Here is a 57,671-nt window from a genome sequence, read left to right on the forward strand (position 1 = left end):
CGGCCATCAGGTCCGGAACGGACACCATGGTGACCTCCTCGACCTCCTCGAGGCCGCTGAACCCGGTGCGGTCGGCGGCGTCGCCGACGTAGTTGGCCGCCGAGATCTGGTCGAGCGCGAGCGGTTCGGGGGCGGGCTCGGGCACCGCGAGGTCGAACGTGCCGATCGCGGGCTTCGCGGGCGTCGACGACGGCGGCGACGCGACCTCCTCGAGGGTCACCGTCTTGGACTCCGCCGAGACCTTCGTCACGACGTAGTTGTCGCGGTCGGACTTCGTCGAGACGTTGCCGTAGGCCTCCGGCTGGCGCCCCTCGACCAGGATGACGAGCTTGAACTCGTCCTCCGGCGGGTTCTCGCCGTCGGCGGGGCCGACCTCGACCTTGACCGGCTTGTTGTTCGCGGCGCCCTTGGCGATCACGCGATAGCCCCCGAGCGTCACCTCCTGCGGCTCCTTCGGCGCCTCCTTCGCATCGCGCCCCCGGCCCTTGCCGCTCGAGGCGGACGACGTGCCGATGCGGACGATGAAGCAGTTGCCGCCACCGTTCAGGAAGTAGCCGTACACGGCGTACGCGAGGTACGAACCCGGGTACAGCCCGCCGAACTCGTCGACGAACTGGGTCCAGTTCGACACGAGCGTGGGTTGATTCTCCGGGCCCTTCGGCGCGAGCCCGATGAATGCGGCGACGGCGGTGCCGACGCCCTCGATCGGACGCGTCGCGGCGTCGATCTCCTGGACGTAGACGCCGGGTGAGAGGTAGGTGGGCATCGGAGTCTCCTTCGCGATCTGCCAATGCAGGCAGCATCGAACGGATGCCCCGTCGGCGGCGAGTCTGCGCGTGCGGTCACGCGGGAAGCGCAAGGTGCGCGAAGGGGCAGGCGGATGCCGGCGGCCACCGGTTGCGCACGAGCATCTCCCAACGCCCTCGAGTTACTTGCGCCACCATTCTGCGGAATCCATGAAAGAAGCGTCATGGCCGTGTTTGGCGAAGATCTGCTCCGCGACGGCGAGCTGCGCTGCCGCCGCCTGCCGGATCGTGTTCGCGTCCGGCTTCATCTGATCGATGACGCCCCTGGCCTTACGTGACGCGCCGTTCGTCGCGTGGTCGCGCTCGACCGCAGCAATCGTGCGCTTGATCGCCCCTGTGGCGAGAAGTGAATACGCGCGAGCCATGCTCGCACCGGACGCTCCGGCTCCACGGCCGGACTTGGCTCGCCCCTTCACCGACTTGGACAGCGTCAGATCGCCTGAGATCTCGCCCGGCTGAAGGCGCTTGAAGTCCTTCTGCTGCCGCGCACCGAGCCAGAGGAGCACGGTCGGCATGCGGTTGTACTCATTTTCCGAAGTCTCCGAACCCCCATGAGCGAGCAGCACGGCGCTGATGTACCCGTCCGGTACGACGTGCTCCGACCAGAGGTGCGGACGCGGCGCGGGTTGACTGGAGTGCGGCGCGATGTTCCCAACGATCTTCGCGGACTGCAGCTCCGTCGATGCGTCCTTCCCCACTGGCCCGACCTCCTTCGAATCCGCGATCAATCCGGCGATCGTCGGCACGAGCTCCGCGACCAGCGCGGCGGCCTTCGCCTTGTCGGGTTCGGACCTCGCGACGATGCCCGCGACACGGGTCGCCGCAGCGATGATCTCCGCGACCCTCGCTCGAAGAGCGGCGGTGTCGCGCCCGCCGATCATCCGCTTCAGCGCGACCTCGAGCGGTGTCGGAGTCGACGCCAAGATGAACTTCCCGTTGCGGGCATCGAAGCTCAGGGTGTGCTGCTCCCCCGCGGCCGCGAACGGCTTCCGGATGATGCCGAGCGCCTCGCCGATCTGGCGAGCCTTCCCCTTCACCCAGGCCTTGCCGGCCTCGACCTTGCCCTTCGCCCATCCGGCGCCCCGCTTGAAGGCCCGGATGAGCGGCCCAGCAGCCTTGATCACGCCGCCGATGATCGAGTCGACGACCTTGTTGATGGGCTTCTGGATGCTCTCGATGATGCCCTTCACCTTCTCGCCGATGCCCCCGAGCCCGAGGAGCGACGCGAGTCCGCTGATGATCATCGGGACCGTGCGCGCCATGGTCGACTCGATCAGCCCGGCGACGCGACCGACCCCGCCCGATGCGATCGACTCGACCGATTCGAGCACGGAGTCGACGAAGTCCTTCATGCGCTCGGCGTTGTCCACGAACCACATGACGGCGTCGTAGATCATCTTGCAGGCCTTCACGAACGCGGCGGCCGGGTTGAGCAGCGAGATCAGCCAGGTGATGCCGGCGGTGATGATCTTCGACTGCACGAACTCGCGCACCTTGCCCATGACCGTCTCCTTGAGATCGGCGAGCTTGGCGGCGATGAACTTCCAGAGGCCTCCGACGCCCTCGCTCAGGAGGATCTGAAGGACCTCGGCGGTCTTCTCGAGCTTCTCCATCACCGGCTCGGGCACCTGGCGCACGATCCGCGCACGGAGATTCGCCCAGGTGAGCCCCAGCAGGGAGAGCACGAGCTTGATGATCCCCTTGAGGTCGAACTTCTCGGGCAGCTCGATGCCCGCCTCGCCGAGCGCCCCGAACAGCCAGCCCTGCAGGCCCTTCTTGAGGTGCTCGCCGATGTTCGAGAGGAAGCCCTGCACACCGGCCTTGACGGCGCCGACGAAGTTCGAGAGGAACTGCATCGGGTCCTTGATGATCTTCTCCACGGCGCCCGCCGCACGCGCGAGCACGCCGAGCAGCATGTCCTTGAGCTTGAGGATCGTCTGCACGGCCCCGCCGACGGCATCCTTGGCCTTGTCGACGAGCCCCTTGTGCTCCTCCTGCATCTTCGTGATCTCGTCGTCGACGGCGGTGCGCGCCTCGACGTACTTCGCGGCGAGGTCCTCGGCGAGCGCGGTGCCCTTCTCGTCGACCGACTGCTCGAGTTCGTCGAACCGGCCGCCGACCTCCTTCGCAGCATCCGAACCGACCTTGCGCAGTGCCGGCGAGAGCCCGCGGACGTACGTGTCGATCTTCGTCCGACCCTCGGCGACGCGCTCCTTGGCGCGGGTGAGCTCGCGGCCGACGACGTCGGCGACCGCGTTGATCGTGGTGGTCATCTCGCGCTCGTAGGTCGCGCGGGCGCGCCGGAAGATCGCGTCGACCTCGGGCTCCGGCCCGAGGAGCAGGTCCGCGGTCCAGCGCAGCCCGCCGCCGACGCCCGAGTAGCGCCGGTCCTTGAACTCGCGCATCTCGCGCGTGTGCTGGTCGGTGAACGCCTGCTTGGCGTTGCCCTCACCGGCCTTGAATGCAGCGTCGACGAGCGGGTCGATGCCGGTGAGGATGGCGTCGACGGCCGTCTTCGTCTCGTCGAACATGCGGGTGACGTTCGCCGTGACGGCCGCGCGCTCCTGCTCGTCCTTGGAGCGCTGCTGCTGCTGCTTCGCGGCGACGCCCGCCTGGCCCCCGGTGCGGGCGCCGAGCATGCCGATCGACGCCTGCGCCCCTTGGGCACCGGCGTCCTGTCGTGCCCCCGCGAGCACCTGCGTCTCCTGGGCGCGCACGGCGGCCGGCGCCGTGGCGGCGTGATGCTCGGCGTCCTGCTTCGCGGCGAGCGCGCCTGCGAACTCCGGTTCGTTCGAGTTCCGGAGCTGCTCGTCGGTGACGCCGGCATCCGCCATCTGCTGCTGCGTCTGCGCGGGGCCGTGTGCGAGGTCGAGCTGCTCAGGTGGCGCACGTGCGGGTGCGGCCTGCCCTGCATCGATGCGGGGCGACGCGGTCGCGGCTTCCGGGGGAATCGGCTCGACCGGCTTCTCGACGGCCTTCGACTGATCGGGCGCCTTCGCGGATGCCTCGGCCATCGGCTTGGACGCACCGTCCTTGCCGTGGGCGACCTGGCCGCGCACGTCGGCGGCGATCGCGTCGGACCGTCCGGAACGGCCGAACTCGTCGGCATCCTCGAGGGTCTTCGGCGACTGCTTGTCGATCGCCGCCTTCACCGAGGCGATGAACGCGGCCTTGTCGAAGCCGCCCGCCGGTGCGGCGACCATCTCGCCGGCCTTCACGGCCTTCGCCTGCGCGTCCTTGTCGCCGGCCGGTGGCTCGGCCGCCTTCGCGGCGGCGGCGACCTTCGCCGCGACGGACGGATGCCGGGTCATCTTCACCGACGCCGCCTTCGCGGACCGCTTCGCGTGGACGAAACCGGGATGCCGCGACGGGTCGGGCGGAGATGGCGGCACCGGCGGCCCGGCGATGACCCCGCGTACGAGGCGCTGCACCGGATGCCGCGTCGGTTCACCGCCGAGCATCGCGGCGACGGCGGCGTTTCCCGCGGCGGCCTGCAGCTGCAGCACCTGCCCGCGCGCACTCCGGTCGGCCGCGCCCGCGCCCGCGACGCGATTCGCCGTCGCCGCCGAGGCGGGACCGCGGACTCGCTCGGCCTGCTGCAGCGGCACCGTCAGGCCTCCTCGGCCTCCTCCTCGGGCGCTTCCTCGCGCTGGACGAACGAACCCTGCACGGGTTCCTCCTCCTCCTCGCCTTCACGCTGGACCGTCGCGGGCTGGCCCGCGACCGCGGCATCCGCCTGACGCTGCACCGGAGCGGGTTCGCTCATCACGCGCGACGCGTTCTCGGCCGCAGCGGTCTCGAATCGGTCGCCGGGGTCGCTGACGCTGACGCCGCCCCCTGCGGGCGTGCCGTCGACCGGTCCGGAACGCTGCTGCACGACATGCGTGAGCTCGTGCGCGAGCGTCGTGCGGCCCGCCTGCGACGACGTGTCGAAGGCGTCGCGTTGGAAGACGACGTTGTTGCCGACCGTGTACGCATGCGCCCCGACCGACTGCGCCGACGCGTGCGCATCGGCACCGGTGTGCACCCGCACGTCGGAGAAGTCGGAGCCGAGGCGGGCCTCCATGTCGCCGCGCACCTCGCCGTCCAGCGGGGACCCACCGCCGGACTGCACGACGTCGAGCACCGGCGATCGGTCATGGCCGTCGTGCTGGTCCTCCTGCTCGACGAATCCGGTCACGGCGCCGTTGCCGGCCTCACGCTGCAGCCGCAGCAGCGAATCGCGGCCCATCACGTCCGGCCGCCTGCCGGCGAGTCCCGCGAGCGACGGCTCCTGCTGCCGCTCGGTCCGTTCGTGAACCCCGACGTCGATGCCGTGTTCCTCGTCATGGATGCGCATCGCGTACCTCCCTCGCCACCTTCCATTGCACGCCGCCGAGCGGTGTCATGGCGGGCTTTCGTCCCCGACGGCCCCGAATGCTGCCCGATCGGGCAACGCCGCGGCGTCGCTACGGCCGGACGCGAACGAACCGTGCCATGACGTACCGCATCGACCCCGCGTGGAGCACGGCGAACCAGCGCCCGCTCCGGCCGATGACGTCGACTCGTGCACCACGGCGCAGCACGTCGATGCGCGCCGCCGACAGGTCGGGCCCCTCGCGGACGTTGAGCCAGTCGACCGTGGTGCCGACGAGCGACACGGATTCGACCGCGGGCCCGGTCGCGCCGCCGCCGCTGCTCGGCACGGGCGCGGCACGCACGATCCCGAGGCCGGCGAGGACGGTGTTCTCCGACGGGTCGGCGTCGGTGAGGACGTCGATCGTGGTGCCGGCGGGCGGCACGAGGCGGGTCCCGGCGCCGGCATTGGCCCGCAGGAAGGCCTCGGTGTGCGCGTGAGGCCAGGTCGCCCCCGCGAGCATGACCTGTGCGCGGGTGGGTGCGGTCGCGCTCGCGAGCGGCAGCAGGTCGGTGATGCGCACGGCCAGCCACGGCGTCGAGAGGTGCTTGCGCAGCACGTCGAGCGACGCGGTCGCCTCGACGCCGGCGGCGATCGCGGCGACCCGCGTGGGATCCGCCGGGAGCCGCACCTGATCGAGCGCGACCCGTCCGCCCGCGCCGATCGACGCGATGCCCCTGACTCGCGCGGTGAGGTCCGTCTCGAACGGGGCGCGGTTCTGCAGTCCGGCCACCTCCCCGGGGGTCTGGTGATCGGGGTCGTGGAACTCGCTGAGGCCGCGCGCCGACTGCTCGGCAACCCGGGACAGGCCCGAGATGTCGCCCGCGGCCTCGAACACGTCGAACATCGCGGTGATGACGAGATCGCCCCACGAGGTGAACCCATGCCCCCTGCGGGCGGCGATCGCGGCCGTCGCGGCCGTGGCATCCCTCGCCCACAGCACGACGAGGCTGCGCGCGGCGCCCTCGGGTTCGTGGCCGCGTTCGACGTAGTCGGCGGGGTTCGTCGACGTCGCGGCCTCGTCGCCGGTGATCGTCTGGTGCAGCTCCCCGCTCGGCGTGATGTACGAACCGGCGCCGACCGAGGCGACGTTGCCCTCGACGGTTCGCCCGCCGGCCATGTTGTGGAGCAGGGTCGCGATGCTGGGATCGGTGGTGAGCCGGTGGAGGATCGCGGCCCTGGCGAGCGCGGGATCGGCCGGGAGGCTGTCGGAGACGGGTTCGGCGGCGGTGAGGCAGGCGTTCAGCACGATGCGGGCGTTCGGGCCGGGAGCCATGACGGCGACGAGGTTGCGGATGAACCGCTCGGTCCGTCGTCGGCCGGCGCCCTCCGACGTGGCCGCGTCCGACGCGCCGGGCCGTCCGGCGAGATCGATGCCGGTGGGGCCGCCATGCCCCGCGAGCATGACCTGCTGGATGCGCCCGCCTCGCCCGTAGGTCCGGGCGAGCGCGGTGATCCGGCCACCGCCCGCCTCCAGGCTCGTCGTGCCCTCGACCATGAGCGTGAGGTTCGAGGCGTGCTTGACGACCGCCGTCATGCCGGCGTCGTCGTGGAAGGCCCCGTTGTGGTCGGTCCCCGAGTGCAGGATCACGACCAGGGGCTTCGACCGGCTCCGGTCCGCGCGGTTCGCGATGAGCCCGTCGAGCAGGTCCTTCTGGAACCGGTGCAGGTTGCGCACGTCGGGAACTCGGCCGATGTACGACGCCGGGTCGGCGCCCCAGAGCCGCCACGACTCGGAGTCGCGACCCGTGTCGGCCTCGAGGAACGCGTGCGCGCGACGGAAGTACGTCCCGAGGTCGGCGGCCTTGCCACTGTCGGCCAGGACCTTCAGCTCGGCCTTGGCGGCGTCCGTCTGCCCGAGCCCGCGATGCAGGTCCGCCTTCGGCAGCCGGTCCTCGAGTTCGCGCACCGCCTTGCCGAGGGAGAGCGCCTCGGGGAGCGCCGTGATCCCGTCCGGCGGCACGGCCGAGTCCTCGCGTTGCTTCGCCCGTGCGAACACCTCCACATCGTGGCGGTCCGAGGCCGACAGCGCGACGAGGTCGGAGCAGGTGAACGGACGGCACGGGTCGAGTGGAGCGGGCGCGCCACGTCGCGCCCAACGGAGCAGGTCCATGAGCTGGGTGCGGGTCGCGGCGGGAATCCGCGTATCGGTCATCCAGTCGGGCCGGTCGCGCGCGTAGTCGTCGAGGGCGCCGAGGGTGAGGGAGGTCAGCGTGGCGGGGTCGCGGAACGTCGCCCCCGCGACCGGTGCGGCCACAGGCGGTGCGACGGGCGGTGCGACGACCTGCCGTTGGAGCAGCGCGACGACGGCCGCGTTGCCCGCCGAGCCCTGCAGCGCGATCAGGCCGTCGGATGCGGCAGCGGCACGCCGTCCCGAGATCGTCGAGGCGGCGGCGAACGACGTCGGCGCCCGTGCGGTCGCGCGCGGTGGCGAGCGATGCGCCGTCGCGGTCGCCGCCCCGGATGACCTCGGCGCTCGCGTCGCCTGCGCGACCACGCCGCTCATGCCCCCGCCACCTCCTGCCAGAAGCGACCGAACTCCCGCTCGACCACGAGCCGGCCGAGCTTCCGGTACTCGCGTTCGACGGCGAGCACGAGGTGGCGCATGTTCACCGAGCCGCCGTCCGCCGCGGCGAGGTATGCGGAGGTCACCGCCGCCGAGCGGATCGCCCCGCCCGCCAGCTCGAACGATTCGCCGAGGAACGGGAAGTCGATGTCGTCGGATCGCACCACCAGGTCGCCCAGGCAGCGGTCCCAGAGCGCGGCGCGCTGCGCGGCATCCGGCATCGGGAAGTCGACGATCACGTCGAGGCGGCGGGTGAACGCCTCGTCGATGTTCGCGCGCAGGTTGGTGGCGAGCACCGCGAGCCCGTCGAACGTCTCCATGCGCTGCAGCAGGTACGCGCTCTCGACGTTCGCGTACCGGTCATGCGCGTCCTTCACCTCGCTGCGCTTGCCGAACACGGCATCGGCCTCGTCGAAGAGGAGCACCGCGTTCGTGCCGGCCGCGGCCGTGAAGATGCGGTCGAGGTTCTTCTCCGTCTCGCCGATGTACTTGTCGACCACGGTCGAGAGGTCGACGACGTAGAGGTCGAGGCCGAGTTCGCGCGCGACGACCTCGGCCGACATGGTCTTGCCGGTGCCGGAGTCGCCGGCGAACAGCGCCACCACGCCGTGTCCGCGGCCGCCGCCGGGCCGCATGCCCCAGTCACCCAGCACCTGCTCGCGATACCTGGCCCGCAACTCGATCTCGTGCAGCGCCGCGAGGGTGGCGCGCGGGAGGACGAGGTCGGTCCATCCGACCTCGGGCTCGACCCGACGTGCGAGGCGGTCCAACGCCGACCCGTTCTCCGCGCGCGCGCCGGCGGTCAGGTCGGCGGTCGTGACGACGCCGTCGTGCGAGAGCGCTGCCTGCGTGCGCGCGGTGCGGGCGGCCCGGCGCACCTGTTCGGGCCGCAGCCGGAACTGCCCCGTCGCCTCGGCCACGTCGAGCCGGGTCCCGACGCGGCCGAGCTCGCTGCGCCAGAGGGCGACCCGTTCGGCGGTGGTGCTCGCCCGCGCCTCCACCACGGCGGGTTGCGTGGATGCCCTGGCCGGATCCCAGACGCCGTCACCGACGAGCACGGTGGGCTGCGGCGATGCGTCGAGCGCGTCGAGGACGGCGGCGGGCAGGTCCAGTGCCACCGGGGCCGCGATCAGGCCCGCGCGCCGCAGCCGGGCCTCGCGCACCGCGAGCCGCGCGAGCCGGACACCAGCCTCGTCCGAGCCGAGCCGGGCGAGGTCGAGCTCGACGGGTTCGAGCCCCGCCGCGCGCAACCCGTCGGACGCGATCGCCCGCCCCGAACTCGTCGTGTGCTCGCGCACGTACACCGAGCGGATGCCGGCGCCGAGCGCCCGTGCCACCTCGGCGCCGTCGCCCCAGTCGATCGGCTCCGCGTCGTTCAGCACGCCGTCGAGGGCCCGGTCGCCGACGTCGTCGCCGAGCAGGTGCCCGACGACACGGTCGGGCACCCGCAGCGCCCGGGTCGGCAGCGGCCGATCGGCGTCGTCGAGGGTCAGCAGCGAGCCGGTGATGAGCGGTCCGCTCACGAGCCGGGCCCGGTCGCGGGCGGAGATGAGCGCGACCCCGCACAGCTCCATCGCGAGCGCCGCCGAGGGACGGCGCCGGCTGACGTCGTCGTTGAGATAGCCGAAGAACCGCTCGAACCTCGGGTCGAGATCCGCGGCGAGGCCCACGACGAGCAGGTCGACGTCGAGATCGCTGAGGCCGAACGTCTCGGCGACCTCTCGGAGCCGCAGCCGGTGCCCGGCCGCCTCGGCGAGGTCCGCATCCTGTTCGCAGCCCGCCAGTCGGGCCGAGGCATCCGACCAGTCCGGGACCCCGCGCGCCTCGCCGAGGAGTCGGTCGATGAGTTCGTCGCTCAGGTACAGGCCGCGGAACGGGTCGTCGGGCTGCGGGTCGGACGTGTGCCGGGCGGCGACGAGCCGCCGGATGCGGTCCTCGATGACCCCGAGCCGGCCGAGGACGTGCGTCAGGTTCGGATCCTCGATCATCACGATTCCGATGCCGGTTCGGGGACGGAGCGCGTTCGGTCCTCGGCTGCGCCGACGCCGATCCAGCTGAAGTCGCCGCGGATTCCCGCGGTCACGGGCGGACCGATCCGGTATTCGACGCCGGTCGTGATCGGGGCGGAGACCACGACGTCCAGCGATGGCTTCAGCTCGCCGCCGAGGGAGGACCAGACGTCCGCGAACGCGCGGTCCTCGGGAGGGGGCAGCGAGACCGACAACCATGCGGGCAGCCCCGTCTCGGCGAGGGTGTCGACGATGAACGCCTCCGGGATCGCGTCGAACCTGAGGAAGCAGCGCATGAGGGCGTCGAGCAGGCGATGCTCGTCGTCGGGTCGCTGCGTCCAGGCCGTGACGAGGTACGAGAGCTTGAAGTAGCGCGGTGCGGGCGAACGGGAGATCACGATGCCGCTCTCGTCGCGCTTCTCGATGAATCCGGTCTCGCGGCGCTTGAGGTCCTCGCGGATGTCGTAGAGGAACAGGTCGACCGTGGGCGCGTTCCGCCTCGCCGCCCAATCCTTCGTGGGGGCGTCCAGCACGACCTCGATGTCCTTGCCGATCCCGGGCGCCTCGCGCACGAGCGACTTCATCGCGTCGTCGATCTCGCCGATCATCCGCCCCTCCCCACCAGACCCGGTGCGACGCCCGATCGCGGGGCGATGAGCACCCGGCTCGACTCGATCGTGCCGAACGTGCCCGACGGGCTCGAGATCTCCGCCCATCGCAGACCCTGCAGCGCGCGCCGGAACACCACGACATCGCGGCGCACGTCGGTTCCGAGCGTGCCGCCGACGATCGACGCTGGGAAGGCCACGAGGGCCGCCTGCCCGTGCTGCAGCTTCCATTTCACGTCCGTGGTCTCGCCGGGCGGGAAGTACCGCCCGAAGACGGTCACCACCTCGCCGGGATTCGCGACCGCCGGCGAGAACCACGCCACGGGCTGCAGCAGGCTGTACGGCTCGTCGTCCTCGCCGAGCCAGGCCTCGGGAACGTCGACGCGCTCGGTGCTCGCGATGGGTTCGGAGAGCGGGTCGACCGGGCAATCGGAGGTGCCGAGCTCGCAGCAGTCCTCCTCCGAGGGCTCGCAGTCCGGCTCGTCCGGCGGCTCGGGCAGCGGCGGCAGCTCGTACCGCGTCACGTCGAACGAGGCGCGTTCGACGGTCACCGACACCTGGCCGGGCAGCGGGTCGTGCGCCGTGCCGGGCGGCGGCGGCGCGAACACGAGCGTTGTGTCCGCCGTCGAGTCGACCGGGTCGAGCCCCGTCTTCACGCAGGTGTCGACGGCGAACCCCGCGCAGTTCTCCGTCGTGGCGAGGGTGAGGTGGGTCGGTGCGGCGGGCGGTGCGCTGCCGGGCCACTCGAACACGAGTTCCGCGTCGACGTTCGGCAGCGTCGGGTCGTATCCGGGCCCGCCGGCGGTCGCGGGCGACCGCGTGAGCGTCGCGTTCGCCCGCATCGGCAGGCCGCCGTGATAGATCGGGTTGCGGTCCAGCACCAGGTCGACGTCGAAGCGCGCATCGAGCACGGTGGCGGATGCCTCGTCGCCGGTCAGCCAGTCGAGCGGGAGTTCGCTCGTGTCCGTCGGCACGCCGACGCCGACGAACGCGGGCGTCGCGGTGACGTCGAGCGGGCCGACCGTGCGTGGTTCGAGCCGGAAGGTCACCTCCTTGACGTCGCCCGGTCCCGTCCAGTCCTGCAGCGTGCAGGTCCCGTCGTCGAGTGGGTCGCAGCCCGCGATGCCCGGCGGGTCGACGAGGTCGGCGATGTCCTCGTCCCAGCCCAGATCGAGGCTCACGAAGACCCGACTCGACCGGATGCCGGGCAGCGCCTTGGCCCACTGCACGCGCACCGTGACGCGGACCTCGTCACCGCCCGGCCACGTACGGTCCCGGTCGAGCGTGACCTGCGTCACGAAGGCATCGGCGAGCACCGTGATGCGGGCGTTGGAGTACTCGACCCACGACGCCGGATATCCGTGCTCGATGTCGCCGTCGGGGTTCGCCTCCCGCAGGACGACCTGTTCACCCGAGACCTCGAACCATCCGGCCCCCTGGGCGTCCTCCGGGACGGGGAAGGTCATCGTGATGTCGACAGTGGCGCCGGGTTCGTCCAGCCCCTCGATCATGCAGACATGGTCCTCGTAGTCGGCGCATTCCTCGGGTGCCACGGTGGGCTCGAGGAACGCCGGCCAGTCGAGGCGGACCGACACCTCCGCGCCGGGCAGCACGGTCGCGACCTCGGGCGAGTGGGTCACCCGGAACACGACGACGATGTCGTCACCGCCCGGCACGGCGTTCGTCACCGACGACGTCGTCTCCGTCGGGAAGACGCGGTCGAGGATCGCGAAGGGCGTGCTGTCGGAGTCGGTGTAGCTCGCATCCATCGTCACCCCGCCGGGTGGCGTCGGGGAGGCGAGCGGCACCACCGCGGGAGCGCGCGGGCCGACCCCGCGTCCGAACCCGCCGATCGGTCGCACCTGCCCGGGATCGGCGGCGATCTCGATGATCGGCGCGCTGTACGTCCATCCGCTGACGAAGTCGATCGTGAACGCGCCGAGCGCCTCGCGTTCGACCTGGAAGGTCGGGAGCACGAAGAAGAGGTCCCATTCGGCGAGGTACTGCTGCGACTCGTCGTCGGCGTCCGACTCGGAATCCGCACCCGGCAGGACGTGGGCGTCCTCGATCGTGCAGTCCAGGCTCTGCGGCCCCGACGAGACGCATCCGGTCGGCGGCGGATCCCGCAGGGTGAGCCCCTCGGGCCAGCCGAGCCGCACGACGAGCTCGGCGTCATCCCATCCGTCGAGTTGCGCCTCGCTGCTGTACACGCTGTATCGGCTGTGCGCGGGCTCGGTGCTGCCGACGCCGCCGAGCCCGAGGTAGTCGAAGTTCTCGACCTCCAGGTCGTAGATCGGCGCGATCGGCGCGTCGTGCGTCGCGGTCGCGGGGTTGATGGGCGCGTAGTCGTACCCGTCGCCCCAGTACCAGGCCCATTCATCGACGGTCGCGGTGAACTCGAGTTCGCTCGTCGCCGGCCGCGGACCCGCGACCCGGAACGGCACCGTGAACGTGACCGACGACCCGGGCTCGGTGAGTCCCGCCAGATAGCACCGGTCGAAGTCCATTCCGGCCACGGGCTCGTCGCCGAGGTCCCAGTCATTCCAGAACTCGCAGCCGTCGGTGCCGGGATCCGCCTCCAGACGAGCAGCGTCGAGATCCCAGTCCAGCCGCACCGCGACCATCATCGGTTCGTCCTCGAACGGGTCCTCGTCGGGTGGCTGGACGCCGTGGTTCGTCACGGTGACCTGCAGTTCGAACTCATGCCCCCACCGCAGGTCGTCGGGCACGTGCCCGATCACGACGTCGAACCCGGCGCCGTCGTCCGGCGGATCGACGGGGCCGGGAACGACCACGGCGGTCGCACTCACCCGCACGTCGGCGCCGATCCCGATGTACTCGAGGAAGGGCTCCTCGCCGTACTCGCCGATCTGGGCCCAGGCGTCGATACTCGCGGTGAGCACCGCCGATCCGGGCGGGGCGAGCAACTGCCGGAATCTCACCGTGCACGTGCCGACGGCATCCGGCCCCGGCACGGTGACGCCTTCGACGAGGCACTGGTCGCCGGATGCCTCGGGCCAGCGTTCATCGAAGCTGCCGTCGGAGAGGTGGCGCCACGCGTTCGAGCCGTCGGGGTCGCTGATGGGCGCGAGAGCCCCATCGGGCCAGTCCAACGACACCAGGAGCACATCGGCGTCCCCGCTCGGCTCGACGTCGAAGTTCTCGACCGTGATGGTCACCTCGAACTCGCCGCCCCGCGGCACTCCGACCGGTTCGGCCTCGATCGCGAGGTCGAACCCCTCGCCGTTGTCGGGCGTGTCCGGTGGCTCGGTCGGGATGTCGACGGCGGTGGACACGAGCGCTGCGGGGTCGGTCGTGAGGGGGAAGAGCGCGTCGGGCCCTTCACGCACCACGCCGTCCGCCCACGTGACGACGGCAACATCGAACCTGCCGGCCGTCGCGGCGTCGCCGATGCGTCTGAACTGCGCCGAGCACGCTCCGGCATCCGCTCCGGGCGCCACGAGTCCGAGCAGGCAGATCGCGCCCGGGGCAGGGGTCCGGCTCGAGTCGTAGACGTAGTAGCCCACATCTCCGGCTGCGGGAACCGCCCATCGACCACCACTTGCCGGATCGCCGACCGACTCGAATTCCTCCGGGTCCCAGTCGAGCGATACGAGGAGCTCGTCCGCCCCTTCCGGCAGGAAGACGCCGTGATTCACGACCGTGAAGGAGACGGTGACGGTCTCGCCCGTCGCGACCGAGGCCGGATCGGCGGTGATCGCGATGTCGAGGCCTTCCCCATCGGACGCGGGGTCAGGCTCCCCGTCGGAGGTCGTTCCCTCCCCGTCGGAGGTCGTTCCTTCCCCATCGGGGGCCGTTCCCTCCCCGTCGGAGGTCGTACCCTCCCCGTCGAAGGTCGAGCCATCCTCGATGCGAGTCGGGGTCGCGGCCCCATCCGCCCACGCGGGCGCGATCGCCCCCGTCGCCACCAGCGTGCCGGCGACGACGATCGCGATCAACGAGCGCGCGATGCGCATGATGGTCCTCTCGCCACGGTTCTACCTTGTGCCGGGTCCGATGCCGTTCCCGCGGAGCGCCGGGCATCGATCGGGGCACGCGGTGCTGCCCGCACGGGCAGCACCGGGCATCGCTCAGATCAGTCCTTCCCGCACGGCGTACGCGACGGCGTGCGAACGGTTGCGGAGCTGCAGACGTGTGGTGACGTCGTGGAGCACGTTCTTGACCGTGCGTTCGGAGTACGAGAGCTGGCTCGCGATCTGGGCGGTGTCGCACCCTTCGGCGACGAGGCGGAGCACCTCGACCTCGCGTGCGGCCAGTCCGGTGAAGGTCAGCCCGCGCGGGTCCAGCACGGTCCGCTGGAGTCGTCCGACCTGGTCGAGGAGCCGGCCGAGCAGGTCCGGCGGCACGCTGCCCTCGCCGCGGCCCGCGCCGACGATGGCGAGGGTCAACTTGTCGGGTGTCGCCTCGGCGCGGCGCACGAGCCCGACGACGCCGCTCTCGACCGCGCGCACGAGCCCCTGGTCGTCGAGATCGGAGACCACCAGCACGACCTGCGCGTCGCCGTTGCGCCGCAGGAATCGGATGGAGTTGACGGCCTCCTCGTCGACGCGCTCGACGATGACGAGCACCACGTCGGGCGGCTCCTCCTCGGGTGCGACCACGCGCACCTCGGGCCGCGGGCGGAGTTGGCTGGCGACGCCGGCCTCGGAAATCGGATCGCGCGCGAAGACGCGCACGGTGGTTCGGGTCATGATCTCCCCCTCTGAGATCTGTTCCTGCCGCACCTGGTCATCGGGTTGATGCAGTGGATGCATCATCCTCCCGAGTGCTTATCGCGCACTAAACAAGGACTCAACGGGCAACGGATCTGCACGAGCCGGTGTCCGCACGGCCCTGCTGCCGGCTGGGTCTCCGCCCATACGGTGGCGTCATGGCGACCAATGCGACGCTCGAACCGACGTCGGCGTCCGTCCTTCCCGGCGAGTCCGCGACGTTCACCCTGACCGTCGCGAACGACTCGCTGCTCGTCGAGTCCTACGCGCTGTCCCCGGTGGGGCAGGTCGCGGGCTGGACGGTCGTCGCGCCCGAGCAGCTGACGATCTACCCGGGCACGAATGCGACGGCGCAGGTCACCGTGTCGCCGCCGCGCACGCCCGAGGCGCTGCCGGGACGCGTCGCGGTGGGCGTGCGGGTGCTGCCGGCCGAACAGCCGGAGTTCGCGGCATCCGCCGAAGCGGAGCTCGAGATCCTCCCCTTCTCGGATCTCGACGCCGAGCTCGTTCCGCGGATCTCCCGCGGACGCGGGCGACGGCGGGTGCGCCTCGCGGTCGACAATCGTGGCAATGTCCCGCTGCAGGCGTCGATCGCGGGGACATCCGGCGACGCGATCTCCATCACCACGCCGACGCCCGACATCGCCGTCGACCCCGGGCACGCGTTGTTCGTGGACGTCGACCTGCACCCCCGCAAGCGGGTGTGGCGAGGCGCGGACGTGCAGCATCCGTTCACGCTCACCGTGATCCCCGAGGGCCTGGACACCCTCGAACCGCACGTGCTCGACGGCACGTACGTGCAGCAGAGGGTTTTCCCGAGGTGGCTCTGGAAGGCGCTGCTCGCCTTGCTGCTCCTCCTGCTCGCCCTCATCGCGCTCTGGTTCCTGGTGTTGAAGCCGGCCATCGAGGCGACCGCGAAGGAGGCGATCGAGGGACCGGTCGCGGATGCCACAGATCGTGCGGATGCCGCGGCGAAACAGGCCGACGAGGCCGCGCAGAACGCGAACGAGGCGAAGGCGGCCGTCGGCCAACCGACCGAACCGGTCGATCCCGTCGCCCCCGGGCCGACGGTGACGAGCAACGAGCTCGATCTGCGGTTCTCGGCCGCCGCCGGGCCCGGGGCGACCGACGAGAGCGTGCGGTTCCCGATTCCGGGGAACGCGCAGCTCCGCATCACCGACATCGTGATGCAGAACCCGACCGGCTCACTCGGAACCCTCACCATCGAGAACGCCGACGTCGAGGCGCCGATCATCACCACCGGGCTCGAGAACTTCCGCGATATCGACTTCCACTTCGTCACGCCGATCGAACTGCAGAGCGATGACCAGCTCTTCATCAAGGTCGTGTGCGTCCCCTCGGTGCCCGGCCCGCCGAACACGGCCTGCGGTGCGGACGTGCTGATCAACGGCATGCTCCTCACGACCGAGGGCGGGTGACCATGCCGACCGGGCCGGCCCTCCGCGCCGGCGACATGGCGATGTGCCCGTTGTCTGATGGGCCGAAACCGCACGTCGGCGGAGCGGTCACGCCCGCGGCGGCCGTGCCGACGGTCCTCATCGGGGGCATGCCGGCGGCGGTCGCGAACAACCTGCCGGGCGGCATCGTGTGCGTCTCGCCTGCGCCGAACGGCATCGCGATGGGAAGCCTGACGGTCATGATCGGCAACTTCCCGGCCGCCAGGCTCGCCGACCTCTCGATGCACGGCTCGCCCATCGTGCCCGGGCCCGGCTGCCCGACGGTCATCATCGGGGGCTGAGCTCTCGACCGGGCGATGCTCGACCGGGCGGCGCTCGACCGGGCGATCAGTCCCGCAGGAAGGCGGCCTCCCGGAACCCGTCGGCGTCGAGGGTGACCACCGTCGACTCCTCGACCTCGACGAACGCGCCGGGCAGGTCGGTCAGCGGTTCCGAGACGACGACCCTCGCCCGGGCGCCGAACAGGCGGAGGCGATCGACCTCGGGATACATCTCCTGCAGCGTCGGCATGTCGACCGAGTAGTAGAGCGTGCGCGACCGGTGCATCGACGAGTAGCGGAAGGCCCAGATCGTCTCGCCGTCGGACACCGCGAACGTGCCCTGCACCACTTCGGGCACCCCGTGCGCCAGGCCGATCTCCTCGATCCTGCGAAGGGCGCGTCCGAGCCCCCGGATCGGGTCCTCCTGCAGGCCGTACGTGATCGCGAGGTAGAAGACCACCTCGGAGTCCGTCGTACCGTGCACGAGCGGGAAGAGCTCGGGGTCGAGCGCGAGCATCATGTCGCGGCGCAGCCGCGGATGGTCCACGATCACGCCGTTGTGCATGAACATCCAGCGGCCGTGCCGGAATGGATGGCAGTTCGTCTGCTGGATCGGCGGGCCGCCCGCCGCCCGGACATGGGAGAAGAACAGCGGCGAATGGATCGCCTGCGTGAGCTCCCGCAGGTTCTCGTCATGCCAGGCGGGCTCGATGCTGTGGAAGAGCGCGGGCTCGGGCATCAGCTCGTCGGTCGCCGGATACCAGCCGACGCCGAATCCGTCGCCGTTGACGGTCTCGGCGCCGAGCGGGGAGTTCAGCGATTGCGCGACGAGTGAGTGCCGCGGTTCGAGGATGAGCAGGGCGGGATGGATCGCCTCGCCCGAATACGCCAGCCATCGGCACATCTCCGGCCTCCTTCGGTCGGCATCCACCGCGGATGACGGCGGACTGCTGCGCGAGTGCCGGGCTTCGGCGTCCCGCTCCCTCTCAAGCCATATGAGAATCGTTACTCGGCATGATAAACCCTCACGATTCGCCCGGCACCGAGGACATCATCGGGCGGGCAGCGGGCGTGGCATCGGGCGGGGCTCGCGCCGGCTCACCAGGCCGGTGCGGCCACCCCCGGCAGCAGCCACGCGGTGAAGCCGGGCGCATCGCCGTCGAGCCGAAGGCGACCCTCGGATGCCGCGAGCCGGCCGTCGCCGACGAGCACCGTCGCGGCATCCGCACCGGGCAGTGCGCCCGCATCGAACTCGAGCGCCGCTGCCGAACGCGCGGCGAAGACGAGCACCGTGGCGTCGGCAGCTTCGCGCACGAAGGCGAGCGCGTCGTCGCCGACGGCGAGCCAGCGGATGCCGCCGGTCGAGAGCACGGGGTGCTCGCGCCGCAGCCGCAGGAGCGAGCGGTACGTCTCGAGCACGGGGGCGACCTCGGGCGAGGTCTCGCTGCCCCAGGGCATGGGCGTGCGCGACGCCTCGCCGTCTTCGCCCGTGAGGCCGAACTCGTCGCCCGCCCAGACGACCGGGATGCCGGGCAGCGCGACCGCGAGGCCGAGCGCGGCGGGCACCGTGCCCGGGCGCGCGTGCGTCGCGAAGCGCGGGGTGTCGTGCGTGTCGAGCGCGTTCATGGTCGCGAGGCGGGTGCGCCACGGGAACTCCGCGGCGAAGCGCAGGTGCGCGGCGTGGAATTCGCGGCCCGTGACCGTGGGCACCGCGCCGAGGGCGAAGCCGATGCCCCCGCCGGCCGGGCTGCCCGGCTCGAGCAGCCAGCTCCAGAGCGGCCTCGTGAACGGCATGTACGTCATCGCCCCGTGCCACGCGTCGCCCTGGAAGTCGCTCGCGGCGTCGTTCGTCGACTCGCCGAGCAGGATCGTGTCGGGGTTCACGTCGAGCATCGTGCGGCGGATGGTCTGGCGCACCTCGGCGTTCAGGTCGGCCGCGCCGAGGCGCCCGGTCATGTTCGCCACGTCGATGCGCCAGCCGTCGAGGCCGAACGGCGCCTGCAGGTACTTGGCCACGACCGAGTCGGGCCCCTCGATGAACCGTCGCCGCAGCTCGGCGGAGCTCCAGTCGAACTTGGGCAGGCTGGGCACGCCGAGCCACGACTCGTAGCCTCCGCCGTCGGCCTCGTCGCGGAAGAAGTAGAAGTCGCGCTCGGATGCCGCGGGATCGGCCTGCGCCGCCCGGAACCACTCGTGGGCGTCGCCCGAGTGGTTCGAGGTGAGGTCGCCGATGACCCGGATGCCGCGGGCGTGCGCCGCCTCGACGAGCCGCACGAGCGCCTCGTCGCCGCCGAGCAGGTCGTCGACGTGGTCGAACGTCGATGCGTCGTACCGGTGGTTCGATCGCGCCGGGAAGACCGGCGTCAGGTAGAGCAGGTCGACGCCGAGCGACGCGAGGTGGTCGAGCTTCTCGCGCACGCCGTCGAGGTCGCCGCCGTAGAACTGGCCCGAGCGGTAGGGCGGGTCGAGGCGCTGCGGGTCGCCCCACTCGGCCGGGTACGCCCAGTCGGGGGCCGGACGCCCATCGGCGGCGGCCGACCTCGCGAACCGGTCGGGGAACACCTGGTACATCACGCTCGACGCCGCCCATGCAGGCGCCGGCTCGTGCGCGACGAGCCGGAAGTCGTCGCGGTCGCGCGTCTCGGTCGCCTGGAGCCCGAGCTGGTTCAGCCAGTGCTGGCGGCCGTCGGCGCCGGCGAGCAGCCACCGGTAGCCGTGCACGGGGTTCTCGACCTCGACCTCGGCCTCCCACCACTGCCCGCCCGCGTCGGCGGCGATGACGGATGCCTCGCTGAACCGCGGCTCGCGGTTCGGGTTCGAGCGCGTGCCGACCCACGCGAGCGCCCCGAGCGGCGACCCGTCGCCCGCGACGGCGCCGACGGGCACGCGCAGCCGCACGCGCACGGTCTCGCCGAGGGCCGGCGCGAGGTCCGAGACGTGCAACGGGGACCCGTCGTGATGCGGTCGCATCGCGACATCCGACCCGGCACTCAGCTGAACAGGCATGCGCTCACCCTTCCACTCGCGTGTGACATCGGCATGAACGCCGAGCCTTCGACTCCGGGCCCGCCGACGCCGGGTCGCGGCATCCGCCCTACTTGACGGCGCCCGCCGTCAGTCCGCCCACGATGTACTTCTGCAGGAAGAGGAACAGCGCCACGACCGGCAGCGCGGCGATGACCGCACCGGCCGAGAACGCGCTCCAGTCCGCGTAGCGCGGGTTCGAGACGAGCTTCGTGAGGCCGACGGCGAGCGTCTGCTTCTCGGTGTCGATGAGCAGCACGGATGCCACGACGAACTCGTTCACGGACGCGATGAACGAGAGCAGCGCGACGACCGCGAGGATCGGCGCGACGAGCCGCAGCACGATCGTGAAGAAGATGCGCGCATGCCCGGCGCCGTCGATCTTGGCCGCCTCGTCGATCGAGACCGGGATCGTGTTGAAGAACCCGTACATGAGGAACGTGTTCACGCCCAGCGCGCCGCCGAGGTAGACCATGATCAGGCCGATGTGGGTGTTCAGGCCGATCGCCGGGAACAGGTCGCCGATCGCGCTCATGAGCAGGAAGATCGCGACGACCGCGAGCAGCTGCGGGAACATCTGCACGACGACGATGCCGATGAGGCCGAACCGGCGGCCCGTGAAGCGCATGCGCGAGAAGGAGTACGCGGCGAGCGCGCCCAGGAACACCGTGAGCAGTGCGGTGATGCCGGAGATCATGAGCGTGTTCGCGAACCAGGTCGTGAACGGCACCTGCGGGTCGGTGAGGATCCGCACGTAGCTGTCGAGCCCGATCTGGGAGAACAGGGCGTTCGAGCCGGTCAGCGTGCCATTGGGGTTCAGCGACGACGAGATGACGAACACGATCGGGAACAGCGAGAACGCGACCATGACGATGCCGACGATGTGGCGCCATCCGGTGGCCGCGAACCACCGCCGGAAGTTGAACGGACGCTTGGGCAGGTCGCGCACCGGGCCGGCGGCGAGCGTGGTGTGCGCGCGCGTCGAGTCGTCGAACTCCTCGAGTTCGCCCACGACGAGTCCGGCCTGGGTACCGGGAACGGGCTTGCGGGCCATCAGTTCAGCTCCTCGAGGGACTTGGTTCGGCGGAACGCGATGATCGAGATCACGGCGACGATGATGAAGATGAGGATCGAGTAGGCGCTGGCGAGACCGTAGTCGCGGGTCTGCCCGGTGAACGCGACCTTGTAGACCATCGTGATCAGGATGTCGGTGAAGCCGACGGGGATGGGCGCGTTCGAGTCGCGCGGACCGCCGTCGGTGAGCATGTAGATGGTGTTGAAGTTGTTGAAGTTGAACGCGAACGACGCGATGAGCAGCGGCGCGACGCTCACGAGCAGCAACGGGAGCTTGATCAGGCGGAAGATCGCCCAGGGCCTCGCGCCATCCACCTTCGCGGCCTCGAGGATGTCGTCGGGGATGGACTGCAGGGCGCCCATGCACACGAGGAACATGTACGGGAAGCCGAGCCAGAGGTTCACGATGAGCACCGAGACCTTGGCGAGCCACGGGTCGGTGAGCCAGGGGATGGATGCCCCGCCGAAGATCACCTGGTTGATGAAGCCGAAGCTCTCGTTCATCATGCCGGCCCAGATCAGCGCCGACAGGAACGACGGGATCGCGTACGGGAGGATCATCAGCACGCGGTAGCCCATGCGCCCGCGCATGCGCATGTCGTTGAAGACGATCGCGAGGAAGAGGCCGAGGAAGAAGGTCGACGCCACCGAGATGAGGGCGAAGGCGAAGGTCCAGAGCGTGACGTAGACGAGCGGGCCGGCGAGGCGCGCGTCGGTGACGGCGCGCACGAAGTTGTCGAAGCCGATGACGATCTGCCAGCCGGGCAGGAGCTCCTCGCCGTCTTCGGAGGTGAAGGCGCCCGTGCCGATGTCGGAGTACACCGTGCCGGTGTCCAGGTCGGTCATCGTGCCGGCGGCCTCGTCGTACTCGAGCGTCGAGACGTAGAGGTACGCGCTGGAGCCGTCGGGCGTGCGCACGGCGCCGTCGTTCGGGTCGTCGGAGAAGGGCACCGCGAGTGCGGTGATCTCGTCGGTGCGCGCGAGCACCTCGGCGAAGCTGAGGGTGGTCCAGCCGTCGGTGGCGACGGCCTTCGAGCCGTCGAACTCCGCGGAGACGGCCTCGAGCGGCTGCTCGGCGGTGCCCACGAGCGCGTCGCCCTCGGGGTCGGTGAGGAGCAGGCCGAGCTCGCCGCCGCGATCGACCACGGTCACGGGGTAGGTGGCCGAGTCCTCGACGCGCTCGAGCGAGGAGGCCATGAGCGAGGAGACCGCCTGCTCCTTCGAGCCGTTGTGGCCGGTGCCGTAGTTGGTGAAGGCGATGTAGCCCGTGTAGACGAGCACGAACACCTGGAAGACCACGAGGAAGATCACGCCGGGCGTCAAGTACTTCGCGGGGAGCTTGCGGCGCGAGAAGTAGATCCAGTTGACGAAGATCGCGACGGCCGCGACGATCGCCGCGACGAGCCACTGGCCCGCCCCGACGAGGATGATGAGGCCGAAGATCGCGAGCGCATCGACGATGCCGAGCCCGAGGATCTTCACGAGCAGCACCTTGATGCCGACGGATGCCGCGTCGGCGATGCCTGCGGCCTGCCGCTGTCGCCGGGTCGGGGGCTTCTCGCCCGGGCCACCGGTGGTGGGATCGCCGGCCGTGGCCGCCGCTTCGGTCGTGGTGCTCATGCTGCTCGCTCTTCTCGGGGGAAACGGAGAACCGCTCGAGGTCGGATGCCGCGTGGCATCCGACCCCGAGCGAGATCGCGGTCGACTAGCCGATCGCCGCCTGAACGTCGGCGGCGAGCTTCTGCCAGGTCGCCACCGGGTCGGCACCGTTGATGATGTCGGCCTCGGCGATGCCCCAGTACTGCCAGACCTGGCCCATGGCCGGGATCGCGGGCATCGGCACGGCGTCGGCGCCGGCGGCGGCGAAGCCCTCGATGATCGGGTCGCTCGAGGCGGTCTCGGCGGCCGCGGCGTTCGCGGGCAGGACGTTGCCGGCCTTGAACAGCTCGAGCTGGGTGTCCTCGCTGCCGAGGTAGTTGACCAGGAAGTCGTTCGCGGCGACCTTGTTCTTCGACTCCGCGGAGATGAAGAAGCCCTTGACGCCCGCGAAGGGCTGGGCCGGGTCGGCGGTCGGGCTCGGGGTCGGGTCGACCGCGACGTTGATGCCGGCGTCGACGGCCGCGCCCACGTTCCACGGGCCGGTCAGCCAGAAGGCGGCCGTGCCGTCGAGGAAGGCCTGCTTGGCGATGTCACCGTCGATGTCGGTGTTGAAGACGCCGGTGCCGTTCTTGCCCTGCGAGCCGAGCCAGGTGGCGAACGCGTCGCCGCCCTCGTTGCCGAGCTGCAGGTCGTCGGCGTTGTAGCCCTCGGCGTCCGAGCCGAAGACGGGGGCGCCGAACGCGGTCTGGAACGGGTACAGGTGGTACGGGTTGCCCTCGGCGCCCTGCTCGACGACGAACGGCTGGGCGAGGCCGGCGGCCTTGCCCTTCGCGATCATGTCGTCGAAGCTCGTGGCGGCCTCGGGGATGAGGTCGGCGTTGCGGAGCACCGCGATGTTCTCGACCGCGTAGGGGAGCATGTAGACGGTGCCCTCGTAGGTCGACGCGTCGATCGCGACGGGGAGGTAGTTGGCGGCGGAGTCGCCGAGCTCGAGCGGGGCCACGACGCCGTTCGTCGAGAGCTCGCCGAGCCAGTCGTGGGCGCCCATGGTGATGTCGGGGCCCTTGCCCGTCGGCACCTGCTGGATGAAGTCGTCCTTGATGTCGGCGTTGTCCTTGCCGACGAGGTCGACCTTGACGCCGGTCTTCTCCGTGTAGGCCTCGGCCGCGCCCTTCAGTGCGTCGACGCGCTCGGCGTCGACCCAGACGGTCAGCGTGCCGCTGGCCGAGGCTTCGCCCTCGGAGCCGCTGTCGGCGCCGGCGCAGCTCGCGAGGCCGAGCGTCGCGACGACCGCGACAGCGCCTGCGGCGAGGAGGCTCTTCGTGTTCACCCTCATTGGTGTGCCCTTCTCAGTGTGCGTGAGATCGGCGCCTTCGCCGGTGCCGTGCTCCTGTGCCCCGTTCGGGGGAAGGAGACGCCCCATGACTGAAAGGCCGTTCTTCCGTATGAAATGCCCGCAAGAAATGCAAGCGATTACAGGTATACCTTTCCCCAAGTCAATCGCCAAACCGGGAGGGGGCTATCGATACGGGTTTGTGACCATTCGTGTTTCCGCGGCGTTATGCAAGCGTTTCCATACGCTTGACGAATGTCGTACAGTGTCGCCATGACTTCCGAGTGGTGGCGCACCGCCACGATCTACCAGATCTATCCCCGCTCCTTCGCCGACGCGAACGGCGACGGCATGGGCGACCTCGCCGGCATCACCGCGCACCTGGCCGACCTGCAGGAGCTCGGCGTCGACGCCATCTGGCTCTCGCCGTTCTACACCTCGCCCCAGCGCGATGCCGGGTACGACGTCGCCGACTACTGCGACGTCGACCCGCTCTTCGGCACCCTCGCCGACTTCGACGCGATGCGCGCCGAAGCCCACGCGCGCGGCATCCGCGTGATCGTCGACCTCGTGCCGAACCACTCGTCGGATGCGCACGTGTGGTTCCAGGCCGCCCTCGCGGCAGCGCCCGGCAGCGCCGAGCGCGCCCGCTACCTCTTCCGCGACGGCCGCGGCCCGGCCGGCGACGAGCCGCCCAACAACTGGGAGTCCGTGTTCGGCGGCCCCGCATGGACGCGCGTCACCGAGGCCGACGGCAGCGCCGGCCAGTGGTACCTCCACCTCTTCGACAGCTCGCAGCCCGACTTCGACTGGACGAACGAGGAGGTTCGCGAGGAGTTCCGCGGCATCCTCCGCTTCTGGCTCGACCGGGGGGTCGACGGATTCCGCGTCGACGTCGCGCACGGCATGATCAAGGCCGAGGGTCTGCCCGACTACACCCCGCCCGCCGAGGGCGGCAGCATGGGCGGCGCCGGCGGCGTCGGCGGCGAGGGCGTCCCGCTCGAGCCCGAGATCAGCGACGAGGGCGACGGCGCTCCCTACTGGGGTCAAGACGGCGTGCACGAGATCTACCGCGACTGGCGGGCGCTCCTCGACGAGTACCCCGGCGAGCGCATCCTCGCGGCCGAGGCCTGGGTCGACCCGCTCCCCCGCGTGGCCAAGTGGGTCCGCCCCGACGAGATGCACCAGGCGTTCAACTTCGCATACCTCGAGACCCCGTGGGAGGCCGCGGCGCTGCGCCAGGTCGTCGACGCGTCGCTCGCCGCGTTCGGCGCAGTCGGCGCGCCCTCGACATGGGTGCTCTCCAACCACGACGTCGTGCGCCACGCCACGCGCCTCTCGGTCACCGAGCCGAACCCCCAGGGCCACGGCCTCGGGCCGCGCTCGAAGGGCCTCCCCGTCTTCGCCGACGGCGTTCGCCGGGCACGCGCGGCCACCGCGTTCATGCTCGCGCTGCCCGGCTCGTCGTACCTCTACCAGGGCGAGGAGCTCGGGCTCCCCGAGGTCATCGACCTTCCCGACGAGGCCCGGCAGGACCCGACGTGGTTCCGCACGAACCGCGAGCGCTACGGTCGCGACGGATGCCGCGTGCCGCTGCCCTGGACCGCGGATGCCGCGAACTACGGCTTCGGTCCCGCCGGAACGCCGTGGCTCCCCCAGCCCGCCCTGTGGGCCGAGCTCGCTCGCGACGTGCAGCGCGAGGACCCGTCCTCGACGCTCTCGCTCTACCGCGACGCGCTGCGCCTCCGACGCGAGCACGGCCTCGGCGCGGGCTCCCTCGAGTGGATCGAGCTCGACGGACTCGCCGGCTCCGACGCGGCATCCGTCATCGCCTTCCGCAACGGCGACGTCATCGTCGTGGCGAACACCGGCTCGGCGACGGTCGCGCTGCCCGCCGGCGATGTGCTGCTCGCGAGCGGCCCCCTCGCCGAGGGTTCGCTGCCCGGCGACACGACCGTCTGGATCTCGGCCTAGACGGCTCGCGCACGCTCGAACGGGCCGGCATCCGCACTCCGCGGGTGCCGGCCCGTTCGCGTTGCGCACATCGACGCGCCACGGCGTCCGCTCGGTCTCCCGTGCAGGAGATGAGGCCGTGTCCCCGCTCACAGCGGGGATCGCGCCTCATCTCCTGCATCCGAGCTTGCGCGCGGCGCGTTCGGCGCGCCGAAGGGCTGCAGCAGTCGACCCGTTCGGCCGAATCGGTGCAGCCCGCGCGAGACGAGTTCGCGAAGACTCCGATGCGTGATGTCCCAGTCCTCGATGACCATGCGATACGAGATTCGGACGACCAGGTAGCCCCGCAAGGCGAGTTCGAGATCTTGGCGACGATCCCGATCGAAGTCATCGCCCGAGTGGAACGCCCGCCCGTCGAGTTCGACCACCAGCCGGTCGCCGACGAGCAGGTCGACACGTCGGACGCCCGGGATCTCGACCTGCGCCCGCACTCCGACCCGGAGTCTGCGCATGAGCATGCGCGCGATCGTCTCGAGCCCGGAATCGCTGTCGCAGGACACCTCGTCGAGCCAGCGCCCGACCCACGCCGGCAGGGCAAGGCGAAGCCGCTCGACCGCCTGCATCGGCAGGGCGCCCCGGTTGAGCGCCGACTCGAGGGCGACCATTGCGGGCACCGCCCCCGCGCACTGGAACATCTCGGCGATCGCGGTGATCAGTCCGTCACACGCCGGGCGGATGCCGCGCTCATCCTTGCCGGCAACGGCCCGGTAGTGCACGCAGACGCCGTGCGCCCGCGCATCCAGTGGCACGGTACGGTCGCTCGGCGAACGCAGCCGCGACGCCGTGGGCGGTACCCGAACGTGGAGCCGGTCGTCGTCGAGCAGCCAGAGACCGTGCAGCTGGGCGACCGAGTTGCCGGTGAGGGCGCCGCCGACCCTGACCGCATGGATGACCTCGGGCGGGGCATCGGGGATGGCGACCCAGCCGGGACGCACGCGCACGACGTGGCCGTCGCGCGCTGAGGCCCGAAGGTCGGCGGCGGTGACGCCGTCAGCGTGAAGACGAGCGACCGAGATCGCACCGCCGTTGGCCCGGATGCGTTCGAGTGGTGAGGTCATCCGAGCATGTTCACAAGGGCGTGGACCTGGCATCCGCTCGATGTGCCGCTGCGCGTGGAGCCGCGGCATCCGCCTCAACTGTGGAGGACCGGTCCCCGCCGGATCTGAGAACGCGGTACTGCAGGAGATTGGGCCCCTTGGCCGCTCACAGCGAGGATGGCGCCTGATTTCCTGCACGACAGCGCATTGGAGGCGAGAGGCGACGCGTCAGTTCGTGTTGGCGTAGAGCCATTCGAGCGGGTCGACCCACTCGCCGTCGATGCCGCCGATGCGGATCTCGAAGTGCAGGTGCGGGCCGGTCGACATGCCCGTGGTGCCCGTGAGGCCGACGACGTCGCCGACCTTGATGACGTCGCCGATCTCCATGCGACGCGAGTCGTACTGCATGTGCGCGTACACGCTCGTGACGGTCTGCCCGTCGATCTGGTGGTCGATCATGGTGACCACGCCGAGCGAGCCGCCCTCGTCGGTCGACTCCGAGACGACGCCGTCGGCGATCGCCTGGATCTGGGCGCCGAATCCGGGGTTGAAGTCCTGGCCGTGGTGGTCTTCGGAGCAGCCGGCGCAGTCGCGGTACCCGAAGCGGTCGCCGATGTGCACGCCGACCGCGAACGGCCACTGGATGGTGCCGTTGGGGTTGTTGGTGAAGGTCGCCTCGGCACGGATGCCGGCCGCCTCCGCGTACTCCTCGATGGTCTGCGAGGCGTAGCCCTCGCGGTCGACGGATGGTGCGGTGACGTCGCCGATGGCCAGGGACTGCCCGTCGATCGAGTCGCCGTTCTCCTGCGACAGGGCGAGCGCCTGCACGTCGTCTTCGCTGAGCAGCGACAGCGCGGGGATGGTCGTGGTGACTGCGAGCATGGCGACGAAGCTCATGGCGACGATGCTCGCGATGCCCCTGGCGCGGCGCCGGGCGCGCGGCGCGCTCACCGTGCGGGCCACGCCGCCGTTCGCGGCGGCCGTCACCCCTGGGTCGGACGGTCCCCGACGTCGGCCGGGCGGCGTGCTCGGGGCACGACGCGAGGAGCGAGCGGATGCCGCGGGGTGCTCGCCCGTGTCGCCGCGCTGGTCGTGGCGCGAGGAGCGGAGGCCCGCGGCCGGTTCGTGCGCCGTGACGGCGTGCGTGCGCTCGTCGCGGGCCGGCTCGCCGGACAGGACGCCGAAGATGTCGAGCGCCTCAGCGCCGCCGAGGTTCAGCTCGGGGGGCGCGGACGGGATGGACACGGGGGCGACCTGCACCGGAACGACGGTCGGCTCGTGCGACGAGGCCGCGCGACGAGCGCGGCGCGGGGCGTCGTCGGCCGGGGTCGGAAGGGCCGGGGCCGAGGCGGGCGCGACCGGAGTCAGGGGCGAGGCGGGTGCGGCAGGAGCCGCGGGCGCGACGCGGGACTGGGCGGCCGGCCGGGCGGGCGAAGCGGGCGTCGCGGCGGGAGCGGCAGCCCAGAAGAGGTCGTCGAACGCGGGGCGAGCGGCGGCCCGCGTCGCGGGCGGGCTCACGGGGGCCACGGCGGGCGCTGACGGGGCCGTGGGCGGCGGCGCCGCGGCATCCGGAATCGACGTCGAGGCACCGGTTCGCAGTGACTCGGCGGCCTCCCGCTCGCGAAGCTCCCGACGGGTCAGGGGTCGCCCGGACCGCAGGGGATCCTGAGTGCCTGGCGTGGAATCGTCGGGCACGAGGGGGGACTCGAGCACAGGGGGAACCTTCGACGTACGAACGGGGAGATGAGGTGGCATCCCGACCTGAACAGCCGGGATTACGGATTGGTAAAGCGTATATCGAACCCGACCTTCATGCCATGGCCGAAACGGACGGATCCGTCGTTCGCAGCCCGCCGTGCGACGTGTTCCGCAGCATCCTCAGGCGGACGCTGGCGGCCTCGCGGACCTGAGAGAGTCCTGCGAATCCGGGGCCTCGGGCGCGCTCGATCCCGCGGCGTCCGTCGACGCCGCGAGCGCCGCACCCGGCGTCCCCGGTGCCCCGGAGAGGGCTTCAGGGGGAGGGCCTCACGGCCTCACGGCCTCACGGCCTCTCACGCGTCGAGGCCCGACTCGCGGAGCAGCGCCGCGAACGCGTCGTAGAGGTCGGGCGCCGCAGCGATCAGGAGCTCGGAGTCCTCGCGCCCGCCGCGCGCCCCGCCGACCCGGGCGCCGGCCTCGCGGGCGATGAGCGCGCCGGCGGCGTGGTCCCACGCGTTGAGGCCGCGCTCGTAGAACGCGTCGATGCGCCCCGCCGCGAGAGCGGCCAGGTCGAGGGCCGCCGAACCGATGCGGCGGATGTCGCGCACCTCGGGCAGCACGCCGCGCAGCACATCGGCCTGCGCGCGTCGCACGTCGGCCGCGTACCCGAATCCGGTGCCGACGAGCGCCTGCCCGAGCGGCACACCCGTGTTCACGGCGAGCGACTGCCCCAGCAACCGCGCTCCCCCGCCGACATTCGCCTCGAACAGCTCGCCGTGCACGGGGTTCACCACCACGCCGGCCAGGGTGACGCCGTCGATGCCCCCGGCACGGGGCGCGGCATCCGCCCCCGCCCGCTCGGCCACGGCGACGCTGACGGACCACGCCGGGATGCCGTAGAGGAAGTTCACGGTGCCGTCGATCGGGTCGACGATCCAGTCGAGCCCGCTCGTGCCGATGTGGGCGGCGCCCTCCTCGCCCACGATGCCGTCGTCGGGGCGAGCCTCGAGGATGAGCGAGCGGATGAGCTCCTCGGTGTCGCGGTCGACGGCGGTCACCACGTCGGTCGGCGTCGACTTCGTCGCGGCGACGCTCACCCCCGCCCGGCGCGCCTCGAGCGCGAACTCGGAGGCGCGCACCGCGATGTCGCGAACGAGGACGAGCAGGTCTGCGGATGCCGCGGGCGAGGTCATGCCCCCACGCTACGCGGCGTGTGCACGGCCGTCACGCGTCGCGTGCACGGGCGTCACATGCCGCATCCGCACACGCGAAAGCCCCGGCCGGATCCGTGGATCCGCCGGGGCTCATGGTGGCGAGTGAGGGATTCGAACCCCCGAAGTCGATGACAGCTGATTTACAGTCAGATCCCTTTGGCCGCTTGGGTAACTCGCCAGTCGCACCCGACCGCGTTCTGCACACGACCGGGGGCCTGTCAAGGATACCCGCCGGGTGGCGAGTCGTGAAATCGAGCCCGGATCGGCCGTCGGGCGAGGTCAGCGGGCGATTCCCGGGGCGCTTCGCGGAGCCGCGACGGAGCCACGCTCGACCAGTCGGACGTCGAGGGTGACGGGCTCGGACGGACGCTCGTCGCGCTCGATCTCGGCGAGCAGGATCCGGGTGGTCTCGGCGGCCTTCGCGGTGAGGTCCTGGCCGATGGTCGTGAGGCCGGGCGAGACGAATCCGCCGAACTCGAGGTCGTCGAACCCGATGACGGAGACGTCGCCGGGCACGGCGACGCCCGCATCGGCGAGTCCGGCGAGCATGCCGATCGCGAGGATGTCGGCGGTCGCGAACACGGCCGTGACGTCGGGATGCTCGGTGCGGAGGGTCTCCGCCAGCCTGCGGCCATCGGCGTAGGTCGTGGGCGATTCGAGGATGCGGCGATCGTCGAAGGCGAGGCCCGCGGCGTCGAACGCGGCGCGGAACCCGTCGAAGCGTCGGCGCACGACGCCGACGTCGCTGAAGTGCGGTCCCGCGAAGGCGATCGCGCGGTGGCCGAGTTCGATGAGGTGGCGTCCGGCGGCGAATCCGCCGGCGACGTCGTCGGATCGCACGCCCACGGTGCCGGGGTTGTCGGAGTAGCTGTCGACCGCGACCACCGGCACGCCGTCGATGGCGATGCCGTCGACCTCCTCGTCGAGGAACCCGAGGAGGATGACGCCGTCGAGCGACCAGCCGCGCACGGCTTCCGAGACCTCGGCGGGGTCGGCGATGCCGCGGAGCAGCACGTGGTAGCCGTGCCGCCGCAACTGGCGTTCGACGCCGCCGATCACGGCCGTGTGGTGCGGACTCATGAGCAGGCTGTCGCCCTCGTCGGCGGGCACGAGCACGCCGACCACGTGCGAGCGCTGCGCGGCGAGGCTGCGGGCCGGCGCGTTCGGCACGTAGCCGCGGCGCTGCATGATGCCGGTCACGCGGTCGATCGTGGCCTGCGAGACGCGGGCGCTCTTGCCGTTGACGACGTTCGAGACGGTCATGACGCTGACGCCCGCCTCGTCGGCGATGTCGCGCAGGGTGACGGCCATGGATCCCTCCCGACGTTCAGTGTAGGGCCGGACTTGACAGCGGAACGGAGCCCGCCCTACGCTCGCCTCACCCGAATTGGTATAGCGCTAAACCTAGCGCATGAGAGGACCACGTGAGCTCAGTGCCGAGCACCGCACCCGCGCCACCGGCGACCTCGGTCGCGAACCCGATCGCCCTCGACGCCTGGTGGCGCGACGCCGTCGTCTACGAGATCTACGTGCGCAGCTTCGCCGACGCGAACGGCGATGGCACCGGCGACCTCGGGGGCGTCCGGGCGCGGCTCAACCACCTCGTCGACCTCGGCGTCGACGCGATCTGGTTCACGCCCTGGTACGCCTCGCCGCTCGCCGACGGCGGCTACGACGTCGCCGACTACCGGGCGATCGACCCCGCGTTCGGTTCGCTCGGCGACGCCGAGGCCCTCATCGCCGAGGCGGCGGCCCGCGGCATCCGGACGATCGTCGACGTGGTTCCCAACCACGTCTCCGACCGGCATCCGTGGTTCGAAGCCGCCCTCGCCTCGGATGCCGGATGCGGCGAGCGCGACCGCTTCTGGTTCCGCCCGGGCCGCGGTGCCGACGGCGGGCTGCCGCCGACCGACTGGACCTCGAGCTTCGGCGGGCCCGCGTGGACGCGCACGACGGGCGCCGACGGCGAGCCCGGCGACTGGTACCTGCACCTGTTCGCGCCCGAGCAGCCCGACGTGAACTGGAACCACCCCGACGTGCGCGACGAGCACCTCGCCGTGCTGCGGTTCTGGTTCGACCGGGGCGTGGCCGGCATCCGCATCGACTCGGCCGCGTTCCTCGCGAAGGATCCGGCACTGCCCGTCGCCGACCCCGCGCCCGGTGCGCCGACCACCCCTTCCTCGATCGCGACGACGTCCACGAGGTCTACCGCGCATGGCGCTCGGTCGCCGATGCGTACGACCCTCCGCGCATGCTCGTCGGCGAGGTGTGGCTCTCGGAGCCCGACCGGTTCGCGAGGTACCTGCGGCCCGACGAGATGCACGGCGCGTTCAACTTCGACTTCATGACCACGCCGTGGTCGGCGGGCGACCTGCGGGCCTCCATCGAGCAGACGCTCGCCTGGCACGCCGACCTCGAGGCGACCCCGACCTGGGCGCTCTCCAACCACGACCTCACGCGACCGGCGACGCGATACGGCCGCGCCGACAGCGGGTTCTCGTTCGACCGCAAGCGCTTCGACCTCGCGACCGACCACTCGCGCGGTCTCGCCCGCGCCCGCGCGGCCGCCATGCTCGTCGCGGCGCTGCCGGGGTCGCTCTACGTCTACCAGGGCGACGAGCTCGGGCTCCCCGAGGCCGACCTGCCCCGCGAGGTGCTGCAGGACCCGATGCACCTCCGCTCCGGCGGCGTCGACCCCGGGCGCGACGGATGCCGCGTGCCGCTGCCCTGGCGCCGCGACGGCGCCTCGCTCGGCTTCGGGCCCGACACGGCCACCGCCTCCCCGTGGCTGCCGCAGCCCGCCGGCTGGGGCGACCTCTCGGTCGAGGCGCAGGCCGGCGACCCCGGCTCGACCCTGAGCCTCTACCGCGCCATGATCCGCCTCCGGCGCGACCTCGACCCCGGATTCGACTGGGCCGGGCACGACTCCCCCGAGGTCATCGCGTTCCGCCGCGGCGACCTCCTCCACGTGACGAACCTCGGCGACGAGGCCGTCGCGCTCCCCGCACACCGTCGACTGCTGCTCGCGAGCGGCCCGATCACGAGAGAGGAGCTCCCGCGCGACACATCCGCCTGGCTGAGGCTCTGACGTCCAGCCGGCATCCGTATCATCCATGCAGCCCAGTGCTGCGCCCCACAGCACCAGAGACAGGAAGACGATGAAGTCACCACTCACGACCCTCGGCGTGATCGCCGCGGTCGCCCTCACGATCCCCCTCGCCGGATGCACGGCCCCTGACGCGGCCGACGACGGCACGCTCACCCTGAAGGTCGCCATCGACGCCGGACTCGACGAGGGCGCCACGGCCGCCTTCGAGGAGCGCGCCGACCAGTTCGAGGAGGCCCACCCCGGCATCACCATCGAGCCCGTCGAATACACCTGGGACGGCACCACCTTCTCGGCGCAGCTCGCCGGCGCGACCCTGCCCGACGTCTTCACCCTGCCGTTCACCGACGGGCGGGGGCTCATCGCGTCGGAGCGCATCGCGGACGTCTCCGCCCTGATCGCCGAACTCCCCTACGCCGCGGACTTCAACCCGAACGTCGCCGTCGCCGGCGAAGACGAGGACGGCGACCTCTGGGCCATGCCGATCGCCGCCTACGGGCAGGGCCTGCACTACAACCGCACGCTCTTCGAGGCCGCCGGGCTCGACCCCGATTCGCCCCCGACCACGTGGGACGAGGTGCGCGAGGACGCGAAGAAGATCGCGGATGCCACGGGCGTCGCCGGCTACGCCCAGATGACCTCGTCGAACACCGGCGGCTGGATCCTCACGACCCTCGACTACGCACTCGGCGGCCGCACCGAGGAGGTCGACGGCGACGAGGTCACGGCGACCCTCGACACCCCCGAGATGCACGAGGTGCTCGAGCGCCTCAAGGAGATGCGCTGGACCGACAACTCCATGGGCGCCAACTTCATCTACGACTGGGGCACCATCAACCAGGCGTTCGCCTCGGGCCAGATCGGCATGTACGTCTCCGGCGGCGGCAACTACGGCAACCTGTTCACGCAGAACCAGATGAACCCCGACGACTACGGGCTCACGGTGCTGCCCCTCGCGGATGACGCGGACGCCGGCGTGCTCGGCGGCGGCACCCTCGCCGCCGTCAGCGCCACCGCCGACGAGGCGCACCAGAAGGCCGGCGTCGAGTGGATCGACTTCTACTACATGGAGAAGCTCACCGACGAGGACGCCGCCGTCGCCGATGCCGAGGCGCTCGCAGCATCCGGTGCACCGGTCGGCGCACCGCAGATGCCGATCTTCGACCAGGCCACCTACGAGGAGGCGCAGACCTGGGTCGCCGACCTCGTGAACGTGCCGCTCGACCAGATGACCTCGTTCACCGACCAGATCTTCGAGCAGCCGCTCCTGCCCGAGCCGAGCCACGCGACGCAGGAGGTCTACGCGCTGCTCGACCCCGTCGTGCAGGCGGTGCTGACCGATCAGAACGCCGACATCGACGCGCTGCTCGCCGACGCCGAGACGCAGGCGCAGCAGGTCCTCGCCGGGTAGTGGTGCACCCGGTGCGGTGAGGAAGGGGGCGGTGCCGAGGTGGAACACGGCACCGCCCCGATTCGCGTCCCGGGACCGTGCGGGCGGGCGGCCGAACGCGCCTGCGATTGCGGGTCGGCGCGGGCGGGTGCGCGGGTCGGGCGAAGTCTGGCGGCTACTGCGCGCGCCACCACGGCATCTCGGCCGTGCTGTTCTGGTCCTCGAGGGGGAACTCGGCGGTGTCACCGGTCTCGAACTTCGGGCCGGAAGCCACCGCAGCGGCCGCGGCAGCAGCCTGCGCCGCCGCGGCGGCCTGCGCCATCGCCTCGCGCTCGCGACGTTCGTCCTCGGCCCGCCAGGCGTTCGACGACCCGCGGAGTCCCGCCCGCTGGATGACCCGCTGGATCGTGAGCCCCCGCTCGTTCGGCTTCGGCACGAAGCGGATGTCGCGCAGCCCCTGCTCCTGCGCCGCGGACTCGAACACGAAGTGCCCGTACCCGAGGATGCGCCCGATCAGCGGGCGGTGCACCGAGATGTCGAGGATTCGCGCGAGCGGCATCGTCGCGATGTTCTGCGTCAGGATGCCGTGCACGCGGAACACCCGCATGTTCGTGATCACGAACCGGTCCATGCGCGCGCCGAGGATGCGCCACGACGCGTGGATCACGAGCCCGAGCGCGAGGAAGAGCGGCACCCAGTACATCTGCGACGGCACCAACGCGATGAGCATCAGCACGGGGATCGCCGCGAGCGCCTCGAGGATCGCCCCCGCCACCGCGGCCCAGTGCTTGCGCACCTCGTCGACGACGAACTCGCCCTCGTCGGCGATCAGGTGACGTTCGACGCGCGGGTCGAGACCGGGCACGCCCATGGGCTTACGAGGCGAGCGAGCTGAAGAACTGACCGATCGCCTCGGTCGCGGTGAACACGGCGCCGAATGCGCCCTGCACGATGTTCGCGGCGTCAGTCGGGCGGGTGATCACGTAGAACACGGCGAACACGACGACGGCGGCGAGGAGGATTCGTTTGACCCACTTCACGTACGGGATTCCCTTCGAGTGCGATGGTGGGTCGGTCGCGACTCCCCCGAACGCGGGCCGACCGTGCATTTCTACCCTACGAACGTGCACCGGCCAACGCGCCACGCAGGGCGACGCCGATAGGATGACGAGGTTCAGCGAAGCCCGGAAGGCAGGCGCGATGGCCGGCATCGAAGAGGTCGCACGACTCGCGGGCGTGTCCACCGCCACGGTGTCGCGCGCGCTGAGCGGGCGCGGGCACGTCTCCCCCACCTCGAAGTCGAAGGTGCTCGAGGCCGCGGCGCAGCTCGGCTACGTCGTCAGCTCGAACGCCTCGAGCCTCGCGTCGGGCCGCACGCGCAACATCGGCGTCGTGATCCCGTTCCTCAACCGCTGGTTCTTCTCCTCGGTGCTCGAGGGCGCGCAGGGCGCACTCCTGCGCAAGGGATACGACCTCACGCTCTACAACCTGTCGGGCGACAGCGGCGAGCGCACGAGCGTGTTCGAGCACTTCCTGCTGCGCCAGCGCGTCGACGCCGTCATCGCCGTGTCGCTCGAGCTCACCGGCCCCGAGGTGACGCGGCTCCACGAGCTCGGCAAGCCGCTCGTCGGCGTCGGCGGCCCGATCACCGGGGTGCGCACGCTCACCATCGACGACGTCGCGGTCGCCCGCCTCGCCACCGAGCACCTCCTCGCGCTCGGGCACCGCCGCATCGCCCACATCGGCGGCGACGTCGAGAACGACCTCGACTTCCACCTGCCCACCAACCGCCGGCACGGCTACGAGCATGCGCTGCGCGACGCGGGCATCGAGGTCGATCCACGGCTCTTCGCCCCCGCCGACTTCACCATCCGCGGCGGATTCCACGCGGCGAAGCAGCTGCTCGGGGTGCCTCACGACCGCCCCACGGCGATCTTCGCGGCATCCGACGAGATGGCCATCGGCTCCATCCTCGCCGCACGCGAGCTCGGCATGATCGTGCCCCGCGACGTCTCGATCATCGGCATCGACGACCACGACCTCGCCGACTTCTTCGGCCTCTCGACGGTGGCGCAGTTCCCGCGCCTGCAGGGCGAGAAGGCGGTCGAGATCCTCATGGAGCAGCTCGAGCCCGGCACGGATGCCCCGGTGCCGGCCGCGACCCCGTTGCCGTTCGAGCTGCGCGTTCGCTCGTCGACGGCCCGGCCGGCCGACGCGTAGGCATCACCTCGCGGCATCCGCTCGCCCGGGCGTGCGCTCGTCGACGGCCCGGCCGACCGACGCGTAGGCGTCAGCCCGCGGCATCCGCTCGTCCGACGGCTGAACACGCACTGCGGCATCCGCCCTGCCGCGGCATCCGCTCGCTCGGTAGACTTGCCCGCATGGCTGATTCCACGTTTGACATCGTCTCCAAGGTCGACAAGATGGAGGCGGAGAACGCCGTCAACCAGGCGCGCAAAGAGGTCGAGCAGCGCTACGACTTCAAGAACGTCGGCGCCTCGGTCGAATGGAGCGGCGAGAAGGTCCTGCTGAAGGCCGCGACCGACGAGCGCGTCAAGGCCGTGCTCGAGGTCGTCGAGTCGAAGTTCATCAAGCGCGGCATCACGCTGCGCTCGCTCGACACCGGTGAGCCCTACCCCTCGGGCAAGGAGTTCCGCATCGAGATCGCGCTGAAGAACGGCATCGACAGCGACAACGCGAAGAAGGTCTCGAAGATCATCCGCGACGAGGCGCCGAAGTCGGTCAAGAGCCAGATCCAGGGCGACGAGCTGCGCGTCTCCTCCAAGAGCCGCGACGACCTGCAGGCCACGATGGCGCTGCTGAAGTCGAAGGACCTCGACGTCGCGCTGCAGTTCGTCAACTTCCGCTGAGGCGCCGCCTGCCCGGCGTCTCCCGCCCACGCGCGCCCAAGCCTGCCGGGCGTCTCCCCCCGCTCCCGCCCACGCGCGCCCACGCACGCGTCGGAACACACATCCGCGAACGGAACACCGGTTGTCAGGTGTTCGTCTCGGACAAGGGTGTTCCCCCGGTCGCGGGTGCTCGCGTTGAACGCAACGCAGGATCCGTCGGGCGGCCGATGAGCGAGCGACGCCGGCGTACGCGCGGGACGCCGATGCGCGTGAGGCGCTGCTCGATCGGCACCTTTCGTGCCATGTCGCTCCAGTCCCAGCGATCGAACCCGCGCACCTGACGGCGGATCGCGTTCTCGCGGTCCTTCTCCGCGATGACCAGGCGCCATGCTGCCGCCGCGCTCGCGCCCTCCCCCGAGCCGTACTTTCCCCGACCGTCCGCCTCCGCGACGGCGCCGACCGCTGGCCAGGCGAAATCGACGGATGCCGTCATCCCGAGTTCTGGCAACCAGAACTCGTGCTGGAGCGCCGGCGCGGCGAATCCGAGCTCCTCGATGACCAGCCGGCTCGCCGTCTCGAGCACGGTCTCCGACCTCGAGGTCGCGCGTGAGAGCACCGCCTCGACGCGCCGACTACCTGGGTACGGCAGAAGTCGTTCGTGCTCCGCCCGGAGACGCTCGAGGGTCGTGCGAGGCGAGCGGTCGCCGTGACGCGGCACCCAGAGCGCTGCGTCGACCGCTGCAAGGCCTGCGGCCAGTGTTCCGGCACGACACACCTGGATGAGCGTGAATTCGACGGATGTCACACGACGGCCCGAGGCCACGGCGAGCGGAGGCTCGGAGCACGCCGCAACCCAGACGATTCCGTTCCGCCGGCGTCCGTGACCCGTGCCGGATACGACGGAGACCTGCGCCGGCCAGCGCCCGAAGGTCGGGAGGCCGTGGAGCGCCAGCGCAGAGAACCCGGTGAAGATGGGGGCGGACATCGTCTCGCCGACGGCATGCACGAGGTGCAGATGTCGTCGCTCGTCGACGAGCCATTCCGGCTCCCGCGGACGAGCCGCCGCGGCGTAGACACCGCGCCGCACGCGATGCATCCGACCGGCGGCGACCGCATCGGCAAGCGCCGCGCTCAGGCCGGCGGTTAATGCGTCGTCTGCCCTCACCAAACCTGACGGAAGCGTCGGAAAGTCCATCGCTCGAGTCTGGCGACCGGCCCGGCTCGGCGGGTGCGGTCGGCGTGCCCGGGTGAGGCGCGCCTCCCGCGACCACCTGTGGAGGACCGGAGCGCCCGTCGCGCAGGAACACAGTCACCCGACGAGAACACCGTCGCGCATGTGTTCGCGTGTCAGAACGGTGTTCCGCGGGGAGCCGGCGAGCGAGGTGAGGCGGGCGAGGTGGGCGAGGTGGGCGAGGCGGGGCGAGCGAGGCGGGGGCGAGCGACGGGGGGCGGGCGAGGCGGGGGCGAGCGGGACGCGCGTCAGCGGCGAGGCGCGTAGCCGCGCAGCCACCGCGTGATCGCGGCGTAGGCGGCAGCCCTCGCGGGCTCGCGCGAGAGGAACACGTCGTGCAGGGCGCCGTCGATGCGCGACACGGCGATGTCGGGGCCGAGCCGCGTGGCCCGTTCGGCGATCTCGTCGACGACGAGCACGCCGTCGCTCGCGCGCATTGCCTCGTCCCACCTCGGCAGCAGCGTCGACCGCTTCGAGAGCAGCGTCAGCGCCGGGGCTCCGACGTCGATGCCCGCGGCGACGGCGGCGTGCCCGGCGAGCACGCCCGTGAGCCAGGCCGGATGCACCGTGAAGCCGCGCTCGGGGCGCCAGTCGAACGAGTAGTCCCACTCGCCGCCGTGCGACTTCGCCACGGCGCGGGTGTAGAACCCGAGGTCGACGTTCGGCATCGGGCCGAGCGGGTTCACCCGCGCGCCCCATCCGATCACGGGCGCGAGGGCCTGGCGGCCGGTGCGGCTGAGCTGGAATTCCAGCCACGGGCTGTTGAGCACGAGCCCGGCGGCGCGGCCGGGGTGACGCGAGGCCCAGAGGCTGAGGGTGAGCCCGCCGGTCGAGTGCCCGACGAGGAGCAAGGGCCGAGCGGATGCCGCATCCGCGCCCTCGCCGTGCCCCATGACCTCGAGAGCAGCCCCGATGTCGCCGTCGTAGGTGGCGAGGTCGGTGACGTACCCGGGCGTCTGGCCGGGGCGGAGGCTGCGGCCGTACTTGCGCAGGTCGAGCGCGAAGAACCGCGCACCGGCATCCGACCAGAACCGTGCGAGCTCGGTGTTGAAGAAGTAGTCGCTCCAGCCGTGCACGTAGAGCACGTCGGTTCCGGATGCCGCGCCGCGCCGCATCGGCCACCGGAATCCGGCCGGCGTGTAGCGCACGAGCGTGGCGACGACCTCGCCCTCGTCATCGGTGCCGAGCGGCAGCGTGCGCTGCTCGAACCCGGGCCCGAGCAGGTCGGGGCGCCACGCCTCGGGCCGATCTGCGTGCTCCGACTCGGACACGCCACCTCCCCCGCGCTCGTGAGGTCAGCCTAGCGGCGAGCCCTCGAGGTTGGCAGCGGATGGCGCGGGCGAGGCCTGGCGTTGGCCTCAGCGCGAGCTCACTCCATACCGGAGAACGCTCCAATGATGCCGATGACGGCCGGCGTCATGACGACGATGAAGAGCACAGGCAGCAGGCAGAACACGAGTGGGAAGAGCACCTTGACCGTGACCTTCTGCGCCTGCTCCTCAGCACGCTGGCGGCGCTTCAGCCGCATTTCGCCGGCCTGCACGCGCAGCACGTCGCCGATGGCCACGCCGTGCGCGTCGGCCTGCACGACCGCGCGCACGAAGCGCCGCAGGTCCTCGACGCTCGTGCGGCGTTCGAGTTCGTGGAACGAGTCGCGCCTCGTGCGCCCGATGCTCATGTCCTGGAGCACGCGGATGAGCTCCTCGGCCAACGGTCCCTTGCCCCCGCGTGCAGCGGTCGCCATGGCGGCGTCGAAGCCGAGGCCCGCCTCGACGGCGATGGTCATCTGGTCGAGCGTGTCGGGAAGCGCGACCTTGATCGCCTCCTGCCGGTCGTGCGCGCGGCTGTTGATGAGCACGTCGGGCAGGAAGAAGAGGAGCACGGTGACGAAGACGGCGAGCAGCACCTCGAGCGGCTGCACGCCGCCCGCGAACACGTAGAGCGTGCCCCCGACCGCGCCGACGACGAGTCCCACGATCTTCCACGTGGCGATGCGTCCGGCGGCCCAGCCGGCGGGGCGCCCGGCGTAGACGATCTGCGCCTCGAGCCAGGCGATGTACCCGGCCGGGGCGGCCGTGATCAGGTTCTGCACGAGCGACGGCCGCTGCTGCACGACGCCGAGCGTCGGGTGCACTTCGGCCCCCTCGGGCGTCTCGGTCTTCGCCCGACGACCGGGGATGAGGACGAACACGAGCAGGGCGACGGCACCCGCGACGAGTCCGACGGCGATGTAGGCGGTGGCGAGCGTGAACTGCATCAGAACTTCACCTTCACTGCGAACGACATCCAGACGCTGCCGACGACCAGGAGGATCGCGGCCACGACGAGGGCGGCGATGCCGATGATGCTCTCGAAGAACGCGGCGAAGTACCCCGGCTGCGTGACCCCGATGAAGAGCGCGACGCCGATCGGCAGCACGATGAGGATGACGCCGGAGAGGCGACCTTCGGCGCTCAGCCCGGCGACATGACGGCGGATCTCCGAACGCTCGCGAATGGTGCGTCCGACCTGGTCGAGCACCTCGGCGAGGTTGCCGCCGGTCTCCTGGTTGATCGCGATGGCCTGGGCCACCCACTCGAAGTCCGCGCTGTGCATGCGCTGGGCGGTGAACGCAAGGGAGGAGGCCAGGTCACGGCCGAGCCTCGTCTCGTTGACGACCCGCGCGAGCTCCTCGCGCATGGGCGAGTCGGCGTCGTTCGCCACGCTCACGAGCGATCGCGTGAGGCCGTGCCCCGCCCGAAGGCTGCCAGCCATGAGCTGCACGGTGTCGTCGATCTGGTCGGCGAACTTCGCACGGCGCTTCGACGTGCGCATGATCAACACGACCTTGGCGCCGACGGGGCCGAGCAGGGCGAAGAGCATCGCGAGCAGGAACGCCGACCCGTTGGCGAGGCCCAACAGCGCTCCGAGCACGGCGAGCGCGCCCGACGCGGCGGCGACGAGCACGATGAATCCGCTCGGCTCTGTCTTGACGCCGGCGAGCTCGAGCTCCTCGGCTCCGAAGAGCCGCCTCGAGCGTCGCGCGGAGACCCGCTCGATGACCTCGGTCGTGCGTTCGGTGAGCTTGGTGAGCGCCGACACCTCCTCGACGCCGGGTGCCCGACGGCGATCCTTGGCGACTCGCGGCGCGGGTGCCGCGATCACGAGGAAGATCAGCACGAAGAGCGCGAGCAGGCCGAAGGCGAGGCCCGCGACGAGCAGCAGCGGGCTCATCGACGGAGTCCCGCCGTCGCGGCATCCGCACGGTGGAAGAGCGAGACGGGCAGCGCGATGCCGTGGTCGGCGATGCGCTCGGCGAACCGCGGACGCACGCCGGTCGCCTGCAGACGTCCGAGCACCTGTCCGTCCTCGTCGTAGCCGGCGCTGTAGTCGAAGTCGAACGCGTCCTGGAGCGTGACGACCTCTCCCTCCATGCCGTGCACCTCGGTGATGCGCGTGACGCGCCGACCGCCGTCGCGGTGCCGGCTGATCTGCACGATGATGTCGACGGCCGACGCGATCTGCTCGCGGATGGCACGGAGCGGCAGGTCCATGCCGGCCATGAGCACGAGCGTCTCCATGCGGGCCACCGCGTCGCGCGGCGAGTTCGCGTGGATGGTCGAGATCGACCCCTCGTGACCCGTGTTCATGGCCTGCAGCATGTCGAGCGACTCGGCACCGCGCACCTCGCCGACCACGATGCGGTCGGGGCGCATGCGGAGCGAGTTGCGCACGAGCTCGCGAATGGTGATCTCGCCTCGGCCCTCGATGTTCGGCGGCCGCGATTCGAGGCGCACGACGTGCTCCTGCTGGAGTTGCAGCTCGACGGCGTCCTCGATGGTGATGATGCGCTCGTCGCTCGGGATGAAGCCCGAGAGCACGTTGAGCAGGGTCGTCTTGCCGGTGCCGGTGCCGCCCGAGACGATGATGTTCATCTTCGCCTGCACCGCCGCGTCGAGGACCGCGGCGGCCTCGGGCGTGACCGAACCGGAGGCGATGAGGTCGTCGATCGTGTACGGAGTGCCCGCGAACTTTCGGATGGTGAGCGAGGACCCGTTCACGGCGAGCGGCGGGATGATCGCGTTCACGCGGGAGCCGTCTTCGAGCCTGGCGTCGACCAGCGGAGAGGACTCGTCGACGCGACGGCCGACCCGGGAGACGATGCGTTCGATGACCCGGCGCAGCTGCGGCTCACCGGTGAAACGCAGCGGCGTCTCGATCAGCCGACCGGCGCGCTCCACGTAGACGCGATCGAACCGGTTGACCATGATCTCGGTGACGCTCGGGTCGGCGAGCAGCACCTCGAGCGGACCGTAGCCGAGCACGTCGGCGCCGATCTCGTCGATGAGCCGCGTGCGCTCGACCGTCGAGAGCGCGAGCTGCTCAGCAGCGACGATCTCGGCGAGCTCGCCGCGCGCGATGACGTGCAGCTGCTCCTCGGTGAGCGTCGAGTCGTTGAGACGCGAACCGATGCGACCGAAGAGCTCCTGCGCCGCCTTCTCCTTGACCGAGGCGAGCGGGTCCACGGCCTGCGCCTCGCGCAGGGCACGCACGGTGCGGGTCGGCTCGGCCTGCTGCACCGGCTCGGTCGCGGCATCTGCGGTCGACAGCACGAGGGTCTCCGCGTCCTGTTGAGCGGATGCGGAACCGTCGATCGGGACCTCCGTCGTCGCGCCCAGCGGCGCGACGTCGTCGAGCGTGGCACTCGCCGGATACGCGGACACCGGACGCGTGTGGAACTGCTGGGTGTCGTCGTCGCCCGCGAGGTGGCGAGCGGCGTTCAACCGGTCATTGAGGTTCATGAGCGGGTCGCTTTCTGTGGATCCAGGTTCGCTTCGGGAAGGCCTCGGGGGCGATGCGCATGACGAGCGAGCGGATGCCTCGCGCCGCCGGGTCGCGCACGTCGTCGTGGATGAGGGGCACGCCTCGGTTCGACGCGAGGAGCACCGCCGAGGAGCGCGGCACCTCGACGTCGACCGGGGCGCCGATGATGTGCTCGACGTCGCGCACCGTCAGGCCGCTCTGCTTGTCGGCGAAGTTGACGACGATGTGCCGGTTCGCCGGCATCAGGCCGACGGTGCGCAGCAGTTCGAACTCGGTGCGCACCGCGCGGAGGCTCGGCACGCCCATGTTCATCACGAAGACGGCATCGGTCACGTGCTCGAGCACGACGAGCGAGTGCTCGCCGAGGCCCGGGGTCGTGTCGATGATGACGTAACGGAAGAGCTTGCGCAGCCGCTCGATCAGCACGCCGAGCGCGGCGGCCGGCACCTGGTCGGCGAACTCCGGCGAGGGCGCGCTCGCGATCACGAAGAACCCGTCGCGGTGGTGGGTGAGCATGGTCTTCAGCACGAGTTCGTCGTCGACGGCGGCCACGGCGTCGACGATCGTGTGCTCGGGCTGCAGCGCGAGCGCGGCCGTGATGTCGCCGAACTGCAGGTCGGCGTCGACGAGCACGACCGAGTTCGGCGCGACCTCGGCAAGTCCGCTCGCGAGGTTGATCGACATCGTCGTCTTGCCCTGGCCGCCCTTCGGCGCGACCACGGCGAGCGCTTCGCTCGGCGTGTCCGACGGCAGCGGCGGGAACTCCCACCGCGGGCCAGCCGGCACGGCCTCGGCGGTCTCGTCGGATTCGACCGGCGCATCCTCGGCCTCGGCCTCGTCGACACGCGGCACGAACGGCCCCTCGACGATCGCGCGGACCTCGTCGGGCGTCGGCGTCGGCACCTCGAAGTCGGCGGCCTCCGCGCGGCCGGTCGTGACCATCCAGCGCATCAGCCGCTCGAACAGCTCGAGCGTGACCTCGTCGCTCGCGTCGGGGCTGAGCACCGCGTGCAGGTCGAGCTGGTCGACCCAGTCCTCGAGCTCCGACCGCTGCTCGCGGACGACGACCAGCACGACGTTGGGATTGCGCTGCGTGAGCTCTCGGATCAGCTGCCGCGTCTCCTCGAAGTTGAGCACGGGGCCGAGGACAACGATGCGGGGTTCGCCCGCGCGATCGGCGACGGTCTCGGAGCCGAGCAGCATGTATTCGCCCGGGACGACGCGCAGCCGTTCGCCGAGCAGGAACCGCAGACGCGACTCGTACTCGACCGAACGGCTGACGAGGGTGAACGGAGTCATCCGAATGCGCTGCTTCCATCGACCGGCGACGTTCCGTCGTTGTCGGTCTGCGCGTTCTCCAGGGTCAGCCACATCTGCGCGTAGTCGGCGGCCTCACCCTCGCTGAACCAGACCCAACGCTCGACGTCGTGCGCCGAGAGCGCGATGGTGACCATGATCGAGTCCCCCGCGCCCTGGTCGGGTTCCTCACCGGTCTCGGGATCTGGAGTGACGACGCCCTGCACCTTCGTGACGAGCACGCCGTGGAACGCGAAGCTCGTGATCGGGTTGATCACATCCTCGGTGTCGCCCACCTCGTCGGGGTCGACCGTGCCGACCAGGCCGATGTGGTCGCCCGCACCGACCTCGCCGCCGACCACACGGTCGGCCGGAAGGGTGAACGAGACGAGCTGCATGCCAGCCGGCACGGCGACGTCGCCGGCCGCGGCGGCCTCCTCGGGCGAGGTGAATCTGGCGGCGACCAGCTGTTCGCCGGGGAGGATCGCGGCGGTCGCGACGAGGCCCTCGAGATCGGCGAGGTCGGTGACGTAGCCGTCGACCAGGTTTCGCTCGGGAACGGTCGCGACCGCAATGTACTCGGAGAGGTCTTCGCCCGACGTGCCTTCGGGGATCTCCGTGTCGACGAGGTAGACCTCGGCGAGCGACGCTCCGTCGGCGGCGCGGGCGTCGGCGCCCTGCACGTACGTGACGAGCAGGTACGCGCCGACGGCGGCGATGACGAGGGCGACGACGGCGCCCAGGATTCGGGTCTTCATGGGTACTTCCTCAGGGCGAGAGCAGGGCTCGGTTCGGGATCAGGGATGTGCAGCTGGGTTACTGCACGAGGCGGACCGAAGGGTTCGGCGGTCCGAGCATCCAGGAGTCGGCGGCGGTGACGTAGCTGACGAATCGGCCCTCGAAGCCGAGGGCGCCCCAGCTGCCGGGAAGGTGGCAGGTGACGCTCGGCTTGCACTCGTCGACCTTGTTGCCCGTGGTCGTCTTGACGTGGATGCCGTAGATGTCGAAGGCCGCGAACTTCTCGATGCAGTAGGCCTTGCCGGCCGGCGGCGTTCCGGGGCACTTGGAGGCGAGGTTGTACACGGGCACGAGCACGGTGCGGCCGACGAAGCAGTAGAACATCTTCTCGACGGTCGTGCCGTACTTGTGCGGGATGGTCGCGAGGTTGCACCCCATCTGGGCGGCGGCGGCGGCGAGCTCGGCGGTGCTGAGCTCGCACTTGCCGGTGTCACCCGTGGTGACCGTGGTGAACTCGCCGATGCGCACGTCCTTGACGCACGAGGTGGTGCCGTCGTCGAGCCAGCCGAACGCACCCGGCACCGAACCGGCGCACGGAGCATTGTCGATGGGGATGTAGGCGACCGTTCCGGGCGTGAGAGTCGACTCCTTGCAGGAGCCGATGGCGAACGGCACAACACTCGCGCCGGCCGCGATCCACTGCGCCGTCCCGGCCGCGCCGACATCCGATGAGGCGACGCCGATGGCGGCGGCGAGCGGATGCTCCATGCCCGGAGTCGTGGCCTTCACGGTCACGGTGTCAGCCGTGAACGTGAGTGGCGGCAGAGTCGCACTGCCATCGAGCATGTTGCCGCCGGTGACCGCGGACGCCGCCGTGGCAGCACCGCTCTTGGACGTGGTCGTCGCGCAGCCGCCGTGTCCGCCGCAGTACTCCGCGGCGGCGAGGGCTCCGGCGTCGGCGGCGTTCTGCAGCTGCGCGCGTTCGGAGTACATCGCGCCCACGTCGACCGCGAGCGCGCCGAAACCCACGAGCACGAGCAGGCAGATGGCGACGAGCACGGCACTCGCGCCGCTGTCGTCACGCATTCGACGAGTCATCCACCGCATACGGTCTTCGCCTTTCCGGAGAGCGTCGGCCCGAGGATCGCCGTGTAGAACCCGGTGAGCGAGGGCATGGGTATGGTGGCCGTGGCGGTGACGGCCTCGCCGATCGCCGCACTGTAGTTGGGCTTCGCACTGTCGCAGCCCTGGAGCATCACGATGCCGGCGCCGGTGGCCGACCACGCCGCGGTGTTGACGGTCGGTGCGGCATCCATGCCCCAGGTGACGGCCTGCCCGATAGTGGCGCCATCGTGCTCGCGCACGGCGTAGTACCGGGCGGACTCCCGAGCCGCGTTGGTGAGAGAGACCTGCTGGTTGAAGATCCAGCCGAAGTCCAGGATGCCGAGCAGCAGCATCACGAGTGGGAGCGCGACGAGTGCGAACTCGACCGCGGCGGCGCCGCGTTCGGATCTTGCACCTCGCGAGCGCATCATGCGGCACCCCAGGCGGTGACGAAATCGCCGAAGGACTCGCCGAGCGTCAGGCCGAGCGCCGTGATGGTGCCGACGATCATCGCGGCGATGAACGCAAGGACCAGTCCGTACTCGACGGCCGTGGCGCCGCGCTCGACCTTGAGGCGACGACGACCGTCTTCGGGCCGGAGAGGGTGGTGGAGCACCGGTGCATCCTTCGGGTGGGATGGGGTCGGGTGGTGCGGATGCGGTGCGGCCCCACGACGTTATGGGGCCGCACAGCGCGTCCGCGGTGCAGCCTTGAGTTATGACTTGGGCCGCACCGCGAGTGCACGCATTAGTCCGGGAGCTGCTCGGAGATGGTGGTGAATGCGTCGCTGATCTGGCCACCGAGCGTCGCCACGATGCCAACGATCACGGCGGCGATGAGCGCAACGATGAGGCCGTACTCGACCGCGGTCGCACCTTCCTCTTCGGAGCGGACGGAGTTGATGCGCGCAGCAATGCGCGAGTATGCCTTCAGCATTTCAGGATCCTTCGGGTATGGATATCCACCGCCGGCGGGTACCGGCGATGTCCACCGACGGCGGGTACCGGCGATGTGGGTGCTCCACCGACGGGTATCGGTGGTGCGTCTCCGCTGGCGGGTACCAGCGGATGATCGAACGTAACTGTCCGCTTCTCGTCGACCAACGCCCCCTTTCGGGGGTTGCAAGCGTTTTCGACGCACCGCACACACGAAAACCCCGGAATTCCGCGCAAGTTCGCGCAGTTTCCGTCCCCCGCACTGGGGTGTGGAGGAAGCCGGGCCGCGGGCCCTACGGGCCGACGAACAGCAGCGCGAGCATCGCGCCGGCGAGCATCGACGGCCCGAACGGGATCGATCCGCGCAGCGTCACGCGGCGCATCGCGAGCGCCACGATCGACACGACGCCGCCCACCACGAACGCGGCGAGGAGGCCGATCACCCAGGCCGAGAGGCCGAACCAGCCGAGCACGAGGCCGAGCAGCAGCGCGAGCTTCACGTCGCCCATGCCCATCGACGACGGCGAGATGAGGGCGAGCAGGAAGTACACCGCGAACATCGCCGCGGCGCCGACGACGGCCCAGACGAGCGCCATCCAGTCGCCGGTGGCCCAGGTCGCGGGCACCAGCAGCGCGGCCACGACGCCGAGCGTCGGGAAGGTCACGGCGTTCGGCAGGCGCTTCTCGGCGAGGTCGACGAGCGCGAGCACCGTGGCGGATGCCGCGAACACGAGCAACGCCGGGAGGATCCACGTCGGGCCGAACCGCCACGCCAGCGCGGCGAACGTCACGGCGGTGATCGCGGCACCGGCGACGCGAACGGTGCGCTGCGGCATCCGCTCGGTCGTCATCGAACGCCGCGTCCATGCGGCGAGCGGCCACCAGCCGAGCACTCCCCCGACGACGAACGCCACGACGGCGGTGGTCAGGGTCTCGAGCGGCATGTGGTGAAGCGTAGCGGCAGCGCCGGCATCCGCAGGTCGCGATCCCACAGCATGCGGCTCACGGGCCCGCTACGGGCGCCGAGCGGCCGCAGCAGGCCGCAGCACAGGCCGCAGCCGCCCAGCAGCGACCCTCAGCGCCCGCAGGACCGCAAAACGCCTGCGCCTACGCCTCGCCCCGAGAGATCTGCACCATGTCGTCGCGCGGCACGACCTTGACGCGCTTGCGCGCCTCGGCCTCGCCCAGCGACTGCTCGTGCTGGTCGAGGCGGTGCCAGCCGTCGAGGTCGGTGTAGGCGATGCCCCGGGAGTCGAGCAGTTCGAGCACCGACTCCTCGGAGGGCGACTCGGGGGTCCACCAGTTGCCGAGATCGTTGATGACGTGCTTGATCGTCTCCATGGCGTCGGACTTGGTGTGGCCGATGAGGCCGACGGGGCCGCGCTTGATCCAGCCGGTGGCGTACACGCCGTACATCTGGCGCGCCTCACCCGTGAGCTTGTCGCGCGTCAGCACCTGGCCCTCGTGGTTCGGGATCACGCCGAAACTCTCGTCGAAGGGGATGCCGGGCAGCTGCGACCCGAAGTACCCGACGGCGCGGTACAGCGCCTGCACGGGCAGTTCGCGGATCTCGCCCGTGCCGACGACGCCGCCCTCGCCGTCGGGCGCGGTGCGCTCCCAGCGGATGGCGCCGACCCGGCCGGTGCCGTCGTCGACGATCTCGATCGGCTTGGCGAAGAAGTGCAGGTGCAGCCGCCGCGACGCCTGCCCGACCGTGCGCGCCCGCCACTGCTGCAGCACCTTGTCGATGACGAGGACCTGCTTGTTGCCGGCGACCGCCGCACGGGCCGCGTCGTCGTAGTCGAAGTCCTCGTCGTAGACGATCATGTCGACGTCGCGCAGCTCACCGAGCTCGCGGAGCTCGAGGGGCGTGAACTTCACGGAGGTCGGTCCGCGGCGCCCGAACACGTGCACGTCGGTGACGGGCGACTCGGCGAGGCCCGCGGCGACGTTCGCCGGGATCTCGGTCACCATCAGGTCTTCGACGTGCTTCGCGAGGATGCGCGACACGTCGAGCGCCACGTTGCCGTTTCCGATGACCGCGACCTCCCTCGCCTCGAGCGGCCAGGTGCGGGGTACGTCGGGGTGCCCGTCGAACCAGCTCACGAACTCGGCCGCGCCGTAGGAGCCCTCGAGCTCGACGCCCGGCAGCTTGAGCGAGGCGTCCTTCACGGCGCCGGTCGCGAAGATGACCGCGTTGTAGTGCTTCTTCAGGTCGTCGAGGGTGATGTCCTCGCCGAAGCGAACGTTGCCGAAGATGCGGATGTCGCCGCGGTCGAGCACCTCGCGGAGCGCCGTGATGATGCCCTTGATGCGCGGGTGGTCGGGCGCGACGCCGTAGCGCACGAGCCCGTACGGCGCCGGCAGGTGGTCGAACAGGTCGATCGAGACGTCGAAGTTGCGCTCCGCCTTCAGCAGGATGTCGGCCGCGTAGATGCCGGCCGGGCCGGCTCCGATGATCGCGAGCCGCAGCTTGTTCCTGGTCACCGTCGGTCCTCCATCGTCAGCTTCGAGATTGCTCCGGATGCCGCGAGCCCGCGTCAGCTCGCCCGGTCGACGACCGACTCGGCGAACCGGGTCAGCGCCTTCTTCACGGTGCCCTCGGGCAGCGGCGCGAGGGCGTCGACGGCCTCGCTCGCCCAGCGTCGGGCCTCGTCGAACGTCGCGGTCGTCACCTCGTGCTCGCGCAGTTCGGCGACGATCGCGTCGACCGTCTCGCGGGAGGGCACGATGCGCGACGCCAGCGTGTTGGTGTCGTGCGGGTCTCCGCCGTCGGCGAGCGACATCACGTCGCGCTGGATGCGCAGCAGCAGGTCGGCCGAGGCCGGATCGGTCTTGGCGAGCTCCATGAGGCGCAGCACGGGCAGCGTCACGACGCCGGCGCGCAGGTCGGTGCCGGGCACCTTGCCGGTCGTCTCGGGCTGCGGCGACAGGTCGATCACGTCGTCGATGAGCTGGAACGCGATGCCGATCTTCTCGCCGAACTCGACGACGGGCGCCTCGTAGGCGGGGTCGGCGCCCGAGAACACGAGGCCCGACTGGGCGGCCGCCGCGATGAGCGAGCCGGTCTTGTCGGCGAGCACCTGGATGTAGTGCTCGATGGGGTCGTCGCCCTCGACCGGCCCGACGGTCTCGTGCAGCTGCCCGAGCACGAGTCGCTCGAAGGTGCCGGCCTGCATGCGGATGGCGCGCTCGCCGAGCGTGGCCATGAGCTGGCTGGCGCGGGCGAACAGCAGGTCGCCCGTGAGGATCGCGACCGAGTTGCCCCAGACGGTCTGCGCGCTCGGGACCCCGCGACGACGCTCGGACTCGTCCATGACGTCGTCGTGGTAGAGCGACCCGAGGTGGGTGATCTCGATGGCCTCGGCGGCGGTCACGACGTCGTCGGTGATGCCGGCGCCGAGCTGCGCGGTGAGCAGCGTCAGCATCGGCCGGACGCGCTTGCCCCCCGCCTGGAGCAGGTACCTGGTCGAGGCATCCGCGATGGAGTCGGCGAAGCTGACCTCTCGGATCAGGCCCGCCTCGACGCGCTCGATTCCGGCGTCGATCGCCTTCGCCATCGCCTTGTCGGCGGATGACGCGAAGAGACGCTCGCTCAGACCGAGGTTCGCAGCGAGCGCTGAGCCGCGTCGGGCGACCGGATGGCTCGGATTCACGTGTTCGAGTCTATCGGGGCGAACCTGCGAGGCCCTCGCCGGAGGGGCGTCGGCGCGCCCCGCGGGTCGACACCGTGGCGATTGCACGCGATCGGCCGCTTCGCAGGCGCTCGGGAGGCGCTCAGATCAGGGGCTTGCGCCCCCGGTGCAGGGCGACGATGCCGCCCGTGAGGTTGCGCCACGCGACATCCGTGTAGCCGACACTGCGGATCTTCTCCGCGAGCTCGCCCTGGGCGGGCCACGCCTCGATCGACTCGTTGAGGTAGTCGTACGCGTCGTTGTTCGAGCTCGACAGGCGCACGAGCGTCGGCATGACGTAGCGCTGGTACGCGTGGTAGCCGAGGCGGATGATCGGCGCGGGCGGCTCAGAGAACTCGCACACGACGAGTCGGCCGCCGGGCCGGGTGACCCGGAGGAACTCCGCGAGCGCCTTGTCGGGCTCGTTGACGTTGCGCAGGCCGAACGAGATCGTCACGGCGTCGAACTGGTCGTCGTCGAAGGGCAGCGCGGTGGCGTCGGCCTCGACGAACACGATGTTGGGCACGTGGGCCTGGCGTCGACGGCCGACCTCGATCATTCCCGGCGAGAAGTCGGCGGCCACGACCGAGGCGCCGGATGCCGCGAGGCTGGCGCTCGAGGTGCCCGTGCCCGCCGCGACATCGAGGATGCGCTCGCCCGGCTTCGGGGCGACGGCCCGCGTCGTGGACACGCGCCACAGCGGGGCGTTGCCCATGGAGAGCACGGTGTTGGTGCGGTCGTACCGGGCGGCGACCCGGTCGAACATCGCCGACACCTGGCTCGGATCCTTGCCGAGGTCTGCACGCGTCATCCTTCGATCCTAGGCCGCACAACCGGTGCATGCGCTGGGAGGCATGCAGCGGCCGGGCGACGGAATGCCGCGGGCGCGCGACGCGTTGGGCCTTGGAGCGGGCCGGCGATCGCCGCCCGCCGAGAGGAGCACGCATGAAGGCCATCTGGAACGGCACCGTCATCGCCGAGTCCGACGACACGGTCGTCGTGGAGGGCAACCACTACTTCCCGCGGGAGTCGATCGTCGACACCCACTTCTCGCCGAGCGAGAACCGGAGCCTCTGCCACTGGAAGGGCACGGCGAGCTACTTCCACCTCGAGGTCGACGGCACCCGCAACCCGAACGCGGCGTGGACGTACCCCACCCCGTCGAGCGCGGCGTCCGAGATCGCCGGTCACGTCGCGTTCTGGCGTGGCGTCGAGGTCGTCGAGGCCTGAGACCCCTCGTCGTGCGTCGTCGACAGGCCGGGCCCACCGGCGGTCGAGTGGCGCGCCAGCGCCGTATCGAGACCCCGCAGGCGCGAGTCGTAGGCTGATCCGGTGACACAGACGGATGCCGCCAGCGAGCGCCCCAGACCGCGCCTCGTGGTGCGAACGGAACCGGTCGACGAACTCGCACCGCTCATCCCGAGGGCCGACCCGCGGCATCCGCTGCTCTGGATGCGGCGCGGCGAGGGCATCGTCGGACTCGGCGAGACGCTGCGCATCGAGACGTCCGGCGCCGACCGCGTCGACGACGCGGCCGTCATCTGGACCGAGCTCGCGGCCGACGCCGACATCGACGACCGCGTCGGGCTGCCCGGCACCGGGCTCGTCGCGTTCGGCGCATTCGCGTTCGCCGACGAGTCCGCGTCGACGAGCGTGCTGGTCGTGCCCGAACTCGTGCTCGGACGCCGCGACGGCCGCGCCTGGGTGACGCGCATCGCCCTCGCGGATGCCGCGACCGACGCCCCCGCCGGCGACGACGAGCACGGACGAGCGGATGCCGCCGCGCCCGACGAGCTGGCGATCCCCGAGCCCGCGCCCCGCCGACGGATTCCGCGCGTCTCGTTCACGCCCGGCGCGGTGCCGCCCGAGCGGTACGAGGAAGCCGTCGCCGAGGCCGTGCGGCGCATCGACGGCGGCGAGTTCGCCAAGGTCGTGCTCGCGCGCGAGCTCGTGGGCGAGCTGCACGAGGAGGACGGGCTCCGCGCGACCATCGGACGGCTCGCCGAGGACTACCCCGACACCTGGGTGTTCGCGGTCGACGGCCTCATCGGCGCGAGCCCTGAGACGCTCGTGCGCGTCGACCACGGCACGGTCTCGGCCCGCGTGCTGGCCGGCACGACCGCGCGCGGCGCGGGCGAGGCATCCGACCGCGAACGCGCGACCGCGCTCACCGAGTCGGCCAAGGACCGCGCGGAGCACGCCCTCGCCGTCGCGAGCGCCGTGAAGCGGCTCGAGCCGCACACGGCCCGCCTCGACACGAGCCCCGAGCCCTTCACGCTGCAGCTGCCGAACCTCTGGCACCTCGCGACCGACCTCAAGGGCACCCTCGGCGACGGCTCGACCTCGCTCGACCTCGTGCGCGCCGTGCACCCGACGGCGGCCGTCGCGGGCACGCCGCGGCGGGTCGCGCTGTCGGTGCTCGCCGAGCTCGAGGGATTCGACCGCGGGCGCTACGCGGGGCCGGTCGGCTGGATCGACGGCGACGGCGACGGCGAGTGGGCGATCGCGCTGCGCTGCGCGCAGGTCGAAGCCGACGGCACGGTGCGCGCCTACGCGGGCTGCGGCATCGTGCACGACTCGGTGCCGGCCGACGAGCTCGCCGAGACCGATATGAAGTTCCGCCCGATCGTCGAGGCGTTCGGCGGCTGACCCCGCCCGTCGGCCGTCAGCTCGCCGCGAGCCTGGCCTTCTGCTCCTCGACGTCGTAGTCGGCCTTCGGCCAGTCGAGCCGCATCCGCTCGAGCGCATCGGTCAGCAGGTGCTGCACGACGAGCCGCGCGTACCACTTGTGGTCGGCCGGTACGACGTACCACGGGGCATCCGGCGTCGTGGTGAGATCGAAGACGCGCTGGTAGGCCTCCTGGTACTTCGGCCCATGCAGGCGCTCGTCGATGTCGCCGGGGTTGAACTTCCAGTGCTTGTCGGGCCGCTCGAGCCGATCGGCCAGCCGCGCCTTCTGCTCGTCGGCCGAGATGTGCAGCATGACCTTGATGATCGTGGTGCCGGTCGCGGCGAGCTGGCGCTCGAAGTCGTTGATGGCGCCGTAGCGGCGCTCGAGCTCGGCGGGCGGCGCGAGCTCGCGCACGCGCGCGATGAGCACGTCCTCGTAGTGCGACCGGTCGAAGACGCCGATCTGGCCCGGCCCGGGCACCTCCTTGTGGATGCGCCAGAGGAAGTCGTGGGCGAGCTCCTCCTCGGTGGGCTTCTTGAATGCCACGAGCTGCACGCCCTGCGGATCGACGGCTCCCATGACGTGCTTGACGATGCCGCCCTTGCCCGCGGTGTCCATGGCCTGCAGCACGAGGAGGATGCGCCGCTGGTCGCCGCCCATGCGGCTGCCGGCGAACAACTGCACCTGCAGGTCGGTGAGTCGCTCCAACCCGGCGGCGAGCGCCGCGGCACCCGCCTTCTTGCCGCCCTCGATGCCGGGGCTCGACGCCGGGTCGACGTCGGCGAGCCGGAAGCCCTCACCGACCCTGAGCAACTCGATCGGGTCGGCGGTCCAGTGCGATGCGCGGTTCATGTCGGGCTCCCCTTCGCGCGACGCGGCGTCGCGCAGGGCTCCATCCTGTCGAGCGAGCGGATGCCGCGGCAAGGGCTAGCGCGGCAGCGGCACCTCGAGTAGGCACGGCCCCTCGACGGGCGCGCCCAGCGCATCGCTCAGCTCGCCGCGCGTCGTGGCGCGGGCGTAGCCCCAGCCGTACGCGGTCGCGAGCGCCGAGAGGTCGACGGCCTGCGGCGTGTACTGCACCCGGTCGAAGGCCGTCTCGGCGGCGGAGCCTGCGACCTCGAGCGAGTCGAAGATCGTGCCGCCGCCGTCGTTGCCGACCACGACCTGCAGGCGCGGACGGGTCTCGCCGGCGTCGAGCAGCAGCGACCCGACGTCGTGCAGCAGCGTGAGGTCGCCGATCACGGCACGCGTGACCGCCCCGCTGGCGACGGCCACGCCGAGCGCGGTCGCCACGGTGCCGTCGATGCCCGCGAGTCCGCGGTTGGCGTGCACCGTGATGCGGCGCCCGGGCACGGCGCGGTCGGCGTCGCGGATGAGGCGCGACGCCCCGAACACCAGCCGGTCGTGCGGCCAGGTCGCGGCCCACACGGCGTCGACGAGCATGCGGCGCGTCACGGGCGCGCGCACGGCGGCGAGCTGCGCGCGCATGTACTCGCGCTGGGCGGCGTAGTCGGACACGTGTCCGGTCTCGTCGATGCCGCTCTGCAGGCCCACCGCCTGCGGCAGTCCGGCGTCGACGATCGACCGGCTGGCGTGCACCCAGCGGCCGAGCCATTCGCGGGCCTCGGGCGTGGGCGGCTGCGGTTCGGCGCGCACCGCGCGTTCGAAGCGGCGCACCCTCCGCCCGGGGTTGAACCACTCGATGCCCGACGGGGCGACGACGATCGCCTCGACCCCGGACCGCTGCATGAGCGCGGGCACCTCGCGCGACAGGGTCGGATGCCCGAAGACGACGACCCGCTCGACGCGGTCGCCGAAGTCGGGCTCGTGCAGCAGCTCGCGGTAGGCGACGACCAGGTTCGGCCCGAAGTGCGCCCCGCTCGTGACCTCGGCGATGAGCGGCCATCCGCCGTCGCGCGCGAACTGCTCGGCGCCGGGCCCGGCTCCCGCCCCGGCCACGACGACCGTGCGGGGCCCGCGGGCGATGATCGCGCCGTGCGGCGCATCGGGCGAGGCGGATGCCGCCGGCGAGCCGGATGCCGCTGCGGACATCGCCGCGACGACCGGGTCGGCCTCGTCGACGACGGGCGCCGACTCGAGCGCGACGGCCGACGACAACGGCTCGGTGAACTGCAGGTTCAGGTGCACGGGCCCCGGTCCGGGATGCGCGGACGGCTCGCCGCGGTCATCGCGGCCGAGCGAGACGGCGACCGCCGTGCGGGCCAGGCGCGCCGCGGCATCCGTCTCGGCGGGGTCGCCGACGGGCGCAGGCACGTCGCGCTCGAGCCGCACGGACCCGCCGAAGATGCCGGGCTGCAGCGTGGTCTGGTTCGCCCGGATGCCGCGCATCGTCGCGGGGCGGTCGGCGGCGCACACGATGAGCGGCACGCCCGAGTGATGGGCCTCGAGGACCGCGGGATGCAGGTTCGCGACGGCGGTGCCCGACGTGACGACCACGACCGCCGGGCGGCCGGACTCGACCGCGAGGCCGAGCGCGAGGAAGCCGGCGCCGCGTTCGTCGATGCGCACGTGCAGGCGGATCGCCCCGAGGCGTTCGAGTTCGGCCGCCGCGAGCGCGAGCGCCTGCGACCGGGACCCGGGTGCCACGACCACGTCGCGCACGCCCGCGCGCACGAACCCGGAGAGCAGGGCGAGCGCCGCGTCGGACGCAGGGCTGCGCCCGTCGAACGGCGCGGACGGCACGGTGGACGCGTCAGCCATTCGGCCGGCCGGATGCTCCAGCCTCGCCGGTGGCGTCTGGCCCGTCGTGGCGCTTCGAATCGGGGTGCGGCACGTCGCCCGCGTCGGGTTCGGGCGGCTCGGTGGTGTCGAGGTCGGCGAGCTCCTGCTCGAGGCGGCGGATGCGCTCGTCTTGCGCGGCGTCGTTGCCGAGGCCGCGGAGGAACTCGACGTCGTCATCGGGGGCGAGGGGCCCCTTGCCGCCCGCGCGGTAGGCGCGACCACGGCCGATGAGGAACCAGAGGATGCCGCCCAGCACGGGCAGGAGCACCACGATCGCCACCCACCAGCCGCGGCTCACTCCGCGGATGCGGGATCGATCGAAGAACGCGCAGTCGGCGATCGCGTAGATCCAGAAGATCACGGCCGCGATGCCGACGACGAACCAGACCCGTACCATGCCGTCAGTCTAGGCGCGTCCAGCGCAATCCGGGCTGGGAGTGCGCACAGGCTCGCCGACCTACACTTGCAGGGTGAAGTCCGTGCCCGTCTGGATCTGGTTCACCGCGTTGCGCATCCTGGTGTTCGCGGTGCCGCTCGCCGTGCTCCTCATCGCCGGCGTCCCCGGCTGGATCGCGGCCCTCGTCGCCGCCGTGTTCGGCCTCAGCGCGTCGCTCATCTTCCTGCGTCGCCCCCGCGAGTCCATGGCCTCCGACCTCTACGCCGTGCGCCACCGCGAGACTCCCGCCGTGCACGAGGACGACGCCGACGAGGATGCCGCGATCGACGCGGCCAGCCCCGCAGCCGACGCCGACGGCGCCAAGCGCGACTGAGCGCCCCTGGTCAGACCGCCGCCCAGCGGCATCCGTCCCGTGTGACGCCGCCCACGCGGCATCCGCGGTTCAGAGCGCGATCGCGAGCCCCAGGCCGATGCCGTAGGCGAGCGCCGTGAAGCTCGTGAGCTGCAGCGCGAGGATCAGTTCGCGCGGGGTTCGGGCCGTGAGCACGATGACGCAGGCCGGCAGCGCGAGCAGCAGTGCGAAGAACACGAGCACCGCGGCCGGGTAGAACAGCGACAGCAGGCCGACGATCAGGAACGGCACGAGCATGAAGACCGTGAACAGGATGCGACCGGCGACCGGCCCGACGAGCACCGCGAGCGTGCGCTTGCCCGCCGTGCGGTCCTGCACGACGTCGCGCAGGTTGTTGGCCATGAGCACCGCGCAGGCGAGCAGGCCCACGCCGACGCCGCCGATCCACGCCTCGAAGTTCACCGCGAGCGCCTGCACGAAGGCCGAACCGGCGGTCGCGACGAGTCCGAAGAACACGAACACGAAGACCTCGCCG

At 71.2% G+C, this 57,671-nt stretch carries 47 protein-coding genes, 1 tRNA gene and 1 pseudogene (2 of these 49 only partly in view); 10 read left to right on the forward strand and 39 right to left on the reverse strand.

Annotated elements, in window-relative coordinates; all coding sequences use genetic code 11:
* The 8 genes from ACR3IO_RS13425 to ACR3IO_RS13460 form a co-directional block, all read right to left on the reverse strand.
* Positions 1-766, reverse strand: partial view of a phage tail sheath family protein gene (locus ACR3IO_RS13425; protein ID WP_434071716.1) — the 5' end (the start) only. 803 nt of this gene lie to the left of the window's left edge; the window shows 766 of its 1,569 coding nt (coding positions 1-766); it begins with the start codon at positions 764-766; the stop codon falls past the left edge of the window.
* Between the two features lie 162 nt (positions 767-928).
* A complete protein-coding gene (locus tag ACR3IO_RS13430; RefSeq protein ID WP_434071717.1) occupies positions 929-4,414 on the reverse strand; it encodes a phage tail protein in 3,486 nt (1,161 codons plus the stop codon).
* A gap of 2 nt (positions 4,415-4,416) precedes the next feature.
* Positions 4,417-5,145, reverse strand: a complete 729-nt coding sequence (locus tag ACR3IO_RS13435) for an eCIS core domain-containing protein (RefSeq protein WP_434071718.1) — start codon at positions 5,143-5,145, stop codon at positions 4,417-4,419.
* A 109-nt stretch (positions 5,146-5,254) separates the two neighbouring features.
* The gene (locus ACR3IO_RS13440) at positions 5,255-7,708 is read right to left on the reverse strand and encodes an SH3 domain-containing protein (protein ID WP_434071719.1); all 2,454 of its coding nucleotides are present in this window, start codon (positions 7,706-7,708) and stop codon (positions 5,255-5,257) included.
* On the reverse strand, positions 7,705-9,756 hold the full coding sequence (locus ACR3IO_RS13445; RefSeq protein ID WP_434071720.1) for an AAA family ATPase: 2,052 nt from the start codon (positions 9,754-9,756) through the stop codon (positions 7,705-7,707). The genes ACR3IO_RS13440 and ACR3IO_RS13445 overlap by 4 nt, the downstream gene beginning before the upstream one ends.
* Entirely contained in the window at positions 9,756-10,385 is a 630-nt protein-coding gene (locus tag ACR3IO_RS13450; RefSeq protein WP_434071721.1) for a DUF4255 domain-containing protein, read from the reverse strand. Before ACR3IO_RS13450 ends, ACR3IO_RS13445 begins: the two co-directional genes overlap by 1 nt.
* Entirely contained in the window at positions 10,382-14,362 is a 3,981-nt protein-coding gene (locus tag ACR3IO_RS13455) for a hypothetical protein (protein WP_434071722.1), read from the reverse strand. Before ACR3IO_RS13455 ends, ACR3IO_RS13450 begins: the two co-directional genes overlap by 4 nt.
* Positions 14,363-14,476: 114 nt before the next feature.
* Positions 14,477-15,097: a response regulator transcription factor gene (locus ACR3IO_RS13460; RefSeq protein ID WP_434071723.1), complete on the reverse strand. Its 621-nt coding sequence runs from the start codon at positions 15,095-15,097 to the stop codon at positions 14,477-14,479.
* A 179-nt stretch (positions 15,098-15,276) separates the two neighbouring features.
* Here ACR3IO_RS13460 and ACR3IO_RS13465 point away from each other — a divergent pair, with 179 nt between their 5' ends.
* Together ACR3IO_RS13465 and ACR3IO_RS13470 are read left to right on the forward strand one after the other, a co-directional pair.
* Complete coding sequence (locus ACR3IO_RS13465; protein WP_434071724.1) at positions 15,277-16,557, forward strand: COG1470 family protein; 1,281 nt, start codon at positions 15,277-15,279, stop codon at positions 16,555-16,557.
* Positions 16,558-16,559: 2 nt separating this feature from the next.
* Positions 16,560-16,877, forward strand: a complete 318-nt coding sequence (locus tag ACR3IO_RS13470; protein ID WP_434071817.1) for a PAAR domain-containing protein — start codon at positions 16,560-16,562, stop codon at positions 16,875-16,877.
* A 46-nt stretch (positions 16,878-16,923) separates the two neighbouring features.
* On the opposite strand, the gene ACR3IO_RS13475 is transcribed toward ACR3IO_RS13470, so the two are convergent.
* The 5 genes from ACR3IO_RS13475 to ACR3IO_RS13495 all read right to left on the reverse strand — a co-directional run bounded on the left by ACR3IO_RS13475 (position 16,924) and on the right by ACR3IO_RS13495 (position 23,889).
* On the reverse strand, positions 16,924-17,760 hold the full coding sequence (locus ACR3IO_RS13475) for a class II glutamine amidotransferase (protein WP_434071725.1): 837 nt from the start codon (positions 17,758-17,760) through the stop codon (positions 16,924-16,926).
* A 194-nt stretch (positions 17,761-17,954) separates the two neighbouring features.
* Complete coding sequence (locus ACR3IO_RS13480) at positions 17,955-19,862, reverse strand: glycoside hydrolase family 13 protein (protein ID WP_434071726.1); 1,908 nt, start codon at positions 19,860-19,862, stop codon at positions 17,955-17,957.
* Between the two features lie 88 nt (positions 19,863-19,950).
* Entirely contained in the window at positions 19,951-20,934 is a 984-nt protein-coding gene (locus ACR3IO_RS13485) for a sugar ABC transporter permease (protein WP_434071727.1), read from the reverse strand.
* Positions 20,934-22,574, reverse strand: a complete 1,641-nt coding sequence (locus ACR3IO_RS13490; protein ID WP_434071728.1) for an ABC transporter permease subunit — start codon at positions 22,572-22,574, stop codon at positions 20,934-20,936. Before ACR3IO_RS13490 ends, ACR3IO_RS13485 begins: the two co-directional genes overlap by 1 nt.
* Positions 22,575-22,659: 85 nt before the next feature.
* Positions 22,660-23,889 carry a sugar ABC transporter substrate-binding protein gene (locus tag ACR3IO_RS13495; RefSeq protein WP_434071729.1) on the reverse strand — a complete coding sequence of 410 codons (1,230 nt, stop codon included), beginning with the start codon at positions 23,887-23,889 and terminating at the stop codon, positions 22,660-22,662.
* A 270-nt stretch (positions 23,890-24,159) separates the two neighbouring features.
* On the opposite strand from ACR3IO_RS13495, the gene ACR3IO_RS13500 reads away from it, so the two are divergent.
* On the forward strand, positions 24,160-25,860 hold the full coding sequence (locus ACR3IO_RS13500) for a glycoside hydrolase family 13 protein (protein WP_434071730.1): 1,701 nt from the start codon (positions 24,160-24,162) through the stop codon (positions 25,858-25,860).
* A gap of 128 nt (positions 25,861-25,988) precedes the next feature.
* Here ACR3IO_RS13500 and ACR3IO_RS13505 read toward each other — a convergent pair whose 3' ends face one another.
* From ACR3IO_RS13505 to ACR3IO_RS13525, 5 genes are all read right to left on the reverse strand, one after another.
* Positions 25,989-26,957, reverse strand: coding sequence for a hypothetical protein (locus ACR3IO_RS13505; protein WP_434071731.1), 969 nt, complete (start codon positions 26,955-26,957; stop codon positions 25,989-25,991).
* A 207-nt stretch (positions 26,958-27,164) separates the two neighbouring features.
* Positions 27,165-28,649: a M23 family metallopeptidase gene (locus tag ACR3IO_RS13510; protein ID WP_434071732.1), complete on the reverse strand. Its 1,485-nt coding sequence runs from the start codon at positions 28,647-28,649 to the stop codon at positions 27,165-27,167.
* A 338-nt stretch (positions 28,650-28,987) separates the two neighbouring features.
* Positions 28,988-29,827: an inositol monophosphatase family protein gene (locus ACR3IO_RS13515; RefSeq protein WP_434071733.1), complete on the reverse strand. Its 840-nt coding sequence runs from the start codon at positions 29,825-29,827 to the stop codon at positions 28,988-28,990.
* A gap of 114 nt (positions 29,828-29,941) precedes the next feature.
* Positions 29,942-30,026: transfer RNA gene (locus ACR3IO_RS13520), tRNA-Tyr, on the reverse strand.
* A gap of 101 nt (positions 30,027-30,127) precedes the next feature.
* Positions 30,128-31,159: a LacI family DNA-binding transcriptional regulator gene (locus ACR3IO_RS13525; RefSeq protein ID WP_434071734.1), complete on the reverse strand. Its 1,032-nt coding sequence runs from the start codon at positions 31,157-31,159 to the stop codon at positions 30,128-30,130.
* 113 nt (positions 31,160-31,272) lie between these two features.
* Here ACR3IO_RS13525 and ACR3IO_RS13530 point away from each other — a divergent pair.
* A pseudogene (locus tag ACR3IO_RS13530) lies at positions 31,273-32,936 on the forward strand (glycoside hydrolase family 13 protein).
* A 70-nt stretch (positions 32,937-33,006) separates the two neighbouring features.
* On the forward strand, positions 33,007-34,365 hold the full coding sequence (locus tag ACR3IO_RS13535) for an ABC transporter substrate-binding protein (RefSeq protein WP_434071735.1): 1,359 nt from the start codon (positions 33,007-33,009) through the stop codon (positions 34,363-34,365).
* Positions 34,366-34,519: 154 nt separating this feature from the next.
* On the opposite strand, the gene ACR3IO_RS13540 is transcribed toward ACR3IO_RS13535, so the two are convergent.
* Complete coding sequence (locus ACR3IO_RS13540) at positions 34,520-35,209, reverse strand: PH domain-containing protein (protein WP_434071736.1); 690 nt, start codon at positions 35,207-35,209, stop codon at positions 34,520-34,522.
* Between the two features lie 10 nt (positions 35,210-35,219).
* Positions 35,220-35,384, reverse strand: coding sequence for a hypothetical protein (locus ACR3IO_RS13545; protein WP_434071737.1), 165 nt, complete (start codon positions 35,382-35,384; stop codon positions 35,220-35,222).
* Positions 35,385-35,544: 160 nt separating this feature from the next.
* Here ACR3IO_RS13545 and ACR3IO_RS13550 point away from each other — a divergent pair, with 160 nt between their 5' ends.
* Both ACR3IO_RS13550 and ACR3IO_RS13555 read left to right on the forward strand, forming a co-directional pair.
* A complete protein-coding gene (locus ACR3IO_RS13550; protein ID WP_434071738.1) occupies positions 35,545-36,564 on the forward strand; it encodes a LacI family DNA-binding transcriptional regulator in 1,020 nt (339 codons plus the stop codon).
* A gap of 161 nt (positions 36,565-36,725) precedes the next feature.
* Positions 36,726-37,214: a YajQ family cyclic di-GMP-binding protein gene (locus ACR3IO_RS13555; protein WP_434071739.1), complete on the forward strand. Its 489-nt coding sequence runs from the start codon at positions 36,726-36,728 to the stop codon at positions 37,212-37,214.
* A 124-nt stretch (positions 37,215-37,338) separates the two neighbouring features.
* On the opposite strand, the gene ACR3IO_RS13560 is transcribed toward ACR3IO_RS13555, so the two are convergent.
* The 15 genes from ACR3IO_RS13560 to ACR3IO_RS13630 all read right to left on the reverse strand — a co-directional run bounded on the left by ACR3IO_RS13560 (position 37,339) and on the right by ACR3IO_RS13630 (position 51,785).
* Positions 37,339-38,280, reverse strand: a complete 942-nt coding sequence (locus tag ACR3IO_RS13560; RefSeq protein WP_434071740.1) for a hypothetical protein — start codon at positions 38,278-38,280, stop codon at positions 37,339-37,341.
* Positions 38,281-38,672: 392 nt separating this feature from the next.
* Complete coding sequence (locus ACR3IO_RS13565) at positions 38,673-39,695, reverse strand: alpha/beta hydrolase (RefSeq protein ID WP_434071741.1); 1,023 nt, start codon at positions 39,693-39,695, stop codon at positions 38,673-38,675.
* Positions 39,696-39,793: 98 nt separating this feature from the next.
* Complete coding sequence (locus ACR3IO_RS13570; protein ID WP_434071742.1) at positions 39,794-40,681, reverse strand: type II secretion system F family protein; 888 nt, start codon at positions 40,679-40,681, stop codon at positions 39,794-39,796.
* Positions 40,681-41,637, reverse strand: coding sequence for a type II secretion system F family protein (locus ACR3IO_RS13575; protein WP_434071743.1), 957 nt, complete (start codon positions 41,635-41,637; stop codon positions 40,681-40,683). The genes ACR3IO_RS13570 and ACR3IO_RS13575 overlap by 1 nt, the downstream gene beginning before the upstream one ends.
* Entirely contained in the window at positions 41,634-43,205 is a 1,572-nt protein-coding gene (locus tag ACR3IO_RS13580; protein WP_434071744.1) for a CpaF family protein, read from the reverse strand. Before ACR3IO_RS13580 ends, ACR3IO_RS13575 begins: the two co-directional genes overlap by 4 nt.
* Positions 43,192-44,526 carry an AAA family ATPase gene (locus ACR3IO_RS13585; protein ID WP_434071745.1) on the reverse strand — a complete coding sequence of 445 codons (1,335 nt, stop codon included), beginning with the start codon at positions 44,524-44,526 and terminating at the stop codon, positions 43,192-43,194. Before ACR3IO_RS13585 ends, ACR3IO_RS13580 begins: the two co-directional genes overlap by 14 nt.
* On the reverse strand, positions 44,523-45,281 hold the full coding sequence (gene cpaB, locus ACR3IO_RS13590) for a Flp pilus assembly protein CpaB (RefSeq protein ID WP_434071746.1): 759 nt from the start codon (positions 45,279-45,281) through the stop codon (positions 44,523-44,525). The genes ACR3IO_RS13585 and cpaB overlap by 4 nt, the downstream gene beginning before the upstream one ends.
* A 58-nt stretch (positions 45,282-45,339) precedes the next feature.
* Entirely contained in the window at positions 45,340-46,347 is a 1,008-nt protein-coding gene (locus ACR3IO_RS13595) for a pilus assembly protein TadG-related protein (RefSeq protein ID WP_434071747.1), read from the reverse strand.
* An 8-nt stretch (positions 46,348-46,355) separates the two neighbouring features.
* Positions 46,356-46,796 (reverse strand): TadE/TadG family type IV pilus assembly protein, encoded by a 441-nt coding sequence (locus ACR3IO_RS13600; RefSeq protein WP_434071748.1) that lies wholly within the window; start codon positions 46,794-46,796, stop codon positions 46,356-46,358.
* Positions 46,793-46,981 (reverse strand): Flp family type IVb pilin, encoded by a 189-nt coding sequence (locus ACR3IO_RS13605; RefSeq protein WP_434071749.1) that lies wholly within the window; start codon positions 46,979-46,981, stop codon positions 46,793-46,795. The genes ACR3IO_RS13600 and ACR3IO_RS13605 overlap by 4 nt, the downstream gene beginning before the upstream one ends.
* A 131-nt stretch (positions 46,982-47,112) precedes the next feature.
* Complete coding sequence (locus ACR3IO_RS13610; protein WP_434071750.1) at positions 47,113-47,301, reverse strand: Flp family type IVb pilin; 189 nt, start codon at positions 47,299-47,301, stop codon at positions 47,113-47,115.
* A gap of 292 nt (positions 47,302-47,593) precedes the next feature.
* Positions 47,594-48,244 carry a prepilin peptidase gene (locus ACR3IO_RS13615; RefSeq protein ID WP_434071751.1) on the reverse strand — a complete coding sequence of 217 codons (651 nt, stop codon included), beginning with the start codon at positions 48,242-48,244 and terminating at the stop codon, positions 47,594-47,596.
* A 163-nt stretch (positions 48,245-48,407) separates the two neighbouring features.
* Positions 48,408-49,787, reverse strand: a complete 1,380-nt coding sequence (locus ACR3IO_RS13620) for an FAD-dependent oxidoreductase (protein WP_434071752.1) — start codon at positions 49,785-49,787, stop codon at positions 48,408-48,410.
* Between the two features lie 53 nt (positions 49,788-49,840).
* The gene (locus tag ACR3IO_RS13625; protein WP_434071753.1) at positions 49,841-50,956 is read right to left on the reverse strand and encodes a polyprenyl synthetase family protein; all 1,116 of its coding nucleotides are present in this window, start codon (positions 50,954-50,956) and stop codon (positions 49,841-49,843) included.
* A 121-nt stretch (positions 50,957-51,077) separates the two neighbouring features.
* Positions 51,078-51,785: a class I SAM-dependent methyltransferase gene (locus ACR3IO_RS13630; RefSeq protein ID WP_434071754.1), complete on the reverse strand. Its 708-nt coding sequence runs from the start codon at positions 51,783-51,785 to the stop codon at positions 51,078-51,080.
* Between the two features lie 134 nt (positions 51,786-51,919).
* Between ACR3IO_RS13630 and ACR3IO_RS13635 the strand changes: the two genes are divergently transcribed.
* Both ACR3IO_RS13635 and ACR3IO_RS13640 read left to right on the forward strand, forming a co-directional pair.
* On the forward strand, positions 51,920-52,204 hold the full coding sequence (locus tag ACR3IO_RS13635; RefSeq protein WP_434071755.1) for a DUF427 domain-containing protein: 285 nt from the start codon (positions 51,920-51,922) through the stop codon (positions 52,202-52,204).
* A 102-nt stretch (positions 52,205-52,306) separates the two neighbouring features.
* Complete coding sequence (locus ACR3IO_RS13640) at positions 52,307-53,623, forward strand: isochorismate synthase (protein ID WP_434071756.1); 1,317 nt, start codon at positions 52,307-52,309, stop codon at positions 53,621-53,623.
* 16 nt (positions 53,624-53,639) lie between these two features.
* Here the strand turns inward: ACR3IO_RS13640 and ACR3IO_RS13645 are convergent, their stop codons facing one another.
* From ACR3IO_RS13645 to ACR3IO_RS13655, 3 genes are all read right to left on the reverse strand, one after another.
* A complete protein-coding gene (locus tag ACR3IO_RS13645; RefSeq protein ID WP_434071757.1) occupies positions 53,640-54,497 on the reverse strand; it encodes a PPK2 family polyphosphate kinase in 858 nt (285 codons plus the stop codon).
* Positions 54,498-54,572: 75 nt separating this feature from the next.
* On the reverse strand, positions 54,573-56,366 hold the full coding sequence (menD, locus tag ACR3IO_RS13650; protein ID WP_434071758.1) for a 2-succinyl-5-enolpyruvyl-6-hydroxy-3-cyclohexene-1-carboxylic-acid synthase: 1,794 nt from the start codon (positions 56,364-56,366) through the stop codon (positions 54,573-54,575).
* The gene (locus tag ACR3IO_RS13655) at positions 56,359-56,784 is read right to left on the reverse strand and encodes a PLD nuclease N-terminal domain-containing protein (RefSeq protein ID WP_434071759.1); all 426 of its coding nucleotides are present in this window, start codon (positions 56,782-56,784) and stop codon (positions 56,359-56,361) included. The genes menD and ACR3IO_RS13655 overlap by 8 nt, the downstream gene beginning before the upstream one ends.
* Positions 56,785-56,857: 73 nt before the next feature.
* On the opposite strand from ACR3IO_RS13655, the gene ACR3IO_RS13660 reads away from it, so the two are divergent.
* Positions 56,858-57,157, forward strand: coding sequence for a DUF4229 domain-containing protein (locus ACR3IO_RS13660; RefSeq protein WP_434071760.1), 300 nt, complete (start codon positions 56,858-56,860; stop codon positions 57,155-57,157).
* A gap of 69 nt (positions 57,158-57,226) precedes the next feature.
* On the opposite strand, the gene ACR3IO_RS13665 is transcribed toward ACR3IO_RS13660, so the two are convergent.
* On the reverse strand, positions 57,227-57,671 hold the final stretch of the coding sequence (locus ACR3IO_RS13665) for a 1,4-dihydroxy-2-naphthoate polyprenyltransferase (protein WP_434071761.1). Its footprint extends 566 nt past the window's final position; 445 of the gene's 1,011 nt are visible here — the last part of the coding sequence; its start codon lies beyond the right edge, outside the window — the gene reads right to left on this strand; it ends in the stop codon at positions 57,227-57,229.

The sequence above is a fragment of the Agromyces sp. Marseille-Q5079 genome (assembly GCF_051016555.1).
Classification (GTDB): Bacteria; Actinomycetota; Actinomycetes; order Actinomycetales; family Microbacteriaceae; genus Agromyces.

Excerpts from the sequence above, each read along its gene's own strand:
- ACR3IO_RS13505 (WP_434071731.1), bottom strand. The coding sequence starts at position 26,957 with ATGACCTCACCACTCGAACGCATCCGGGCCAACGGCGGTGCGATCTCG.
- ACR3IO_RS13490 (WP_434071728.1), bottom strand. The coding sequence starts at position 22,574 with ATGAGCACCACGACCGAAGCGGCGGCCACGGCCGGCGATCCCACCACC.
- ACR3IO_RS13580 (WP_434071744.1), bottom strand. The coding sequence starts at position 43,205 with ATGAACCTCAATGACCGGTTGAACGCCGCTCGCCACCTCGCGGGCGAC.
- ACR3IO_RS13525 (WP_434071734.1), bottom strand. The coding sequence starts at position 31,159 with ATGGCCGTCACCCTGCGCGACATCGCCGACGAGGCGGGCGTCAGCGTC.
- ACR3IO_RS13555 (WP_434071739.1), top strand. The coding sequence starts at position 36,726 with ATGGCTGATTCCACGTTTGACATCGTCTCCAAGGTCGACAAGATGGAG.
- ACR3IO_RS13570 (WP_434071742.1), bottom strand. The coding sequence starts at position 40,681 with ATGCAGTTCACGCTCGCCACCGCCTACATCGCCGTCGGACTCGTCGCG.
- ACR3IO_RS13485 (WP_434071727.1), bottom strand. The coding sequence starts at position 20,934 with ATGGCCCGCAAGCCCGTTCCCGGTACCCAGGCCGGACTCGTCGTGGGC.
- ACR3IO_RS13585 (WP_434071745.1), bottom strand. The coding sequence starts at position 44,526 with ATGACTCCGTTCACCCTCGTCAGCCGTTCGGTCGAGTACGAGTCGCGT.
- ACR3IO_RS13615 (WP_434071751.1), bottom strand. The coding sequence starts at position 48,244 with ATGCCGCTCGAGACCCTGACCACCGCCGTCGTGGCGTTCGTCGTCGGG.
- ACR3IO_RS13575 (WP_434071743.1), bottom strand. The coding sequence starts at position 41,637 with ATGAGCCCGCTGCTGCTCGTCGCGGGCCTCGCCTTCGGCCTGCTCGCG.
- ACR3IO_RS13645 (WP_434071757.1), bottom strand. The coding sequence starts at position 54,497 with ATGAACCGCGCATCGCACTGGACCGCCGACCCGATCGAGTTGCTCAGG.
- ACR3IO_RS13655 (WP_434071759.1), bottom strand. The coding sequence starts at position 56,784 with ATGGTACGGGTCTGGTTCGTCGTCGGCATCGCGGCCGTGATCTTCTGG.
- ACR3IO_RS13500 (WP_434071730.1), top strand. The coding sequence starts at position 24,160 with ATGACTTCCGAGTGGTGGCGCACCGCCACGATCTACCAGATCTATCCC.
- ACR3IO_RS13445 (WP_434071720.1), bottom strand. The coding sequence starts at position 9,756 with ATGATCGAGGATCCGAACCTGACGCACGTCCTCGGCCGGCTCGGGGTC.
- ACR3IO_RS13635 (WP_434071755.1), top strand. The coding sequence starts at position 51,920 with ATGAAGGCCATCTGGAACGGCACCGTCATCGCCGAGTCCGACGACACG.
- ACR3IO_RS13435 (WP_434071718.1), bottom strand. The coding sequence starts at position 5,145 with ATGCGCATCCATGACGAGGAACACGGCATCGACGTCGGGGTTCACGAA.
- ACR3IO_RS13460 (WP_434071723.1), bottom strand. The coding sequence starts at position 15,097 with ATGACCCGAACCACCGTGCGCGTCTTCGCGCGCGATCCGATTTCCGAG.
- ACR3IO_RS13440 (WP_434071719.1), bottom strand. The coding sequence starts at position 7,708 with ATGAGCGGCGTGGTCGCGCAGGCGACGCGAGCGCCGAGGTCATCCGGG.
- ACR3IO_RS13610 (WP_434071750.1), bottom strand. The coding sequence starts at position 47,301 with ATGCTGAAGGCATACTCGCGCATTGCTGCGCGCATCAACTCCGTCCGC.
- ACR3IO_RS13535 (WP_434071735.1), top strand. The coding sequence starts at position 33,007 with ATGAAGTCACCACTCACGACCCTCGGCGTGATCGCCGCGGTCGCCCTC.
- menD (WP_434071758.1), bottom strand. The coding sequence starts at position 56,366 with ATGGCTGACGCGTCCACCGTGCCGTCCGCGCCGTTCGACGGGCGCAGC.
- ACR3IO_RS13550 (WP_434071738.1), top strand. The coding sequence starts at position 35,545 with ATGGCCGGCATCGAAGAGGTCGCACGACTCGCGGGCGTGTCCACCGCC.
- cpaB (WP_434071746.1), bottom strand. The coding sequence starts at position 45,281 with ATGAAGACCCGAATCCTGGGCGCCGTCGTCGCCCTCGTCATCGCCGCC.
- ACR3IO_RS13465 (WP_434071724.1), top strand. The coding sequence starts at position 15,277 with ATGGCGACCAATGCGACGCTCGAACCGACGTCGGCGTCCGTCCTTCCC.
- ACR3IO_RS13480 (WP_434071726.1), bottom strand. The coding sequence starts at position 19,862 with ATGCCTGTTCAGCTGAGTGCCGGGTCGGATGTCGCGATGCGACCGCAT.
- ACR3IO_RS13595 (WP_434071747.1), bottom strand. The coding sequence starts at position 46,347 with ATGCGTGACGACAGCGGCGCGAGTGCCGTGCTCGTCGCCATCTGCCTG.
- ACR3IO_RS13450 (WP_434071721.1), bottom strand. The coding sequence starts at position 10,385 with ATGATCGGCGAGATCGACGACGCGATGAAGTCGCTCGTGCGCGAGGCG.
- ACR3IO_RS13495 (WP_434071729.1), bottom strand. The coding sequence starts at position 23,889 with ATGAGGGTGAACACGAAGAGCCTCCTCGCCGCAGGCGCTGTCGCGGTC.
- ACR3IO_RS13470 (WP_434071817.1), top strand. The coding sequence starts at position 16,560 with ATGCCGACCGGGCCGGCCCTCCGCGCCGGCGACATGGCGATGTGCCCG.
- ACR3IO_RS13630 (WP_434071754.1), bottom strand. The coding sequence starts at position 51,785 with ATGACGCGTGCAGACCTCGGCAAGGATCCGAGCCAGGTGTCGGCGATG.
- ACR3IO_RS13600 (WP_434071748.1), bottom strand. The coding sequence starts at position 46,796 with ATGATGCGCTCGCGAGGTGCAAGATCCGAACGCGGCGCCGCCGCGGTC.
- ACR3IO_RS13455 (WP_434071722.1), bottom strand. The coding sequence starts at position 14,362 with ATGCGCATCGCGCGCTCGTTGATCGCGATCGTCGTCGCCGGCACGCTG.
- ACR3IO_RS13475 (WP_434071725.1), bottom strand. The coding sequence starts at position 17,760 with ATGTGCCGATGGCTGGCGTATTCGGGCGAGGCGATCCATCCCGCCCTG.
- ACR3IO_RS13515 (WP_434071733.1), bottom strand. The coding sequence starts at position 29,827 with ATGACCTCGCCCGCGGCATCCGCAGACCTGCTCGTCCTCGTTCGCGAC.